Origin of the sequence: Ruegeria arenilitoris, from assembly GCF_013032445.1 — a bacterium.
GTDB classification, from domain to species: domain Bacteria; phylum Pseudomonadota; class Alphaproteobacteria; order Rhodobacterales; family Rhodobacteraceae; genus Ruegeria; species Ruegeria arenilitoris_F.
In genome coordinates this window covers 56,544-114,214 of sequence record NZ_WQCA01000004.1, presented here as the reverse complement: position 1 = coordinate 114,214, position 57,671 = coordinate 56,544, and the positions used below count along the sequence as shown (strand labels likewise).

Annotated in this window: 49 protein-coding genes and 3 pseudogenes (2 of these 52 cut by a window edge); 28 read left to right on the top strand and 24 right to left on the bottom strand. The window is 56.1% G+C overall.

Annotated features, from left to right (window positions below):
* A protein-coding gene (locus GOW98_RS06830; protein ID WP_170330317.1) for an isochorismatase family protein crosses the window boundary here: on the top strand, positions 1-293 show its 3' end. The gene continues 463 nt to the left of window position 1, outside the view; 293 of the gene's 756 nt are visible here — the last part of the coding sequence; its start codon lies off the left edge, out of view; its stop codon occupies positions 291-293.
* Positions 294-657: 364 nt separating this feature from the next.
* Here GOW98_RS06830 and GOW98_RS06825 read toward each other — a convergent pair whose 3' ends face one another.
* Positions 658-1,251 (bottom strand): TetR/AcrR family transcriptional regulator, encoded by a 594-nt coding sequence (locus GOW98_RS06825; RefSeq protein ID WP_170330316.1) that lies wholly within the window; start codon positions 1,249-1,251, stop codon positions 658-660.
* A 117-nt stretch (positions 1,252-1,368) separates the two neighbouring features.
* Here GOW98_RS06825 and GOW98_RS06820 point away from each other — a divergent pair, with 117 nt between their 5' ends.
* The 6 genes from GOW98_RS06820 (at position 1,369) to GOW98_RS06795 (ending at position 6,209) form a co-directional block, all read left to right on the top strand.
* Positions 1,369-1,746 (top strand): hypothetical protein, encoded by a 378-nt coding sequence (locus GOW98_RS06820; RefSeq protein ID WP_170330315.1) that lies wholly within the window; start codon positions 1,369-1,371, stop codon positions 1,744-1,746.
* 1 nt (position 1,747) lies between these two features.
* Positions 1,748-2,185, top strand: a complete 438-nt coding sequence (locus GOW98_RS06815) for a GFA family protein (protein ID WP_170330314.1) — start codon at positions 1,748-1,750, stop codon at positions 2,183-2,185.
* On the top strand, positions 2,182-3,072 hold the full coding sequence (locus tag GOW98_RS06810; RefSeq protein WP_170330313.1) for a haloalkane dehalogenase: 891 nt from the start codon (positions 2,182-2,184) through the stop codon (positions 3,070-3,072). Before GOW98_RS06815 ends, GOW98_RS06810 begins: the two co-directional genes overlap by 4 nt.
* A gap of 112 nt (positions 3,073-3,184) precedes the next feature.
* Positions 3,185-4,144: an HlyD family secretion protein gene (locus GOW98_RS06805; protein ID WP_254437925.1), complete on the top strand. Its 960-nt coding sequence runs from the start codon at positions 3,185-3,187 to the stop codon at positions 4,142-4,144.
* On the top strand, positions 4,141-5,067 hold the full coding sequence (locus GOW98_RS06800; protein WP_170330312.1) for an ABC transporter ATP-binding protein: 927 nt from the start codon (positions 4,141-4,143) through the stop codon (positions 5,065-5,067). The genes GOW98_RS06805 and GOW98_RS06800 overlap by 4 nt, the downstream gene beginning before the upstream one ends.
* Entirely contained in the window at positions 5,064-6,209 is a 1,146-nt protein-coding gene (locus tag GOW98_RS06795; RefSeq protein ID WP_170330311.1) for an ABC transporter permease, read from the top strand. The genes GOW98_RS06800 and GOW98_RS06795 overlap by 4 nt, the downstream gene beginning before the upstream one ends.
* 162 nt (positions 6,210-6,371) lie before the next feature.
* On the opposite strand, the gene GOW98_RS06790 is transcribed toward GOW98_RS06795, so the two are convergent.
* Positions 6,372-7,502, bottom strand: a complete 1,131-nt coding sequence (locus tag GOW98_RS06790) for a helix-turn-helix domain-containing protein (protein ID WP_170330310.1) — start codon at positions 7,500-7,502, stop codon at positions 6,372-6,374.
* Between GOW98_RS06790 and GOW98_RS06785 the strand changes: the two genes are divergently transcribed.
* From GOW98_RS06785 to GOW98_RS06775, 3 genes are all read left to right on the top strand, one after another.
* Complete coding sequence (locus GOW98_RS06785; RefSeq protein ID WP_170330309.1) at positions 7,501-8,331, top strand: alpha/beta fold hydrolase; 831 nt, start codon at positions 7,501-7,503, stop codon at positions 8,329-8,331. The genes GOW98_RS06790 and GOW98_RS06785 overlap by 2 nt on opposite strands.
* Before the next feature lie 344 nt (positions 8,332-8,675).
* Positions 8,676-9,848, top strand: a complete 1,173-nt coding sequence (locus tag GOW98_RS06780; RefSeq protein WP_170330308.1) for an amidohydrolase — start codon at positions 8,676-8,678, stop codon at positions 9,846-9,848.
* Positions 9,849-10,122: 274 nt separating this feature from the next.
* On the top strand, positions 10,123-12,006 hold the full coding sequence (locus tag GOW98_RS06775) for an adenylate/guanylate cyclase domain-containing protein (protein ID WP_170330307.1): 1,884 nt from the start codon (positions 10,123-10,125) through the stop codon (positions 12,004-12,006).
* 632 nt (positions 12,007-12,638) lie between these two features.
* On the opposite strand, the gene GOW98_RS06770 is transcribed toward GOW98_RS06775, so the two are convergent.
* The 8 genes and pseudogenes from GOW98_RS06770 to GOW98_RS06740 form a co-directional block, all read right to left on the bottom strand.
* Entirely contained in the window at positions 12,639-13,085 is a 447-nt protein-coding gene (locus GOW98_RS06770; RefSeq protein ID WP_217359432.1) for a sulfotransferase domain-containing protein, read from the bottom strand.
* Positions 13,085-13,327 (bottom strand): annotated as a pseudogene (locus GOW98_RS26210) (histidine phosphatase family protein); the annotation flags it as partial. The gene GOW98_RS06770 and the pseudogene GOW98_RS26210, both read right to left, overlap by 1 nt.
* Positions 13,287-13,370 (bottom strand): annotated as a pseudogene (locus tag GOW98_RS26205) (histidine phosphatase family protein); the annotation flags it as partial. The pseudogenes GOW98_RS26210 and GOW98_RS26205, both read right to left, overlap by 41 nt.
* A 406-nt stretch (positions 13,371-13,776) precedes the next feature.
* Positions 13,777-14,265: a CHAP domain-containing protein gene (locus GOW98_RS06760; RefSeq protein ID WP_170330720.1), complete on the bottom strand. Its 489-nt coding sequence runs from the start codon at positions 14,263-14,265 to the stop codon at positions 13,777-13,779.
* Between the two features lie 363 nt (positions 14,266-14,628).
* Positions 14,629-15,813, bottom strand: coding sequence for an aminotransferase class I/II-fold pyridoxal phosphate-dependent enzyme (locus GOW98_RS06755; RefSeq protein ID WP_170330305.1), 1,185 nt, complete (start codon positions 15,811-15,813; stop codon positions 14,629-14,631).
* A gap of 672 nt (positions 15,814-16,485) precedes the next feature.
* Positions 16,486-16,740 carry an SH3 domain-containing protein gene (locus GOW98_RS06750; protein WP_437436851.1) on the bottom strand — a complete coding sequence of 85 codons (255 nt, stop codon included), beginning with the start codon at positions 16,738-16,740 and terminating at the stop codon, positions 16,486-16,488.
* A gap of 326 nt (positions 16,741-17,066) precedes the next feature.
* Positions 17,067-17,381, bottom strand: a complete 315-nt coding sequence (locus tag GOW98_RS06745) for a hypothetical protein (RefSeq protein WP_170330303.1) — start codon at positions 17,379-17,381, stop codon at positions 17,067-17,069.
* A gap of 918 nt (positions 17,382-18,299) precedes the next feature.
* Positions 18,300-18,434, bottom strand: a pseudogene (locus GOW98_RS06740) (IS5/IS1182 family transposase); the annotation flags it as partial.
* A gap of 162 nt (positions 18,435-18,596) precedes the next feature.
* Between GOW98_RS06740 and GOW98_RS06735 the strand changes: the two are divergent.
* From GOW98_RS06735 to GOW98_RS06725, 3 genes are all read left to right on the top strand, one after another.
* A complete protein-coding gene (locus tag GOW98_RS06735; protein ID WP_170330302.1) occupies positions 18,597-19,472 on the top strand; it encodes a LysR substrate-binding domain-containing protein in 876 nt (291 codons plus the stop codon).
* A gap of 182 nt (positions 19,473-19,654) precedes the next feature.
* A complete protein-coding gene (locus GOW98_RS06730; protein ID WP_254437940.1) occupies positions 19,655-21,379 on the top strand; it encodes a type I secretion system permease/ATPase in 1,725 nt (574 codons plus the stop codon).
* Positions 21,369-22,685 (top strand): HlyD family type I secretion periplasmic adaptor subunit, encoded by a 1,317-nt coding sequence (locus tag GOW98_RS06725; protein WP_170330300.1) that lies wholly within the window; start codon positions 21,369-21,371, stop codon positions 22,683-22,685. Before GOW98_RS06730 ends, GOW98_RS06725 begins: the two co-directional genes overlap by 11 nt.
* Positions 22,686-22,699: 14 nt before the next feature.
* Here the strand turns inward: GOW98_RS06725 and GOW98_RS06720 are convergent, their stop codons facing one another.
* Positions 22,700-24,631: a beta-propeller fold lactonase family protein gene (locus GOW98_RS06720; protein WP_367646815.1), complete on the bottom strand. Its 1,932-nt coding sequence runs from the start codon at positions 24,629-24,631 to the stop codon at positions 22,700-22,702.
* Positions 24,632-24,949: 318 nt separating this feature from the next.
* Here GOW98_RS06720 and GOW98_RS06715 point away from each other — a divergent pair, with 318 nt between their 5' ends.
* The 7 genes from GOW98_RS06715 (at position 24,950) to GOW98_RS26195 (ending at position 35,427) form a co-directional block, all read left to right on the top strand.
* Complete coding sequence (locus GOW98_RS06715; RefSeq protein WP_254437924.1) at positions 24,950-28,822, top strand: Ig-like domain-containing protein; 3,873 nt, start codon at positions 24,950-24,952, stop codon at positions 28,820-28,822.
* 58 nt (positions 28,823-28,880) lie between these two features.
* Positions 28,881-29,699: a SapC family protein gene (locus GOW98_RS06710; RefSeq protein ID WP_170330297.1), complete on the top strand. Its 819-nt coding sequence runs from the start codon at positions 28,881-28,883 to the stop codon at positions 29,697-29,699.
* A 106-nt stretch (positions 29,700-29,805) separates the two neighbouring features.
* Positions 29,806-31,050: a TolC family protein gene (locus GOW98_RS06705; protein WP_170330296.1), complete on the top strand. Its 1,245-nt coding sequence runs from the start codon at positions 29,806-29,808 to the stop codon at positions 31,048-31,050.
* Complete coding sequence (locus tag GOW98_RS06700; RefSeq protein ID WP_170330295.1) at positions 31,047-33,194, top strand: type I secretion system permease/ATPase; 2,148 nt, start codon at positions 31,047-31,049, stop codon at positions 33,192-33,194. Before GOW98_RS06705 ends, GOW98_RS06700 begins: the two co-directional genes overlap by 4 nt.
* Positions 33,178-34,488 (top strand): HlyD family type I secretion periplasmic adaptor subunit, encoded by a 1,311-nt coding sequence (locus GOW98_RS06695; protein ID WP_170330294.1) that lies wholly within the window; start codon positions 33,178-33,180, stop codon positions 34,486-34,488. Before GOW98_RS06700 ends, GOW98_RS06695 begins: the two co-directional genes overlap by 17 nt.
* A gap of 204 nt (positions 34,489-34,692) precedes the next feature.
* Positions 34,693-34,890: a transposase gene (locus GOW98_RS26200; protein ID WP_367646822.1), complete on the top strand. Its 198-nt coding sequence runs from the start codon at positions 34,693-34,695 to the stop codon at positions 34,888-34,890.
* A gap of 9 nt (positions 34,891-34,899) precedes the next feature.
* The gene (locus GOW98_RS26195; protein ID WP_367646814.1) at positions 34,900-35,427 is read left to right on the top strand and encodes a transposase; all 528 of its coding nucleotides are present in this window, start codon (positions 34,900-34,902) and stop codon (positions 35,425-35,427) included.
* A gap of 198 nt (positions 35,428-35,625) precedes the next feature.
* Here GOW98_RS26195 and GOW98_RS06685 read toward each other — a convergent pair whose 3' ends face one another.
* The 3 genes from GOW98_RS06685 to GOW98_RS06675 all read right to left on the bottom strand — a co-directional run bounded on the left by GOW98_RS06685 (position 35,626) and on the right by GOW98_RS06675 (position 39,860).
* On the bottom strand, positions 35,626-36,336 hold the full coding sequence (locus GOW98_RS06685) for a response regulator transcription factor (RefSeq protein ID WP_170330293.1): 711 nt from the start codon (positions 36,334-36,336) through the stop codon (positions 35,626-35,628).
* A complete protein-coding gene (locus GOW98_RS06680; protein WP_170330292.1) occupies positions 36,333-38,231 on the bottom strand; it encodes a PAS-domain containing protein in 1,899 nt (632 codons plus the stop codon). Before GOW98_RS06680 ends, GOW98_RS06685 begins: the two co-directional genes overlap by 4 nt.
* A 96-nt stretch (positions 38,232-38,327) precedes the next feature.
* Complete coding sequence (locus GOW98_RS06675; protein WP_170330291.1) at positions 38,328-39,860, bottom strand: sulfatase-like hydrolase/transferase; 1,533 nt, start codon at positions 39,858-39,860, stop codon at positions 38,328-38,330.
* A gap of 263 nt (positions 39,861-40,123) precedes the next feature.
* Between GOW98_RS06675 and GOW98_RS06670 the strand changes: the two genes are divergently transcribed.
* The 4 genes from GOW98_RS06670 to GOW98_RS06655 are packed head-to-tail and all read left to right on the top strand — an operon-like array spanning position 40,124 to position 44,034.
* Positions 40,124-41,248, top strand: a complete 1,125-nt coding sequence (locus tag GOW98_RS06670; protein WP_170330290.1) for an ABC transporter permease — start codon at positions 40,124-40,126, stop codon at positions 41,246-41,248.
* Between the two features lies 1 nt (position 41,249).
* Positions 41,250-42,056 (top strand): ABC transporter ATP-binding protein, encoded by an 807-nt coding sequence (locus GOW98_RS06665; protein WP_170330289.1) that lies wholly within the window; start codon positions 41,250-41,252, stop codon positions 42,054-42,056.
* Positions 42,057-42,070: 14 nt separating this feature from the next.
* Positions 42,071-43,387 (top strand): MlaD family protein, encoded by a 1,317-nt coding sequence (locus GOW98_RS06660; protein WP_170330288.1) that lies wholly within the window; start codon positions 42,071-42,073, stop codon positions 43,385-43,387.
* Positions 43,384-44,034: an ABC-type transport auxiliary lipoprotein family protein gene (locus GOW98_RS06655; RefSeq protein ID WP_170330287.1), complete on the top strand. Its 651-nt coding sequence runs from the start codon at positions 43,384-43,386 to the stop codon at positions 44,032-44,034. Before GOW98_RS06660 ends, GOW98_RS06655 begins: the two co-directional genes overlap by 4 nt.
* A gap of 46 nt (positions 44,035-44,080) precedes the next feature.
* On the opposite strand, the gene GOW98_RS06650 is transcribed toward GOW98_RS06655, so the two are convergent.
* The 3 genes from GOW98_RS06650 to GOW98_RS06640 all read right to left on the bottom strand — a co-directional run bounded on the left by GOW98_RS06650 (position 44,081) and on the right by GOW98_RS06640 (position 48,247).
* Positions 44,081-46,069, bottom strand: a complete 1,989-nt coding sequence (locus tag GOW98_RS06650) for a vWA domain-containing protein (RefSeq protein WP_170330286.1) — start codon at positions 46,067-46,069, stop codon at positions 44,081-44,083.
* Entirely contained in the window at positions 46,066-46,605 is a 540-nt protein-coding gene (locus GOW98_RS06645) for an RNA polymerase sigma factor (RefSeq protein WP_170330718.1), read from the bottom strand. The genes GOW98_RS06650 and GOW98_RS06645 overlap by 4 nt, the downstream gene beginning before the upstream one ends.
* Before the next feature lie 61 nt (positions 46,606-46,666).
* On the bottom strand, positions 46,667-48,247 hold the full coding sequence (locus GOW98_RS06640) for an FMN-binding glutamate synthase family protein (RefSeq protein ID WP_170330285.1): 1,581 nt from the start codon (positions 48,245-48,247) through the stop codon (positions 46,667-46,669).
* Between the two features lie 198 nt (positions 48,248-48,445).
* Between GOW98_RS06640 and GOW98_RS06635 the strand changes: the two genes are divergently transcribed.
* Positions 48,446-48,853 (top strand): fluoride efflux transporter FluC, encoded by a 408-nt coding sequence (locus tag GOW98_RS06635; protein WP_367646813.1) that lies wholly within the window; start codon positions 48,446-48,448, stop codon positions 48,851-48,853.
* Positions 48,850-49,212: a fluoride efflux transporter FluC gene (locus GOW98_RS06630; protein ID WP_170330284.1), complete on the top strand. Its 363-nt coding sequence runs from the start codon at positions 48,850-48,852 to the stop codon at positions 49,210-49,212. The genes GOW98_RS06635 and GOW98_RS06630 overlap by 4 nt, the downstream gene beginning before the upstream one ends.
* On the opposite strand, the gene GOW98_RS06625 is transcribed toward GOW98_RS06630, so the two are convergent.
* From GOW98_RS06625 to GOW98_RS06600, 6 genes are read right to left on the bottom strand one after another with little or no spacing between them, the layout of a single operon-like run.
* Positions 49,209-50,732, bottom strand: coding sequence for a DHA2 family efflux MFS transporter permease subunit (locus GOW98_RS06625; protein WP_170330283.1), 1,524 nt, complete (start codon positions 50,730-50,732; stop codon positions 49,209-49,211). The two genes, GOW98_RS06630 and GOW98_RS06625, sit on opposite strands and share 4 nt — an antisense overlap.
* Positions 50,729-51,712 carry an HlyD family secretion protein gene (locus GOW98_RS06620; protein ID WP_170330282.1) on the bottom strand — a complete coding sequence of 328 codons (984 nt, stop codon included), beginning with the start codon at positions 51,710-51,712 and terminating at the stop codon, positions 50,729-50,731. Before GOW98_RS06620 ends, GOW98_RS06625 begins: the two co-directional genes overlap by 4 nt.
* Positions 51,713-51,734: 22 nt before the next feature.
* Positions 51,735-52,061 carry a cytochrome o ubiquinol oxidase subunit IV gene (locus GOW98_RS06615; RefSeq protein ID WP_170330281.1) on the bottom strand — a complete coding sequence of 109 codons (327 nt, stop codon included), beginning with the start codon at positions 52,059-52,061 and terminating at the stop codon, positions 51,735-51,737.
* On the bottom strand, positions 52,054-52,686 hold the full coding sequence (locus tag GOW98_RS06610) for a cytochrome c oxidase subunit 3 (protein ID WP_170330280.1): 633 nt from the start codon (positions 52,684-52,686) through the stop codon (positions 52,054-52,056). The genes GOW98_RS06615 and GOW98_RS06610 overlap by 8 nt, the downstream gene beginning before the upstream one ends.
* Positions 52,683-54,767 (bottom strand): cbb3-type cytochrome c oxidase subunit I, encoded by a 2,085-nt coding sequence (locus GOW98_RS06605; RefSeq protein WP_170330279.1) that lies wholly within the window; start codon positions 54,765-54,767, stop codon positions 52,683-52,685. The genes GOW98_RS06610 and GOW98_RS06605 overlap by 4 nt, the downstream gene beginning before the upstream one ends.
* Positions 54,764-55,720 carry a ubiquinol oxidase subunit II gene (locus tag GOW98_RS06600; protein ID WP_367646812.1) on the bottom strand — a complete coding sequence of 319 codons (957 nt, stop codon included), beginning with the start codon at positions 55,718-55,720 and terminating at the stop codon, positions 54,764-54,766. Before GOW98_RS06600 ends, GOW98_RS06605 begins: the two co-directional genes overlap by 4 nt.
* A 185-nt stretch (positions 55,721-55,905) precedes the next feature.
* Here GOW98_RS06600 and GOW98_RS06595 point away from each other — a divergent pair, with 185 nt between their 5' ends.
* Positions 55,906-57,141 carry a lytic murein transglycosylase gene (locus GOW98_RS06595; RefSeq protein ID WP_170330278.1) on the top strand — a complete coding sequence of 412 codons (1,236 nt, stop codon included), beginning with the start codon at positions 55,906-55,908 and terminating at the stop codon, positions 57,139-57,141.
* A gap of 103 nt (positions 57,142-57,244) precedes the next feature.
* Here GOW98_RS06595 and GOW98_RS06590 read toward each other — a convergent pair whose 3' ends face one another.
* A complete protein-coding gene (locus GOW98_RS06590; protein ID WP_170330277.1) occupies positions 57,245-57,493 on the bottom strand; it encodes a hypothetical protein in 249 nt (82 codons plus the stop codon).
* A 48-nt stretch (positions 57,494-57,541) separates the two neighbouring features.
* On the opposite strand from GOW98_RS06590, the gene GOW98_RS06585 reads away from it, so the two are divergent.
* Positions 57,542-57,671: the beginning of a peptide ABC transporter substrate-binding protein gene (locus GOW98_RS06585; protein WP_170330276.1), read on the top strand. Its footprint extends 1,499 nt past the window's final position; 130 of the gene's 1,629 nt are visible here — the first part of the coding sequence; the start codon lies at positions 57,542-57,544; the stop codon falls past the right edge of the window.

The window sequence follows — 57,671 nt, the reverse complement described above, 5'->3', positions numbered from 1 at the left end:
CAAAGCTGATTATGGGTGGTCTCTGGACGGATGTCTGTCTGGCCTATCCCGCTATTAAAGCCGAGTTCGCGGGATATGACGTCTATGTGCCGGAAGACGCCGTTGGCTCAATCACTCCGCTCAGCCATGAAAACGGCATGCGCCGCATGATCGAGGCAGGGGTCGAACCGATCACATGGAACGTGGTTCCGGCAGAGTTGCAACGCGACCATGCGCGTACTGACAAATTGCAGGACGTTACCCGCGTGTTCGTGGAACATCTGTTCAAAGTCGACCCGAATTCAACGTGTTAAACACAGCATCTGTCGGGGGGCCTCGGCCCTTCTCAGCGAAATCTCCTTGAAGCTACGCTTGCCCCCACGCACGTGTGCAAATTCGCGAAAGCGAGCGCCGATGGCATTGAGGGATTTGATAGGCAGAGTCCCCTGCTGCTAAATTCAGTGTCTGAAGAACTTACCCTGTCAATCAGTAAGCCAAAAATTGAAATGGCCCAAACCTGCCGTTGGCCAAGCAGAGCGCGCTGCACTGCAGCTTCCCCAAAGCAGCCACTCAACAGCCGACCAAAATGTTGCAGTGGCAGCCCACAATCCGCACATTCGTTGCAGGCGCGCAGTTCTTACGCCGCAAGAGGTCAGTTGCGCCTGTATGTTTGGTAACTTACTGTTTTTTCCACCCTTCAATCAGACCGACCGTCGCCTCGGCGTAGCTCGGTGGAAACTGATCCGAGGTTCGGGCCTTCATGATCGTATGAAGGCCCAGCAAGAGACCGATCAGCACCCGTGCGGACTCATCCGGATCGACCTCGGAACGGATGGCCCCGTCAGCCTTTGCCCGGCTCAGTATCGCCGCGAACCGCCCTTCCAGTGCGGTAAGGTACCGCTCGATTCGCACGTTGACCTCGGGATCAGAGCGGTCGAATGAACTGATCGAATTAAAGGCAAGACACCCGGCATCCTCAATCTTTGGCATCCGCTCGGTTGACGCGATGCCCCGAAACCAACCAGCCAGATCATCCAGCGAATAGGTTTCGGGATCAGGGAAATGCCGGGCCTCGGCAGTGTCCAGATAAGTGTCCAAAGTCTTTAGGAAAAACTTCTCTTTCCCGCCATACGTCGTTTGCAGTGTGAATCGGGTCAGCCCCGTCTCCTGCTCAAGCTCCCGCGTGCTGGCACCGTGGTACCCCCGCCGCCAAAACAGGTCCAGCGCCCCTGCCACAGCACTGTCGTGATCCGTCTTGCGTTTGCGCGCCACAGATTTCTCCTTGCTTTTTCTATCCATGTGGATAGTAATCAGTTCCTATCCACATGGATAGCATTGCGGATGCGCGGCGGCAAATGCTGCGTAACCCATCTGAAACGGAGTTCAGATATGACCGCCATCGACCCGACACCCGGCGCATCAAAACCCGTCACTCTGCGCATGATCTTCATCCTGAACGCGCTGAAAATCGTGCTCGCCTTTGGCTTTTTCGCCGCCTTCAAATTTTACGGCCTACAGGTCGGAGAGCTGGCTGGCCCACAAGCTGCCAACCTGATGCTCAATACGATGCTGGGCTATATGGTGACCTTTGCCTGCATCGTCGCGTCCATTCTCAAGCGCAGCATGATCGGTATCCGTGCAGCGATTGCTGTTGATTTTCTGGTCTCGATCCCAGCGACCGCGGTTATCGGTTTTATCATCTCGATCATCAGCATGGGCCTGACATTTGCCGCCCCTGTCCGCGCGTATTTTGCCTATCGTGCTTGAGATGAACGCTTTGATGGGTCATCCGAACACGATCTACGGGCAATGCATCTGCGGCGCGGTACGCTACCGGGTACAAGACAGCATGGCCGCCTTCAAACTGTGCTATTGCAGCTTCTGCCAAAGGGCCTCTGGCTCATCCCATGCTGCAAATGCCTTCACCACGTCTGATCAGATCGAATGGCTGGACGGCCAGGACATGCTGGCCAGCTTCGATGTGCCAAATTCCCAAGTGCGTCGGGTGATTTGCCGAAGCTACAGGACGACGCTGCCATTCGAGACACAGAACGGCAAGTTTCTGGTTGTCCCCGTTGGCAGTCTGTCACGCCCGCCGTCCCAACCCGTTAACGCGATTGACTGCTGGGCGTCCCGCCCCGCGTGGTATGATGAACCGCGGGGTTTGATCGAAGAAACGCAGAAAGTTGAAAGAGCGGCTCAATGAGTACCGAACAAGAGATATCACCCGACTTCCCGTTTGACTCGAAGTATGTCGAGGTGAATGGGCAGCGCATCCACTATGTCGACGAAGGCGAAGGCGCGCCAGTCCTGTTTCTGCATGGCAATCCCACCTCGTCTTATCTGTGGCGCAACATTATCCCCTATGCCGCCCGGCAGGGCCGCGCTATCGCGATGGATCTGATCGGCATGGGCAAATCGGATAAGCCGGATATTCCCTACCGCTTTGTCGACCACGTTCCCTACGTTGACGGGTTCATCAAGGCGCTGGGACTGAAGAACGTGACGCTGGTTATCCATGACTGGGGCTCGGCTTTGGGGTTCCACTATGCGCACCGGCATCCTGAGAACATTCGTGGCATCGTTTTCATGGAAGGTTTGGTCCGCCCGATGAGTTGGGCCGGGTTCCCGCCAGATTTTCGCGCCGGGTTTCGCATGATGCGGACGCCGGGTCTGGGGTGGGTGATGATCTCGGGCCTGAACATGTTCGTCGAGAAAGTCCTGCCAAGCGCCATTGTGCGTGATCTGACACCGCAAGAAATGGAGCACTATCGCGCGCCATTTCGCACGGCGCGCAGCCGCAAGCCAGTCCGGGTGTGGCCTTGTGAAATACCGATCGACGGCACACCTTCGGACGTTCATGAGATCGTCAGCGCCTACAGCCGTTGGCTAGGAGAAACGCAAACCCCGATGCTGATGTTCCACGCCAGGCCCGGAGGCACCATCGGGCCGAAGGAGGTCAAATGGTGCCATCAGACCATCCAGAACCTCGAAGTTGTGGATATCGGTAAAGGGATTCATTTCCTGCAGGAAGATAACCCCCATCTGATCGGAGAAAAGCTGAAGGATTGGCTAGCGCGCCTGCCCGCGTGAACCTGCCCTGCCATCTGTTGTGGCTGAACCGTATACATAAATCAGATTTCCTGATTTTATGCTTTGACTATTGCCCAACGCGTTCAAAGGCCAAGCACCGGAGGGAACCCTGTTGAATCTGACGATCCCCATACCCTTGATCCTAGCGGCTGTACTGCCCGCCTTTCTGGACCGGTGCTCTGGGTCCGATACCAGCGTCGCCTTAGGCGTATTGGCGCGCGACCGGGTGGCTTTGACCGCGACGGCCAGCGAAATAGTTGTGGATTTGCCGGTGGCCGAAGGGACGGCCGTCCGGGCAGGCGATACTCTGGTTCAACTTGACCCCACTTTGCAGACCGCAAAACTAAGTCTGGCGCAGGCTGAGCTTCAGAAGGCGCAAGCCACCCTTCTGAAACTGCAGGTCGGACCGCGAGAGGAAGAGATTGCGATTGCCGAGGCCAAGGTGGTAGGCGCTGTTGCGCGGCTGGCCGATGCCGAGGCCATCTATGACCGAAATGCCAGACTGGTCGAGAACTCGGTCGTGACAGAAGCGCAGGTTGCAAATGACCTTGCGCTGCGGGATTCAGCGCGGGCCGAGTTGGCGAGTGCGCGTGAATCCCTGAAGGAACTGCAAAATGGCACCCGCCCCGAAGACCTTGCGGTTGCCGAGGCCAACGTGCGTGCGGCTGAGGCCCTGGTGACCGCCGAGCGGACCGTTCTGGATGACCTGAGGGTCACGGCGACCCGTGACGGAGTGCTGGATTCCTTGCCGTGGAACCTTGGAGAGCGGGTAACATCCGGCAGCCCCGTCGCCGTGATGGTCACGGGCCAGACGCCTTACGCGCGCGTCTATGTGCCCGAGCCGCATCGCGTCAATCTGAAACCCGGCGATACGCTGGAAGTGCGCGTTGACGGGCTGGCCGATCCGCTGGACGGCGTGATCCGCTGGGTCAGCGACGACGCGTCGTTCACCCCCTATTACGGGTTAAACAAGGACGACCGCACGCGCCTTGTCTATTTAGCTGAGATTGACCTGCCCACCGCATCCCCGGACCTGCCCGCCGGAGTGCCCGTGCAGGTCCCTATGCCATGAATGATGTCGTCGTCTCGACGCAGGGTCTGACCCGCCGGTTCGGGGAAAACACCGCCGTTAACAATCTGGACCTCGAGATCCGAACGGGCCAGATCTACGGGTTTCTCGGCCCCAACGGCTGCGGCAAGACCACAACCATGCGCATGCTGACCGGCCTGCTGACCCCCAGCAGTGGGGCGATCTCGGTTTTGGGTCGGTCAATGCCCGAGGCGGCAGAGCCGCTTAAGAACGAGATCGGGTACATGACTCAAATCTTCTCGTATTACCGCGACCTGACAGTACTGGAAAACCTCCGGTTCGCGGCGGCTATCTATGGCATTCCAACGAAATCGGCAGCGGGCCGGATCGACGAGCTGCTGCATACTTACGACCTGACGGCCAACGTACATCAGCTCAGTGGCAGCATGAGCGGCGGACAACGACAAAAACTCGCCCTTGCGGCGACCGTCTTGCACCGCCCCAAACTGCTTTTTCTGGACGAGCCAACATCAGCTGTCGATCCCGAAACCCGTCGTACGTTCTGGGAGCAGCTGTTTGATCTCGTAGATCAGGGCGCTACGATGATCGTGTCGACCCATTTCATGGACGAGGCCGAGCGCTGTCACCGGCTGGCGATCCTGCAACACGGAGTGAAAAAGGCGGACGGGTCTCCGCGCCAGTTGATGGATGATCTGCAGGCCGATGTTGTCGAAGTTGAAGGCCCGGACCTGCGCAAGGTTAAACACGCGTTGGACGGCAAACCCAAAATCCTGTCGACTGCGCAAGTCGGGTCGCGGCTGCGTGTGCTGGTGGACAAATCCGAACCTCAGCCGGTGGACATGTTGCGCGGCCAACTTGCTGCGTTTCCCGACCTGTCTCTGACCCCGCAGCGACCAAATCTGGAAGACGTGTTCGTCAGCGCCACACGAGGGCCTGAACAGTGATCTCACCACGCCGCATCGCCGCTGTGCTGAAGAAAGAGTTGCTGCAACTGCGACGAGACCGGATGACGTTCGCCATGGTAATCATGATCCCCCTGATCCAGCTGCTGCTGTTCGGCTATGCGATCAACACCAACCTGCGCCATGTGCCCGTAGCACTGGTGGATCAGTCCAGAACCGAGTTGTCACGTACGCTGGCGCAGATCGTTCAGGCCACGCAGGTCGTGACCATCACCGAACAGCTAACAACACCGCAAGAAGCCGAGCGCGCGATCACCGAATCCCGCGTGCGCGCCGCGCTGATTATCCCACCGGACGTCAGTCAGCGCCTTGCCCGCAGCCCGTCTGTCGGGTTAGGCCTGCCCAACGCAACCGACCAGACCAGCAGCCGGCCTGTTGCCCATTGGATCGTCGATGGCTCGGACACGATGGTGGCCAGCGCAATCAAATCCCTGCGCACGATGCCTTTGACAGAACTGCTGAAACAACCACCCAACCGGCAGGTGCCCACGTTCGAGGTGACACTTTACTTCAACCCCGAGCAGCGGTCGGCGGTCAATATCGTGCCGGGTCTTGTCGGCGTGATCCTGACCATGACGATGATCCTGTTCACCTCAGCCGCCATCGTCCGCGAACGCGAGCGGGGCAATATGGAGATGCTGATCAACACGCCAATCCGTTCGATCGAACTGATGATCGGCAAGATCATCCCCTACATCTTTCTGGGCTTGATACAGGTCGCAATCATCCTCGGCCTTGGGCACATCCTCTTCGATGTCCCGATCAACGGTGGGCTGGGTGTATTGCTGGTGGTAACGTTGCTGTTCATTGTTGCCAGCCTCTCGCTGGGGCTGGTCATTTCGACACTCGCCCAAAACCAGCTTCAATCAATGCAGATGACCATCTTTGTCCTGCTGCCCTCAATCCTGATGTCGGGCTTCATGTTCCCCTTCGACGGTATGCCAGAACCCGTACAGATGATTGCTCAGGTCCTGCCGGCAACCCATTTCATGGACATGATCCGCGGCGTGGTCCTGCGTGACGCGTCGCTATACGAATTGCGCTGGGGAATTCTCTGGATGGTCGGCTTTGCGGCATTCGGATTGTTGGCGGCCACACTAAGATTCAAGAAACGGTTGGGTTGAAGGCGGCCCATACCAGCCATTCAGCGCGTCGGTTCACGACCCAATGCAGCTTCATTGAACCGGCCGTTCTCAGTGCTTGCGAGATCGGCACGTTGCCCGCAGCCGGCAGAGCGGGACAGAGCAGTCAATTGCTAGTACTGCATAAATGTCCGCTTGACGCATTCAGGCTTTTTGGGTGCCCGTTGCTCTTCGAGACTCTGAAGGAAGTTCTCCAAACTGATGTCGATAGCTTTGCGCCAGTCTGCTCAAATGCCAAATCTCAAAAGTTGCGGCCACATCCCCGATACTTGCGGCGCTGTTTTTGGGCGTCAGCAAGGCGGATCGGAATGCGTTCAGCTTGACGGTTTGGATATAGGCGCCAGGGCTCGTCGAGAAATAGGTTTTGAATATCTGTTCCAGACCGCGACGGGAAATCGTGAACTCTTCAGCAAGTTGCGCCGGACCAACCCCTACCCCTTTGCGTAACCGGATGAAGTCGCGGATTGAGAGCGCTACTTTTTCATTGTATCGGGCGTCTTCCTTTACAAGTGTGCCCTCAATACCCAAAGCGTTGCCAATAATACCCCCGGTGAGCTCCAGAAGAGATCGCTTTGCCCCTTGCAACGCACCAGCGGGGATCCCTTCAACACCCTTTTTCGAGATCCTGCGCACGAGGAATGCAACGAGCTGACGAAGCAAATTTGCGCAATCGGCATCGCGAATGACACGAGTATTCCGACTTGCGGAGTCCATAGCGCTCTCTGGGCCAAGATTTCCGCGCAATATGGCATCAAAAGCAAGCCGGTCTATGCTGACAACACAAAAACTGGTCTTAGGCGGCGCGCGGAAATCAAATCCGTTGCCGGGTGGAAGAAACAGAATGTCATCACCGCAGAATGTGTGGATGCCCAGGTGGCCGTAATTCTCCGGCTCCATGAAAAAGATGAACCCGTACCGGTCGGGCGGTGATGCGCCCCATTGCTCAAGCGCCTGATTGAAGCTCTCGAAATATAGGCCGACATCTTCGTCCAGAAGTACAGTGCGAAACCATCCGTGGTACTTGCCGCAACTCACCTGCTGGTAACGCTGATCATAGCCGGTCAGGCAGGCCGCCTGTTGGTCAATGTTGTCAAAACGCATGTCATGGGTTGCTACGTGCAGTTTTGCGCATTCTGGATATTGCGGCAGTGTCACATCGTTTTCCCCCGGAATGGGCGCCGTATGCGGTTCGCAATCGAGATAACCCTCGTGCGATAAGGACGGGTATCCTCTTTCATGATCAATCAAAGCCAACAAACGGGAGAAAAACAACATGTCCGACGAAAAATCACCGGTGGGTGGCTACCTCGAAGTCGAACCGGGCGTTGAAATCTACTATGAGGCGCACGGTGACGGCCCCGCTGTTGTCTTGGTTCCGGGCTGGACCTTTACAACGAAAGTCTTTGAAAATCAGATCGCCGCCCTTTCCAGCAGCTATCGGGTGATTACCTTCGATCCCCGCAGTCATGGTCGATCTACCGTCACGCTGGAAGGCAACAACTACGTTACTCAGGGCGCCGACCTGACAAAGCTGCTCACTCACCTTGGCGTAACAAAACCCACGCTGGTGGGATGGTCTTTTGGGTGTCTGACGACCTGGGAGTACATCAAGGTCAACGGCGTTGACGCCGTCAGCGCGCATATGGCTGTCGATCTGTCGCCCACGCCGCTGACGGGCGTGGAAGGCGACTGGACCGAAGGTGGCGTGACCGACATTGCTGAGTTTTATCACGCAATTCAGACCTCAAAAGGCCACCGTGATCTGATCAACTGGTACGCCGACGAAGTGATGATCGAACAGGACTACACGCCGGAACTTGCCCAATGGGTCGTAGATCAATCGACGGCTTCGCCGCCATGGGTGGCCACAGCCTATCTCGCTGCGGGCATGCTCAGCAACTACATGGATGTAGCAAAAGAGATTGATGCCGCGATACCGTCAAGCTTTGTCGTGGCGAACCACTGGGCGGATACGGCGAAAGCTTATATCGCGGCGAACCTACCGAACAGCAAAGTGGATGCCTTCGGCGGACACATGATGTTTTGGGAATACCCAGAGAAGTTTAATCCCATACTTGCCGACCTCCTTGCGAAGGCAAAATAGACTGGGGGGGACGGGATAGCCGTCGTAGTGACCTTCAACCTTTCCGGTTTCCGTAGGAACTTAGATGCTGCCGTTTGCGCAAGCTGCAGCATCCGACAATTTGGGCTCAATGCCGACCTCAGACGCATTACAGCATGTGTAATGTAAGAGACAAAAGCCACCGCCGTAAACGGCCCTGAGCGGACACTCAACGCGGGCCAATAATGCTGCTGCGCGGCCCGCCAAAGGAGACACTCGCTGCATATGCAAGTTTAAGGTTTGTGCTAACTAACAGATTGCGGGACACACCAGCCTTTGGTCGAAAACTCTTGCTGTCCTGCTCAAAGTGACAAAAGATGGTTTGTATGGAAAATCATTTGGTTCTCTATGAACTCGACAAGATGATGCGCCAATGGCGGCACCACTTGCATCGCAATCCAGAATTCGGCTTCGAGGAAGAAGCAACTGCACGCTTCGTAACCCAGAGGCTGCGCGAGTTCGGCATTGAGGATATTGAAACAGCCGTTGGAAACACAGGCGTTGTAGCGACCCTACGCCTTGGGAACGGCGACCGAACAATCGCGCTTCGCGCGGACATGGACTGCTTAAAAATCCACGAAACCACAAACCTTCCCTATTCTTCGGAAAAACCGGGATTTATGCACGCATGCGGTCACGATGGGCACACCACAATCTTATTGGGGACGGCGGCAGTTCTGGCGAGTGAAGGCGGTTTCGACGGCACGATAAAGTTTGTTTTTCAACCTGCCGAAGAATGGGGGCAGGGAATGAAGGCGATGATCCGTGATGGACTTGGGTCACGTTTACCGTTCGACGAAATTTATGGGTTACACAATAAACCCGGATTGCCAGTGGGATCGTTCGAAGTCCGACCCGGGCCATTTATGGGCGCGGAAGACGGTTTTCGGATTGTTGTGAGTGGTCAGGGTGGACACGCATCGCGTCCGCATGATTGTAGGGACGCAATCTTATGTGCTTGTTCGATTGTGAGCGAGCTTCAGACAATCGTAGCGCGAGCTATCGATCCCTCTGAACTAGCTGTAGTTTCGGTGACTTCGATAAAAGGTGACAATATCAAAAACGCAATCGCCAGCGAAGCCATCGTTGAAGGCGACTGCCGCCATTTCGATGACAGCGTCAGTTTGCGGATAGAAGAAACCATGAACCGCATCGCTGAAGGAATAGCCAATGCTCATGGCTGCTCTATCGAGGTTAAATACGACCGTGTTTTCATTCCCCTGGTCAACGATGTTCATGCGACTGAACACGCCTTGAAAGCTGCGGAAGTTGTATTTGGCCCCGAGAAAACAAACCCGGATGCCCCACGCATGGGAGCCTCTGAGGATTTTGCCCAAGCTTTGAGGATAGCTCCAGGCGCGTTTGTCAATATCGGAAACGGCGATAGCGCCCCGTTGCACAGCCCAGGGTACGATTTCAACGACGACGCGTTGGCGCAGGGCGTCAAATGGTTTGTCGAGTTGGTGCGAAACCGCCTACCTGTCACGTCATCCCAATAGCAAAATTGTGAAGCTGTGAGGAAGGAAGACACCGGGACATAGCCGCTTTGGGTTCTCTCCTGCCGTACTCTGTGCTATTGATGAAAGTCTGACGGCAGCCCGAAACAGACCTTCAAAACCGTGATTTACCGTTCCAGCGTTGCGCAACAGAGCTACAGTTTTCAACCAATGCTACGATGGTTGCATTCGTTGACGCGATGTGACGCGCTATCTCGTATCTGGATTAAGTCCCCCTTTTTGGCTAGCCTCTTAGTTGAGCTATGGAGGTCAAGTCTTGGAACGACGTCTCACGGCGATTGTTGCAGCAGACGTAGTGGGCTACAGCCGTCTCATTCGGGAAAACGAAGCAGGCACTCTGGCGTCCATCAAAGCACATCGCGAAGATCTGATAGAGCCAATCGTTTCAGCCCGAAACGGGCGCATCGTCAAAATAATGGGTGATGGTCTTCTGATCGAATTTGCTAGCGCTGTTGAAGCGGTACGATGCGCGATAGAGTTTCAACATTACATCGGATTGAAAAACAAGGATGTTCCGGAAACGAGCCAGATCCACTATCGAATTGGGATCAACGTCGGCGACGTCGTCGTGGAGAACGATGACATCTACGGGGACGGCGTAAACGTCGCTTCACGGCTAGAAGGTCTGGCTGTACCTGACGGTATCTACATGACCACCAGCGTTTTCGATCAGGTAAAAGACAAACTCGACCTCAACATTGAAGACCTTGGGCTGCACGCGGTCAAGAGCATCGCAGAACCTATACGCGTTTTCAGCCTGTTGCTGGATGACAAAGCTATGGCTCTCGTTTCCAATATTACCCGACCCATAAAATCGACACATCGAGCAAGGATAGTCGCTGCTGCAATCGCCTTCGCAGCCGCAGTCGGTGGGCTGTTCTTATGGCAACCTTGGAACGCTTCGAATCAATCCCCCGATACTGCTGAACCCGACACTGTCCCGCTTACTGGCAAACCCTCAATAGCGGTACTGGCGTTCGACAATTTGAACAGCGATCCGGAAAAAGACTATCTCAGCGACAGCTTCAGCGAAAACATCCTCACCGCGCTCTCCCGATTTGTCGACTTCTTCGTAGTCTCCCGGAATTCGACATTTACCTACAAGGGCCAACCGGTAAAAGTACAACAGGTCGCCGAAGAGCTGGGCGTTCGCTACGTTGTCGAAGGCAGTGTCCAAATATCGGGCGACAAATTGCGTGTCACAGTGCAATTGATCGACGCAACAAACGGCAAACATCTTTGGGCGGAAAGCTACGACCGCAGTCTTGAGGACATTTTTGCTGTTCAAGACGAAGTTACTCGAACCATCGCCCTGACTCTCAACGAGAACATCGACCTGGCCGAGTATGATCGGTTAGAGTATCAACCCACTGACAATTTGAGTGCATACGAATTATTCAAGCGCGCGCAGGAACAGTCTTTCACCTTCACGAAGGAAGGCAACATTCTTGCAATGGAGCTAAGTGAGAAGGCAATCGAGCTAGACCCAAATTTTGCAAGTGCATACATCGAACTCGCCTGGGCCCATAACTTCGCCTACCGTTGGGGGTGGACAGAAACAACGTCGCGGGAGGAATCCCTAGCTCTCGCGTTTGAAATGGCCAGAAAGGCGATAAAACTGGAGCCATTCAATTTCAAAGCTCATCAGGTTCTGGCAAGTATTACGGTGCAAAGTGGCGATCTTGAGAAAGCCGCATCGCTTTACGAGAAGGCAATATCTTTGAACCCGAATTCCGCTCAGGTACTCGCTGATTCAATTGATCCTCTTATTTATAGCGGAAGGGCGGATGAAGCCGTTGATCGGATGAAGGCTGCGATACGCCTGAATCCACATCATCCAGATTGGTATCTGTGGAACCTGGGTTGGACCCAGTACTTTGCAGAGGACTACGAGGGAGCGCTGGCTTCAATCGAGAAGATGAATGGGGTCCCGGATCGGCTCAGACGTACCCTTGCTCCGATCTTGTTGCGGTTGGGGCGAGATGACGAGGCCCGCACCATGATGGGCGAGTTCCTAGTAGACAATCCCGACTACGATATTGAAGAAGCGAAAGCTGCTCCGTTCACCGACAACGAGTTCCATAACCGCTGGTTAGATGATTTGCGAACACTGGGAGTTCCTGAAAACGCATCTCAGTGATTTGGGGTTATCTGTGGAAAGACGACGTCGTTTAGGCTCCCTTAATTCAAGCTTTTTAAAGGCGCGAGCAAGGGTGGTAACTAGAAGGCACCGACATCGTGTGGGCGAAGAGGTGGTGCGTGGCGGTGTGGAGTATTTATGATGCAAACTTCAATCCTACCTGTTATAAGAATTCGGCGATCTGCGTGGAACAAAGTTCGTGTTATCGGTCAAAAGCGCCCGCTATTTCCAAGGCATGTCTGGGCAATTCGCGTTCATCTAGAAATTGCAGAAGATCATAGGAACTTACAAAAGGGTATTCTACTCATCCGCAACGTTTTTGAAGCATGTGCGTGCGATGTATGAGAAGGCTTGTTTCATCCCGATGCCGCCCCCAGAAGGCTTTCCCGATATGTGTTGCGACAAAGTCTACTTCATGGAACGTTCGCTCATTTGACCTATCGCTTTTTGCGCGGTTACGCTGCTCGCTTATCACCCCAATTCACCCACGCAGCATCCTCAGCTGAAAGAAGTGCCTCGCAGCGCTCAGCATACCGTGTAATGTCTGCGTCGCTGAGCTTGCCTCTCCACTTGTTTGATGTCACTGACGCAAAGAATTTGGCTTGATCGAGAAAGGGTGAGGCCTCATCAAATCAAGTCTCTGAGGTTTCGACCACCTTGCGCATGTTCGCAAACGTGTTTGTCTCCATCAATGCATCAAGAATGCCCGGTGTAGGATCGAATTTCATAATGTCAGCTAAAAGCGAAATCTGGCCGCTGAGGTCCTGGCTCAGGTCGGCGTAGTGGAAGAAGTGTACGTTTCCTTTTTTCTCACGTGCCCGAGCCTGTTGGTAGTGATGGATGATCGACGATATGGTGAAATCATCCAAGCCCGTGTTGGTCAGGGTGCCATCAAGAAATCTTTGGAAACCTTCTTGAATATCGTCGGGCACCATTGCCTTCATCAGACCTGGATCCTTCATATTCTTAACGTGACTACGAAGCGAAAAATGAGCATCCACCGGGTGTCGATAAACAACGATGTAAATCGTCTTTTGATCTCGTTTTCCGTCAAGCCTTCCCATCGCCCGAAACTGCATTCCATCAAACTGGTTTCATACTCGATGGTTTCCGGGGGTAGGCCAAGTTCCTCGACGACGATGGAAGCCGTCTGTGCCGCTCGACCAAGTGGGCTTGAAATTACCGTCAGAGGGTGACGGCTGCATAGGCGGTGCCTTAGTCTTTTTGCACTCGCTACTGCCTGAGCGACCCCTCGCTTGGTCAAGAGCGAATTCTTGCCGACCTTGACGTCGTTTTTGCAAATTCCATTCGGTTTCACCATGGCGAAGCAAGAAAATTGTAGGGCTGAGTTTTTGGTTCAACACGTATCGAAGCCTCCCTGCACTGAAGCAAACCGAATAACTTGGTTTCTCTTCCACGTAGTGCGCAGTTTAAACGGATGCCCCAGAATTCAATAGAAGCTTTGGATTTGTGCGACTAAGTCTAGGGCTTTAAACAAAGTGGTCATGCAACCTTCGCGTCGAGTGCTTTGTCGCTGCACTTGGACTGCTTTGGGCTCATAGCCGACATCTTCTGCAATCAGTTGGGTAGACTGGTTACCGCCCAAACAAGACCTTCATAAGAGAGCCTTGCACTATCCGATATGCGAGAAAGCACCGCCACACTTGGTCCATACGCAGGCGGTTCGTGTATATAATTTGTTTCCGAAAAAGAGCCGCTTCTGACGCATCCGTCGGATGTGCGCAGGATGCGACACATAATTGATTTAGGCTAACCGTCAACTTTGGGATAAATGAACCCGTTCACCGGGTAGAAACTGCCATACCGACCCGGATGACTTTCGACCCGGACCAACGTCCAATCATTGTTTTTGGATACATCCTTGACGCCCATTTTCAATGATACCTTGTTGCGGTGCCAGTTGGCGTGGTTCACGATGACTTCCCTGTCAGTGATAACATCAGATACGACGGCCACGTGACCAAGGGGCATCCCTCGGGTTGCTCTAAATGACATGACCGCACCGACAACCGGTTCACTGCCCCGCTCAAAAGTATTGCGCGCCTTGCCCCACCAGTCCTTGGCGTTTCCACGAATTTCGATACCGCTGAGGTTACGTGCGTAGGGTACGCACCACACCCTTTGCCCTCGAGCTTGCTTTTTTGAGACCTCGAGCAACGCCATGGACTGACGTTCTGGATCGAGATCCGCGTCGTTTGAGCCCTGAGCGCAGGCAGATACAAGAACATAAAACCCCATCGCAAACGCAGCGCGGGCAGTGCCCGGTAGGCGCGGCCATTTCGTATTCGTTTTGTTGTCGCTGTTTTGCAAGAAACTACATTGTCGGTTTGAGGGGTTGCGGAGTTTTAAGGCGATCTTGCGGGTTTTGAAAAGAGCCCAGCTTATTCCCCGGCAGGAAATTGCCAGTTGACGTCCCTCGTCTACGGGCCGAGCGTGAGGCTATGCAAAGTCAGCGTTCGCTTTGCCGTCATTCGGACATCGCGCAGCATCGGTCTATATGGACTCGCTCCGGATTTTAGCTGCAAGGCCAATGAGTGTTACCGAAACGGGACTAAGCTGTCATTTAATCGAGATGCCTATAACTCGATAGGACGCGGGCACTTATTCCAACATTTGGTTCGCGGCTGCTTGAAATGCAGGCATCGCGTTTTCTATCATTTCGTCAGTAGCAGTTAGGCAAATACGAAAATCCGTCGGCCGGTCGAAAACTGTTCCTGGCATCACGTAAACGCCATGCTTTTGAAGGCATTCAGCAAAGGTATCGCTATCACCGCCCGGGGCCCGCCCCCATAGATAAAAGGTGCCTTCTGGCCTCGTCATTCTGTATCCCCATTGACCCAAAGCACCAAGCATACGTTCACGTCGGCGAGCCAGGGCTGCGATGTCGATTGAAACGTTTTCAAGATCCGGTAGCGCATAGATCAATGGAGCATCCGGGACATTCCAACCATCCGCCATCTGCACGGCAAACCTCAGAGTTTGAAGTTCTCTGCGTTCCGCCGTAGGCATGGTTGGAGAGATCGCGAGATAACCAAGGCGCAGACCTGGTGCGAGAAGAACTTTGCCATAGGAATAGTCGATCAGAGTGTGTGGATAGACGGCGGCCGGTGTCGTAAATCCAATGCTATCAAACCGAATACGGCGATAGGGTTCATCAGACAATATCCAAATTCGATGACCGATCTCAGCTGACTTAGCCTCAAGCAGGTCGGCGAGTTTTTGCAAATCAGAACGTGAGTAAATGCGACCTGTCGGATTGTGCGGAGTATTGACAACCACGATCTTGGTGCGCTTGGTGATGGCCCTAGAAATGGCCTCGAGATCGAGATCAAAATTGCCTGGATCCAAAGGTACCGGTACTTCTTTAGCGTCGGCAGTGGCCAGCATCGGCCCGTAACAAAACCAGCCAGGTAGCGGCACGATGCATTCGTCCCCTGGTTCGAGAAGCATGGTAAAACACATCTTGATTGCGCCGAAGGCGCCTTTGGTCAACGCGATATCTTCCGTTTCAAACGATAATCCCAACTCTTCTGACAACGCGTCTGCTAGAAACGCACAAGATTCCGCTTCGTTGGTCTTATATGCGAACCAATCAACACTCTGAGGGTCAGCGTGTGTCTTTAGCGCATCGACAACGTTGGGCAGCGGCATTTCGTGCGGGTTGCCGAACGTGAAATCGGCGACCGCGGGCGTTTCCCTTACCGCAGCATTGTAGGACGTAAAGAAGGCTTCAACTTTCTGGATGGAACGCGCAGCGGCATCTGCTCTGCGGGCAGCAATGGACATTATACTCTCCCTACTCAAACTTCAGCCAAGCGATTGCACTAGGAATACTGCTGTGTCGAATATGATACTGTTACCCGACCTACATACAATTTGCAGCTTTTTTGCCATTGGGCTTACGCAGCTCTGCGGCACCGCCACTTCAATGGCGACCGTTGATTGGGCAACGAAGTGTTTTCTGATCGTATAGTTTAAGATTGTTTGAAAGTGCCACGCCTGAGCAAATTTCACCGCGTCCGTGGCGCGGGCTTTGGTCGGTGTTTTGGTCTATAGGCTAGGGGGCGGGGTCCGGGTTTCTCCGGCACCCGCACACTGTTGGTTAAACCGGTTCATCTTGCAAGTCAGGTGGTAACATCGCGCATTCCAACGCTTCAATTGTTTTTGTGCTGATTTCTTCACTCGATGATTTCGTAAGCTTCTGTAGTTCGGTGAGCGACTTGATAGAGTAGATGTGGCTGCCATTGATAGCGATGCCTTCTAAATCGTCGATCCATTCGAGCGCCGACGCAACAAGCTTAGACGTGTCGCATTGCGGTTATCTGTCAAACGGTCAACGTCTGCTACGGACTCAAGAGTCCTGGAGTCTGATAAATCTCCAAACAAAGGGCGCCAACATAACCGAAAGCAAGTTTCCCCACGGCATTTGGCGGGTGTCGCTAAAACGACGGTATTGAATCAGATTTTTCGTAAGTATGCCCAGGAGACATACCCCTTTAGACCACGCGCGCGCTGCAAGGACACGCGGCACCAACGGGTGCCGCCGGTCTGCTCGCAATTGTGAACTTGCAGTGCAGTTCCATTTGGAAGACCCACGATAACATTGAAACCTATTCCAGGTCCTGCACGCAGTTTAAGCATATCTCCATCTTCGACACCAAAAACCTCGTATCGTCCAAGAGAAGCCGCTGCCGCAGGTTCAACCACGACCATGTTGCACAAGAAAAATGCAGTTATGGGTATGAAGATAGCACCACGCATCACATCAACCTGCCTGTTGTTTCAACTGCAGTCATAGCGCCTCAGATCACCCAGCGAAACTACCAGAAGACAGAACGCGCTCTTCTTGAACTGCCATTGAAGCTGAATTCAATTGTACGCACTAACTGGTGGGGGCTCGATGCCCGGTAAATCTATCCCGCAGAGAACGACCGTTCAGAGACCCTAACATCCGGAGCAGCACACGGAATAAAAGTCTGTAAATAAGTCAAAAAACTGCATGTGCCACTGTTGTTGTTTGCCTTACAATTGCGCCCATGTTACGAAAACACCCCTTCGCCATCCGACCCAGACGCAGCCGTTCGCATTGATCTTTCAAGCCGTCTGATCTGCCTGTCGATCTGCTCTGGCGTCATTTCGTGAAGCTCTGGCTGTGTTTCGTCGCCTGTGCGGCCAAAGAGGCCCGAAGCGCGGTAAATGGCGTTTATCGTGGCGCTCTTGGCCTGTGCGGGTGCCTTGGGGCCTCTCGGGAGTTTCAGTGCGGCGTCTGTGGCCGCTTCAAGGCCCTCAGTCTTGATCCCCACCTGTGTGCGGGCCAGGGCTTCCTCAGGCGTGATATCGTCTTTGTCGGACATTTGAACACCTCGGGTAGGTCGTCTTCGTTGTTTTGTTCGTCGCACAATCGGCTGGCCTAATTTTCCAAGTCTTCGATTTTCACTTCGGGTGCTCACAATCTCGGAGCTTGGCCGATCGTTTTTCCGAAGGTCAGCAATCAACTTTTTGGCTTTCCGGTCGTATCGGGCGCTTTCGTGCTCCGCAGTTGTGCCGGGGCGATTTGACTTCCGCCTAGCCTCGTATTGCTCCAACTCTTCCGGTGTCATTTTGGAGAGACGCTCAGCCAGTTTCCTATCGCGGATCGACAAGCTGACCATTTTCACCTTTAGGAGCGAACGCGACGCGCCTTTCTTCGGCAATTGCCGAAGGTGCCAGTCCTTTCCCTTTGGTGTGGCTCCCCAGTGATAGCATCAGCGCCGGCCTTCCTCAGAAACCGGTTGTTGGCACGGTTGCCCGTCAGAGCGTTTCTTTGCTCCGCATTTTGGGCCGTTCGCTCGTTTCGCCAAAGCGTTCAGCACGCCGTGTCTTCGCGCTTCCTTGAAGTAGTCGCTGTTAATCAACGCCTGTGTTTTTTGCTAGGCCTCATCTGTCCCAAAATCCCTGACGACAGACACCTGAACAAGTGACGAGTTGAACATTGCAACGAGGGAAAACACTGAATCTACTACCGGGCGCAACTCACTGGCCAGCTCTTGGCATCGTCGTACGCGCAGAGGTTTCGGCAACTAGGCTAACGGGCTCCAATTACCACTCCCTGCGCCTTCTGCTGGAACTCTGAAAAAGAACATAACTGAAACAACCAAGACAAAAAAACGCGACAATCGTTGACGCCCCCAACTGGTCTATCTTTTGATATACAAAGATGCTCTTCAAAAAGTGGCTTGTCTTGCGTCAACCGCATGCCCCTAGCTATTGTTGATCTTCGGAGTTACCCCCTGCGGTCCGCATTCCTTTGGAGCGTCGCGCCCGCACAACCCGTTGCGATCGATGAAGATATTCCCGCTCAGAACTCTCTTGTCATCGACCCGTGGCTTGCCGGACGACTTCGGGAAGAAAGGGGAATGCTTGTCCATCTACTCGTCGGTCAGCCAGTAAAGGTCGCTCATGTCACCGCTCCATTTTAGAAACCGTGAATCACGCAGCGCGTTGAAAATCAATGCGTCCTGACTCTAGAAGATGTAGTTCCCGACCCCTGGTGCAATTGATTTCAATCATAGAACCCATATTCTGAGGCTATGTTAAAATCAGAACTCCGATCCTTTCATGCCGTCGCGACTTATAGCGGTTTTTCGGCCGCAGCTAACGAGTTGAACATCAGTCAGCCCACTCTGTCGACGCAGGTCAAGGATTTGGAAAGTCGTTATGATGTGCAGCTGTTCAACCGAGTCGGGCGCGAGGTCCGCCTGACACACGCCGGTCGTGAATTGTTGGCTATCACTGCACGCCTGCATCAGGCTGAAGTGGACGCGGAAACTCTGCTGGATTCATTTCGTGGATTTCACGCCGGACACCTTAGCATCGCAGCCGTTGGCCCTTTTCACGCCACCGATATGATCGTGGCATTCAAGTCCAAATACCCTGCAATCGATCTTGAGGTCTGGTTCGGCAATTCCCAGCGGTGTTTTGACCGAATCGTCTCATACCAGGCCGACGTCGCAATTCTAGCCGAAGTGCAGTCTGATCCACGCGTCACCACCCGACTATATAGCACACATCAGGTTGTAGCGTTCGTGAACTCTGATCATCCGTTTTTCGAAAGAGATGAAATTTCAATCGGTGATCTGCACAGGCAGAAGATTGTCCGGCGGGAACCCGGATCGACTACGCGGGCCGCGATCGAGGCGGAAACCGAAAAACGCGGCATCGAAGTCGAACCGATCTTGGAACTGGGCAGCCGGGAAGCCATCTGGAAAGCGGTGGAACAAGGCATCGGCATCGGATTTGTCGCGGACTTCGAATTTGTTCCTCATCCAAACCTGCGTGCGATTCCGATTTCCGATGCACGCATTGAAACCAGATACTATCTGGCCCATCTGAACGACCGGGCGGAATCCCGCTTGGTTCGGTCCTTTTGTGACACCGCAATGGATACTAAATTAGCGAAAGTATGAGCGCTATTGCGCCCACCCGGCGGTCGTTGGCTTGACGACAAGTAGCTTTTCGCCGATCCACCACTTCGCTCATTTTCACCACTGTGTCTTGGTTTTAGTGTACAGTCCATCGCAAACGCCCTAGCCCTGAAGACAAACTGTTATCAAAGGCCCCGTACGTGAACATCCAAAACCGCATGATGATGCCTCCCCGCCACGAACTGCGAAAAGTACGCAATCAGGGCATAACCTTTCTGGCTCTGGCTTTTCTGTTCAGTATTTTCGTCAACATCCTGATGCTGACGGGACCTTTATTCATGTTGCAGGTCTATGACCGGGTGTTGGGTTCGCGCTCGGTTGAAACCCTGACCGCACTATTCTTACTGGTTGCGCTTTTATATGCCCTGATGGCGATGCTGGACTATGCTCGCGGTAGAATCGTCGCGCGTTTTGGTGCCCGTTTCCAATCTCAACTGGACGAGCGAGTATTCGACGCAACCCTTCGTCGTTCAATCCATCCTCAGGCGCGATCAGCACCAGCGACAGCACTACGCGATCTGGAGTCGATTCAGAATCTGTGTTCGTCACCCGTGTTATTGGCCGTGATGGATATCCCCTGGACACCTGTCTTTCTGGCGGCCATCTTCCTTTTTCACCCCTTGCTGGGCTGGCTCGCCGTGGCGGGCGGTTCTCTGCTGATTATAATTGCGCTGCTGAACCAAGGTTTGACGCATCGTAAAGTTGCTTCGGCGCAAAGGGCCTCGGCGCAGGCCAACGCCTTTTCAGAGCAAGCCAGGCAGGCCGCCGAGGTCGTTCGGTCGCAAGGTATGCAGGAAGACATCACTGATCGCTGGCAGAAACAGAGAACGGACGCTCTGCGTCAGACCATTTCTGCCAGTGACTGGACCGGTAGCTTTACCTCACTGACCAAATCACTACGGCTATTTTTGCAGTCGGCGATGCTGGCGCTTGGTGCCTGGTTGGTGTTGCGCAACGAACTGACACCGGGTGCGATGATCGCCGGCTCGATTCTGCTGGGCCGCGCTCTGGCACCAATCGAACAAGCCGTAGGCCAATGGGGAATGGTTCAACGTGCACGAACGGCATGGGCATCGCTGAACCAGTTTCTGGATGCAACCCCGCCCGAAAAGCCACGCACCAAACTACCGGTGCCTGAGGCTCTGCTAACTGCCAAAGGTTTGACCGTCATTCCACCCGGCGCTGACAAACCAACACTGCGAAATGTCGCGCTACAGCTCAAACCAGGCAAAGCCCTTGGTGTTATAGGGAAAAGCGGATCAGGAAAGTCGACGCTGGCAAAAGCCCTACTGGGTCTGTGGCAACCGGCGGCAGGTGAAATTCGACTTGGCGGAGCAACACTGGATCAATATGACCCCACTGATTTGGGTCAACACATCGGCTATCTTCCCCAGGCGGTAACTCTGTTCAATGGCACGGTGGCCGAAAACATTGCCCGAATGTCTGAGGAACCGGACCCCAAAGCCGTTGTCGAAGCAGCAAAGAAAGCCAAAGCGCATGAGCTTATTCTGTCGCTGAGCAAAGGTTATGATACCTTTTTGGAAGGGAATGACAGCCAGTTGTCCGGAGGACAAAAACAACGTATCGCACTTGCGCGCGCCTTGTACGGCGATCCGGTTCTGCTGATCCTTGATGAGCCCAACTCTGCGCTTGATGCTGACGGTACCGAGGCACTGAACGCAGCCGTCAGGGATCTGAAAGCGGCGGGCAAGTCGACGATCATCATGACGCACCGTCCGCAGGCAATCTCGGAATGCGACGATCTGGCGGTTGTTGAAAACGGGCAGGTGGTGAAGTCCGGCAGCCGCGACGAAGTACTGGGGGCAATGGTGCAGAACGCCGGTGCAATCAAACGGGGCCTCAGCCAGGTGAAAAAAGATGCAGGGTAAAACAACTCGGGGCACACGCCCGGTATGGCGGATCACCATACCAGCCTTCATCGGCTTTTTAGCTTTGGTAATCTTGGTCGGTGGACTTGGAATATGGGCTGTTCAGACTCGTTTGGCGGGGGCCATCATCTCGCAAGGCAGTATTGAGGTTCAAAGCAACAGGCAGGTTGTCGAGCATCCCGATGGCGGTGTGGTCGGAGAGATTTTCGTCCGCGACGGGGATGTAGTTGGCGACGGTGACATGCTGGTCCGCCTGGACGATACGTTCTTGTCTTCAGAAAAGACCATCGTTGAATCTCAGCTGTTTGAACTGATGGCGCGCCGGGCCCGTTTGGAGGCTGAGCGCGACGGGGCAGATTCGAAGACTCTGGAAACTCAGCTGGCATCTGTTCAAGAGCAGGAAAACATCGACTCGGATCTGATCGCAGGTCAGCAGAGCTTGTTCGAAGCCCGACTGGAAACCCTTACGCAGCAAACTCAGCAGTTGGGCAAACAGCGGGATCAAATCGAAACTGAAATCGAAGGAACAGAGGCACAGCTTGTTTCTCTGCGACGTCAGGTAGAGCTTATTCAAGAGGAACTGAGCGATCAACAAAGCCTGTTAAATCGCGGCTTGACCCAGGCAAGCCGGGTTTCCGCCCTGCTGCGCGAAGAGGCCAGTCTCACCGGCGAGATCGGTCGATTGGAGGCGGCAGTTGCGCGGCTGGCAGGGCAAATTGCAGCAACCGAAATAGAAATAGTGGAATTGACAGCCACCCGACGCGAAGAGGCGATCACCGAATTGCGCGATGTACAGACGCAGATATTGGAACTGGCTGAACGTCGGTTGTCACTGGATGTGCGGCTTTCCCGCTTGGATATTCGTGCTCCTGTTGCAGGAACGGTCTACGGCAGTCAGGTCTTTGCGCTGCAATCGGTGATTCAGCCAGCAGAACCTATGATGTACATTGTACCTCAGGACACACCGTTGCTCGTCGCCGCGCGCGTGGACGCGATCCATGTCGATCAGTTGTATGTCGGCCAACCGGTATCGTTGCGCTTCACCGCCTTCAACCAGCGCGAAACACCGGAAATTGAAGGCCAAGTGATTACAGTATCGGCAGATACGTTCACTGATGAGAACTCCGGCCAGACGTTCTACCGGGCCGAGGTAGCGCCTGCAGAGAGCGAAATCGAACGGTTGAACGGGCAAGCCTTGTTGCCGGGTATGCCGGTGGAAACCATGATCAAGACAGACGAAAGAACCCCGTTGTCTTATCTCGTCAAACCCTTGGCCGACTACTTCAACCGGGCCTTCCGCGAATAACGGGAACTGCGGGGTCAGACCTGTTCCACGTTACCTAACAAGATTGAGGTCATGTCGGTGGTAATCACATTATCCACCGCCGTGACCTCTACGCCGGTTTCATAATGGACATTCGACTCTGTGATCCCTGAAAGGTCTGTATCGTCGTCCAAAAAAACCCATTTTGCGTCATACGCCGCAGGAAGACGGAGAGCGGCCTGAAGAATAACCAAAGCATCCAAAGCGTTCACCATGCCATCCTGAGTGATATCTGCCGCGATCAGGTTTTCTGGTGTCGCCGAACCCCAGCTCGGCCCCAGCCCGACCGCGATACGAAGAGCCTGCAAAGCATCCAGCGCCGTAATCTCGTCACTGGCCGTCGAATAGGTTTTGACGATGTCCAACTCACCCTCAAATGTCCCTGACGGCAAGCCCAGATCAAAACGCCCTTCCTCATCCGCGCGCACGCTGATGGTTCCGCCCCCGTCTGGTGTAAAGCGAATCTCGGCGTCGGTCAGGCCCGGATTCGCAGTTTCCGAGTTGATTGAGACGTCGCCCAAGAAACCGCCCGAACTGCCTGGATCCAAACCGCCGAAATCTCCAAAATCGACCGGGATGTGATCCGGCCCGCCAAACCCGGATCCGAACACTTCGTTGCTGGTCAGAGGGCTTGCGCTTGAGGAATTGATTACGATCACTTCGTCAAAAAATTCAATCTGCGCCCCTTGTGCCGTTGGTGTAAACGTCAACTGCCCCGGCGAGCGCAGCAGCGGGTAATCGAACATATCCAACCGGTCGACACCGGCTTCAAAACCGTTAATCGTCGTCGGATCACTGCCATATTGCATTACAAAGATGTCCGCGCCGCTTCCGCCGTGCATTGTGGTCGCCCCAACGCCCGCGACCAGAATATCGTCCCCTGCCCCGCCCATAAGCGTGGTGTCCAAAAAACTACCGCTGAGTATGTCATTCTGCGCCGATCCGGACACCGTTCCAAAACCATCCCGAATGACCCCCAGATTATCAATCGAAACACTAAGCTGTGTCAGCCCCGCATCTTGTTGTGAACCGACGAGAATTTGCAGTTCATCCCCAACATGCGCAAGGCTGAGCGATTCAACGTTTTGCAGCCCGCTCTGTACGGTGTCGGCAAAACTGTCCAGATACACCAACTGGCCGTTCGGGGTCAGGGTAAACAAAGTCACGCCGTCATCGCCTCCGCCAGCAACAACAAAGACGTGCCCGTCAGCTTCGATCACTGCCAGATCCTGTACTGTTTCAAACCGCGTGTGCAACGAGTCCAAAACATGGTCGGTTGGGGTCAGGCGACCGTCGCCGCCTAACCTCATTACGCTGAGCGAGTTGCTGCCCGCACCTGCCACAACGATCCACGATCGACCGTAAGCCTGCACCACTTCGACCGCCGTCGGGGTCGCAATCCCCAAGGTCGCCAATGCGTCGCTGTTATCGACCCAGCTCAACGCCCCGGTATCCTGATCAAGCTCAAAGGTGCTGATCGTGCCACTGGCCGCATCGGCTGCCAGCACGAAGTGATCCGCACCCGCTTGCAAAATCTGCATCGAATCAGCCTTTGCCGTGACGGTATCTGCCAGGCTCAATGAGCTATCTGCATTCACGGAATAGGTCGCAATCTGCCCTGTGCCCTCGTGCGCGACGGTCAGGATACCCTCAAACTCAACAAGCGCCGAGATATCGCCGCCCCCAACCAGAGAATCGGTTTCCTTCAGAGCACCAACGGTCCCGTTCGGGTTTAACTCATACCCGACCAGCCCGGTCGCAGTACGCACATCCAGAACAAGCTGATCGTCTCCGGCCAGCGACACAGGCATAGCGCTGTTGCCAACCTGATACGTTATCGAACCGCTGAAATACTCGGTGTCCTGCAACTGCGGCAAGGCGCCTTCGACCAGTTTCCAAACCGCAATTCCGCCGCCCGGACCGGTCACGCTGTACAGATATGTAACGCCATTAAACGTTTTTAAAGCCGTTTCACCGATACCTGAATCGAGCGCTGCTCTACCCGTTGCAACCACGCCTTGGAACTGAAGCACCATATCAAATCACCCCACGCCAAATCTGGCACCAACGACAGGATGATCCGATGCCCAGTCCGAAACCAAAGCAGGAATGTGGAGAAAACGAGGAGTTCGGCTTCAGTTTAACTCAATTTTTTCTGGTCCGACCGCATGAGTCACCGGGGGGAAAGACAGATGAACAAAACCTGGACCCCTCGGACGGGCGCGGAAACCAAATGTGAGGGTAAGATGACTAAAGAACCTGATTCCTACATCACTCCGGCTGACGATCAGCCAGATTTCGAGCGCAAACAGAACATTCGGCAGTGGATTGACGGCAAAATGCGCCGTTGGGCCGGCCGTGGCATCGTTGGTGGGCTCGGGTCGACAATTCTGGCGCTGCCCGCGCTGGCACAGGCCACGATCGAAGAACTCTATGCGTTCCAGTTCGCGGAAACGATACCCGGTGTCCGTTCGGTCAAGCTTTTAGACAATGGTGATGTCCTGCTGAAAATGGCTGACGGACGCAAGATGATTGTTGCCGCCGAAAATGTGCAGGTGTTGGACAGCGGCGCGGTCATGATTGCTGAGGACGCCGTAGCCGAGATCGCCCAATTTGGCCTGGCTGAGGTCGGCGGTGCCGCCGCCGCAGGAGGGATCAGTGGGGCCGGGACTGCTGCCTTGGGTGGTTTGGGCCTTGCCGGTGCTGCAGCCGCCGCCGGAGGCGGTGGTGGTGGCGGTGACGGCGGAGGTGGAGGCGGCGATGAAGCCGAACCTGTACCTCCGTCTGTAGTAGAACCAGCACCTGCACCAACACCCAGCTATCCCATACTCAATTTGGAAGGATCTCAAACCGACACACTAAGCAGCGCCGAGATGAACCTGCTTGCGCCGGAAGGAACGGAAACGGTCCAGGTTACCATCGGTTCGCTCACAAAAAGCGTTACGCCAGAACTGGATGGGTCATGGAATGTTGCACTGACCCCTGCCGAGGCCGACGCCCTGCCGCAGGGTGTGCAAGCTGTGACGATCCGAAATCTAGATGCCGAGGGTGCGGAACTGGCGGCAGAGTCAGTTACCTTTGATGTTGATACCTTTCCCCCGACTCTGACGATCTCGGGCTTTTCGGACGGTGCAGTGATGAATGCGTCCGAACAGACCACCGACCTGATTATAACCGGTACGACAACCGCCGAAGACGGTCAGGCTGTCTCTGTATCACTAAACGGACAGACCTATACTGCAAAAGCGTCTGGCGGAAACTGGAGTATATCCGTTCCGACTTCTGATCTAGTCTCTCTGCCGGACGGCACCACAATGCTCGTTACCGCTGATGTGACTGATCGGGCAGGCAACCCGGCCCCACAAGCCGACGCCAGTTTTGACACGGACTTTACCGCTCCAACCGTTTCATTGGACCCAGTCGCGGGTGGATCAATTGGGTTGCTTGATGCAAGCACCGACTTGTCGCTCACAGGTTCGACCAATGCGGAGGATGGTCAGCCTGTTAATGTGATATTCGATGGCCAATCCTATTCGACCACGGCCTCTGGCGGAAACTGGAGCCTGACGATCCCCAGCGCCGATCTCAGTGGCCTGTCCACTGGCGTGCCCGCCACATTCAACGTCACTGTTTCAGATGCGGCTGGCAACATCTCCGTTCCGGCGTCTGCGTCCGTCTCGGTTGATTTGACCGGCCCATCCGTCGCCATCTCACCGCTGTCCGTTGGCGCGGTTCTGAACACTGTCGAAGTGGGGTCCGATCTGACGATCTCAGGCACGACCGGCAATGTACAAGACGGTCAGCAGGTAACGGTCAACCTGAACGGTCAGGCCTATACCGATACCGTCTCAGGCGGCAGTTGGAGCGTGATGGTGCCAACCTCCGATTTGGCGGCTCTGCCCGACGGGGGGAACTTTACCGTTACTGCCGATGTCTCGGATGTCGATGGTCTGGCTGCCCCGCAGGCCAATGTGCCATTAGCCAAAGATGTGACTGCGCCAACGCTTTCAATCGACAGTTTCTCAGACGGATCTGTACTGAACGCGGTCGAGAGAGGCACGGATCTAACCATCTCGGGTGCGACCACGGCCGAGGACGGCCAAACCGTGACTGTTTCGGCAAATGGGCAAACCTACACCGGCGCAACAACCGGTGGCGCTTGGTCTGTTACCATTCCCGCCGTAGATCTGGCAGCCCTGTCGGACAGTGCCACTATAGCTGTTACCGCAGATGTGACAGACCAAGCAGGAAACCCGGCCGTCCAGGCCAGCAACAGTTTTGATACAGACTTCACCGCACCAACGGTAAGCATCACAAACCTGTCGAATGGTGCCATCATGAACGCCACAGAACAGGGATCAGATCTGACTGTGACCGGCACTTCTGACGCTGCGGATGGCGCAGTGGTTACGGTCGAAATCGCCCGCCCCGACGGAACAGTTGATGTCACCGGCACTGCTACCGTCAACAGCGGTACCTGGAGCTACACGGCCCCGGCTGCGGACTTGGGTGGGCTGCTGGACGGAGTCTCATATGATGTCGATGCTTCTGTGTCGGATGCGGCTGGCAACACCGCCGAGCACACGACGAGCTTTGACACCGATTTCACCGCTCCAAGTGTAACGTTCGACCCCTTTTCTGTGGGAGCTACGCTAGACATAGTTGAACAAGGCAGCGACCTGACGATTACTGGCACAACCAGCGCCGAAGACGGGCAAACCGTGTCCGTCACCCTGAATGGCCAGACATATACCGGCAACGCCACGGGCGGTTCCTGGTCAACGACCGTCCCTACGGCCGATTTGGCTGCTCTATCTGACAGTACCGGCTATTCGGTGTCGGCCAATGTAACCGATCAAGCCGGGAACCCGGCAACTCCGGCTACGTCCACACTTACTACGGACTTCCGGCCAATTTTGACCATGAATCCGGTAGGTGCAAACAACGCGGTTTCCCTGACCGACGCGCAGGCGTCTGGCGTCACCGTTGCGGGAACGTCGATCGGATTAGGCGCGGGTCAGGCCGTGGATATCACTCTCAACGGAAACCCGGCCGGAAACGCAACCGTGGGGGCCGATGGCAGTTGGTCCCTGGTCGTACCTGCATCGGAATTCTCAGGCATCAATGCAGGCGACGACCTGGATTTCTCAGCCAGTGCAACAGTTTCCGGCGGACCGGATCCCCTGACCGAGACCGATGAGAACACGGCGCACGAACCTCCGGCCTATGTAATCTCTCAGGTCGGAATCTCCGGGAGTACGGTTAGCTTTGAGATTTATGCCGGATCCGGTCTGGATGCCGGAGCCAGAAACAGCCCACAATTAAACCTGAACCTGGATCCGTCAGTTGCGACCTTCGACGTCGGCTCAGAAGAAGCCAATAGTGATCTCCAATTTTTTTCCACCAACCCGGTCAGCACGTCGCTAATACGTTTCGGTGGCTTCACAACTTCTGAATTAGACCTAAGCCAGCCCCTGATCAGCTTTGACATGAACCTGATAGATGCAAGTAAGCCCATCGAGCTGACAATCACCAGCCCGTTTGGTGGACCGTCCGTCTTCCAGGTCGGCACCAGCGGGGATGACACGCTGACGGCAACGGACGTGGACAATCACATACGCGGAATGGAGGGAGACGACGTGATTGATGTCTCGAATGCCGGGCGCGACATCGTTGTGTTTGAAGCAGACCCGGCGTCCAATGGCAGCGACACGGTGACAGGTTTCACACTCGGTCCCGCTACTGAGGTGGCGGATGCACTAACGTTCAGCGGCCTGAGCCTTGGAACACTGCGCGGAGACGGAACAGATTTCGAATCTCTGACCGTAGGCGAAGCGATCGGCGAAAACACCGGGGTCGTTGGTCTGACTACGGTATTGAGCGATTTGTCAGAAGGTACGATCGAAACCGCCGTAGAGAGCTTTTCTGGGCTTCAATTCGGTGACGAAGTCTATGTCATGGCAACGGACGGTTCCGACAGTGTTTTGGTCAAGGTCGATTACAGTAGTCCGAATTCAGCATCTGTTGAAACCGTCGCTCAGTTCACCGGCCTGGATGACCTGACTGACCTGAGCGCGGACAACATCCTGCACTCCGATCCGACCGGGACAACCGCGTGATCGCAAATTGGCTGCCATTCCATTGAACGGCAGCCAAACCAACAATCATGGGGCTAGTATGGCACAGAACGGCTTGGTTCCAGTGACCGTCGCTCGGCACAGTCATCAATATTGGAAGCGTTTCACCTCTTACAATTTCGCAGCCAATCGCGACGATTGCTCAATCGTCTTACAGGAAGTTCCGCAAATTGCCGCGAGCTTTCCAATAGTGTTCAAAGAAACCAGCAGGGGAATTGAGCCGAGAGCTGTTTTCTCAACTTCAGTCGATTTACCCAATCCATTTGTTTCGCCGGACGGACAGTGGTTGGCAGCTTATGTACCGTCAGAACTGCGGTGCCAACCCTTTCGGGCAAAGCCTGTTGGACTGGAAAGCGCGGGCAGACCCGCGCTGTTTCAGTTGAACGTGGACGAGGCATCAGGACTATTAAGCACCAATCCTAAGGACGAGCCGTTCTTCGACAGGACAGGAGAGATGTCACCTGCATTGCGCGACGTGCGGAGCTTTCTCCAAACCCGGACTGCGGCCCATAACGCGACCTTGGCCCTTTGTCAGACAATCAAGGGTTTGAAATTGTTTGAACCCGTTGAAACTCACGATGGGATCGCTTTGCCGGCAGGTACATTTTGTATTTCAACCCCACGGCTTGCGAAACTACCAAGAATTGAAAAACTGAAATTGATAGATTCAGGCGCGTTTCTGTTAATCCACGCTCATCAGGTCTCACTTTCCCATATTGCGTGGTTAGCACGGGTTCAATGCCAGATGGCACGATCCATTTCACCAAATAAATACACGGAAAATTTAGACATTTCCGGTTTTCTTCATGCAATGGCCAACGCGCAGAATGACGATTTCCTCGGAACCAGTGAGGTGTGAAACACCTATGCCAATATTCAAACGTAGTCTCGGACTTGCTCCCTATATCTTGTTAGCAGCCGTATTGTCGGCCTGTACACCTACGCCCGATTTGACAGGCATTGAAATGTCGCTGTCTCGTGGATCTGTCGGAGCTGGTGCAAGCGCGCCTGAGCCTAGGTTGGCGCAAAGTGCGTTTGGTCAACGGATTAAGGCAGCCGTTGAATCGAACCCCGACCTGGGACAAAGTGCAACTAGGCTGAAGATCGCGGCAGCCAACGAAGACGCAGCCAAAGGGGCCTTTCTGCCCCGACTCTCCGTGGGGGTAAACGCGCGGTCCGAACGCATAGATTCGGACATTGCCGACGTCACCCCGTATCTGCGCATTTCTCAATTGGTGTATGATGGCGGGGCTGCGTCGAATGACCTGACGGCGGCAAAGGCCCGTGTGTTGCAAAGTTTCGGGGATCAGGTGCAAACGGCATCGGCCGTCGCGCTGTCGGCAATCGAAGCCTATGTCGTGGTTCTGGACCGGCGAAAAGTTCTGGAAATATCGACCCGAAATGTTGCGGTTCACGAAGAACTGGTGCGGCAGATCACCGAACGCTCGGTTCAGGGTGTGGGGTCGAATGCTGACGTTCTGACGGCGCGCTCTCGTGTGGCGGATGCACAGACGCGACTGGCAGATGCCAAAGCGCGTTTGGACCGTGCGGATGCTCAGTATCGTGAGTTCTTTGGCACGCCCCCGGGCAAACTTCCGCCTCCTGTCACGGCTCCGAAACTGTCGCGGACCGACTCTGAGATCGTAATGGATAGCCCGCAGGTCAGGCGTGCCGATGCCGCCCTGCTGTCGGCAAGAGCAGAACAGGCAGCCGCGCTTGCACGGCGTCAGCCGGGCGTTGAAATTGCGGCTTTTGCCGATCGGGATGACAGCAACGACGCAAATTTCGGTGTCGATCTGTCGTTCAACTACGAAATCGACAGTACAGGGCAACGCCGGGCCGCGATCGCGGCAGCCGAAGCACAGGTCAAAGAGGCGGAATTCACGCGGGACTCTGTCATCCGGGACATTCGCCGTGAACTGGAGTTTGTCCGGTCCGACCAGCAAGCCGGCGCGGTCCGTCTGCAAGCCGCGCGGGTTGCCGTTCAAGCCAACGCCGACAGCGTTACCGCCGCACGTGAACAGTTCACTATCGGCAGGCGCAGCCTGATCGAGATTCTGGATGCGCAGCGTGACTATGTAAACGCGCAGGAAAGACTGATCCTGGCCGAGCAGAATTTCTTCCTTACCAACTACGCCGCGCTGAGCCTAACCGGCGACATTCTGGACCTGCTGGGTGTTTCTACAGTGCAATGGGGTGACGGCCTATGACACAGCTTTTGCCAATTTCCCGCTCACCTTCACTTTCTGCACGTGAGGCTTGTTTGTTGCATGTCGCGGCTCAGCTGGACCGTCCATTGACGGTGGCTGCCCTGCACGCCTCACAAACCGGCGCATCGGATGAACTGACCCTTCGTGATGCCATTGAGGTGGCGCAAGGTGCTGGCTTGCAGGCTGGCTATGGCAGACGTAAGTTGCAGGACTTTGACTCAAACCTGTCTCCTGCTCTGTTAATTTTGGAAGATGACAAAGCCGTTGTTTTCCACGGTCGCACGCAGGACGGCAGCCTTCTGATTTTCGACCCGGACCTCGGGGACGGGGTCGGCGAAGTGTCCGAGGACAAGCTGGGACGCGCTTACACCGGATACGCAATCCTGTTTCGTCGCGACCATAGGGCCGAGGTCTCGGGTGGTCAGACCCCTACATCTGGCCATTGGTTCTGGTCGGCGATGGCAGCAAACCGGTGGTCCTATACCCAAGTGATCCTAGCCGCGGCGCTGGCGAATTTACTGGGGCTGTCCACTTCGATCTTCATCATGGTCGTTTATGACCGCGTGCTGCCAAACGAAGCAACAGAGTCCCTGATTGCACTGACTGCAGGGGTCGGCCTCGCACTGGGGTTTGATTTCCTTCTAAAACTCTTGCGTGCTGGTTTCATTGACCGCGCCGGGCAAAAGGCCGATTTGCAGATGGGACGGCGCGTTTTTGATCAGGTGCTGAACATCCGTATGAAATCCCGCACCGGATCTACCGGCGCCATGGCGAGCACCGTACGCGAGTTCGAAACCCTGCGGGAGTTCTTTACATCGGCAACGCTGGTTGCATTGGTCGATCTGCCCTTCATTGCTCTGTTCGTCTTTGTAATCCATCTGGTCGGCGGACCTCTGGCCCTGATCCCCGCCCTTGCGGTTCCGGTTGTCTTGCTGGCCGGGGTGGTCGTTCAGCCGGTGTTGTCGCGTCTGGCCGAGAAGAGCTTTTCCGAAGGCCAATCCAAGCAATCTGTTCTGGTGGAAACCGTCTCGGGGCTTGAAACGATCAAGACCACAGCTGCGGCCAGATCAATGCGAACCCGCTGGGAAAGCGCGATCGAGCGTCAATCCTCGCACGGTGCGCGCAGCCGTATGGTGACGCAGTTTGCACTGAATCTGACCGGGTTCACCCAGCAGGCGGCTCAGGTTCTGATCGTTTTCTACGGAGTGTTTTTGATTGCCGACGGTAAGGCAAGCATGGGGGCCCTGGTCGCCTCGGTAATGCTGACCGGGCGCGCATTGGCACCGCTTGGCCAGCTTGCCCAAACCCTGACTCGTGTCAACCAAGCCCGCAGCGCGTATCGCAACCTGAACGCGTTAATGCAGGCCGAAAGTGAAAGACCGCCTGGGCGCAGCTGGATCAGCCGAGACAGCTTTGAAGGGCGCATCAGTTTCAAGAATGTCCAATTCGCCTACCCGGATCAGGCCGAGGATACATTGGCCGGAGTAACCTTCTCAATTGAACCCGGTGAAAAGGTAGCGATTTTGGGACCGATCGGGTCTGGGAAAAGTACAATCACACGCCTGCTGCTTGGACTGTATGACCCTCGGACCGGATCTGTCATGCTGGATGGCGTGGATATTCGCCAGATTGATCCAGGTGATCTACGCCGAAATATCGGGTCCGTGTTGCAGGATATTTGGCTGTTTTCCGGCACGGTGCGCGAGAACATCAGCAGCGGCTCTGTCCGACCACGTGATCAGGATTTGATCCACGCAGGAAAAGTGGCAGGTGTGGAAGATTTTGTCGCCCATCATCCCAACGGCTATGATTTGCAACTGGCCGAGCGCGGCGAAGGCCTCTCAGGCGGTCAGCGACAGGCCATCGCGCTGGCCAGAGCTCTGATTGGTCGCCCTCCGGTTCTGTTGTTGGATGAGCCGACTAGTGCGATGGACGTGAAAACCGAAGCTGAGGTGATCCGTCGCCTGAAACAGGCCACACCGGACACCACGATGGTCATTGTCACACATCGCACCAGCCTGTTGGAGCTGGTGGATCGGGTCATCGTAATCGAAGACGGGCGAGTGTCCGCCGACGGACCCAAAAGTATGCTCGCACGACACGCGCGCAAGGCAGGGAGGCATCTGAATGTCGCGGCATCCTGACCTCGCCACCCTCGCGCGAGAGATGCGCGGGCGCTCACCAATACGCGGATCCCTGCTTTTACTGGTAATCGCTTCATGCCTGATTGCACTTGGTCTGTGGGCGCATCTGACCGAGCTTGACGACGTGACCCGCGTGGATGGACGAATTGTACCTTCGGCCGACGTTCAGGTGATCGAAGCCACGGAACCCGGTGTTCTACAATCGCTGAATGTTCGCGAAGGACAAGTGGTCGACAAGGGCCTGTTGTTGATGGAGTTCGAAACAACCCAGATCGACAGCCAGTTTAGCCAGGAACAACAACGCGCCTTCGGCTTGATGGCGCGAACGCAACGCTTGCAGACGGAAATCGACGGAACTGACCTGAGCTTTTCACCGGACCTGATAGCAGGCGCCCCCGAAGTCGTGAAATCGGAAACTGCCCTGTATCAGGGACGGCAATCCGAGTTGCTCGCCGAAGTTGCCATCCTGGAACGTCAGCGCCAACAAAGGCAGCAGGAATATGAAGAGGGCCTTGTAGACCAGGTAACCGCCGACGAAACGCTCAGACTATTAGCGGAAGAGCGCGCGATGATGGAACCTCTGGTGAAAAAACGGATGGAACCGGCGACGACGCTCTTGACGCTGCGTCGGGGTGAGGCCGAGTGGGGAGGTCGAAAAACCCGGGCCGTGGCAGCGACCAACCGGCTGAAAACCAGTCTGGACGAAATAGACGACCGTATCCGCGCAACCCGCAGCCGGTTTCGCAGCGCCGCGCTGACTGATCTGGCGGTGGCAACCACCGAACTTGCCGCATTACGCCCGGTTTTGCCTGCACTAAAGGATCGGGCAGACAGGGCGCAGGTGCGGTCTCCTGTGCGAGGCATCGTCAACCGGGTGCATCGCAGTACTATCGGGGGGTTGGCACGCAGCGGTGAGGAACTGATTGAAATCGTTCCCCTGAATGACACGCTGCTGGTCGAGGCATACGTACCGCCGGAAGACATCGCGTTCCTGCATGCCGGGCAAACCGTTAAGGTTAAGATTACCGCCTATGACTTTGCCCGATACGGGGCGTTGGATGGTGAAATTACACGTATCGGTGCTGATACGATCACGAGATCGGAACGCAATGACGAAGAGGTTTTCGTCGTGGAAATCGAGACCAGCAACGCGATGCTGGACGCAGATGGCATAGCCGTTGAAATCATTCCTGGCATGATAGCCGAGGTCGATATCTTATCAGGTCGAAAAACTGTTCTGGAGTACCTGCTACAACCGGTAGTCAAAATCCGGGACAAAGCTTTGCGCGAATAGGAACTACAACGGTCCAAATAACCTTTGCACGATTCGCCCGGGTTTTTTGCATAATTCGGTTGAGGGAATCACTGCATGAATCCAGCGTGATAGCTGGGAGACATGCGCAGTTGAGCCCTTGCGAAATACAAGACGACGGATTGGTCTGCTAACAAAAAGGCGCTTAAGCTGTGCGGTTCACTGACAGTGTGGTTTGATCCCGACATGGTGTGGAGACCACCTCCGACCGGAAAGCATGGCCGACAACCGAGCTTCACCGATGCCGCGATCCAGACATGCCTAAAGATGAAGGTGTTGTTCAGTAAGCCGTTGCGACGGACGACTGGTTTCGTCGAAAGTCTCCTTCAGCTGGTCGGGTTGGACTGGCCGGTCCCGGACTTCAGCACCTTGTGCCGCCAGTGAAAACTGAACGTGACTGTCCCCTACCGTGGAGCGAATGATCCGCTGAACCTTCTCATCGACAGCACCGGCATCAAGGCTGAGGGAGAAGGTGAGTGGAATGCCCGAAAGCATAGTGCCTCCAAGCGGCGCATCTGGCGCAAGATACACACAGGAATTGACGAGGAAACGCTGGAGGTCAGAGCCGTCGAGATCACCGGCAGCAATATCGGTGACTCGCCCATAATTCCAGAGCTGCTGGATCAAATCGGAACGGATCAGGACATCGCATCAGTCACCGCCGACGGGGCCTACGACACCCGGAAGAGCCATGAGGCCATTGCCGCCAGAAATGCTGATACTGTCATCCCCCCCCCGGAAGAACGCTACGCCCCGGAAGCCGGCGAAACCCGGTGTCGTCGCACGCAACGAAGCGCTGCGAGCCTCGAAGTACTTGGGGCGCGCCATCTGGCGACGATGGAGCGGATAGCATCGCCGATGCCGTGTCGAGAGCGAGATGAACTGCATCAAGCTGCTCGGACAATCCCTCATGGCACGTGATTTCGATCGCCAGGTCACCGAATTACAGGTTCGTATCGCCTTGCTGAACGGTTACTCCGCGCTTGGCATACCTAAAACAGAGCCCGTAGGATAAGCCCGTCCGGGGAAAGGGGACGTCCGGCTCTCAGCCGATTTGTGCAACTAGGCCCACACAAAGTAATAAAAACCTATTTCGTCATTGCGGCAACGAAACCTCCTCTAAACTGTTTTTTGCCATTCTACATCCCCAAGGAAAATGTAACCCGCCCCATAAATGGTTTTGATGAGGCCCGGGTTTTTGGGGTCTTCACCCAATTTGGTACGCAGCCGAGAGATGCGCACATCCATGGCCCGGTCAAAACTGTCGCCAGCGGCGCCCCCCAAGGCTTCCTGCATCTGGGCACGGCTGATCAAGCGTTTGGGGCTTTCAAGAAACAGACGTAAAACCTCACCTTCCGCGTGGCTGAACGGTACTTCCGTTCCGCTGCCGTCCTCCAGAACATAGCGGTCGAAATAAGCGGTCCAGCCGTTGAAACGCGCGACGTCCGAATGAGACGTCTGGACGCGCGGGGATCGCAATCTTGCGCGAACGCGAGCCACGACCTCCGCGGGGTCAAACGGCTTGGTGATGTAGTCATCAGCGCCAAGTTCCAACCCCGTGACACGATCCTGCACCTGCGCCCGACCCGAGATTATGATTACCGCCGCCCCCTGTTCCAAAGCCAGCCGATGAACAAGCGCAAGCCCGTCGGTATCGGGCAACGAAAGATCGACAAGGCAAACATCCGGTGTCACGCGTTTCAATGTGGCTTCGAATTCCCGCGCACGAGCGAAGCTCTGGGTGCGAAAACCTGCTTCTTCCAGAGCGTCGGTCAGAACACGCCGGATTTCGGGTTCATCATCGACAATAGTGACCAGTGGTTGTGTCATCGGGCTTTCTCGGCTCGGATCAGGGCGGACAGTTGCGCCCGAGTAAACGGTTTGGCTAGCACCGGTGCCAGCGTCAGCGCCTGACGGTGCAACGGATCGGAATAGGGTAAAGAAGTCATCAGAATGCACGGCATCGCAGGTTTTAGCTGCGCTAGCAAATCCAGCCCAGTCCCCTGCCCTTCCAGCCGAATGTCCGACAGCACAAACACGATGTCGTCGATATCCGCCGTCAGGGCCAAGGCTTCGTCGACCGATGTTGCCTCGATCACCGAGAACCCGAGATCAACCAGCATGTCCCGGAACTGCCAGCGCAGATCGTCACTGTCCTCGACCAGCAATACCAATCCTTCCTGTATCGGTGGAGCCGGACGATAGGGCAAACGCATGGCCACGGATGCACCCGAAGGGGTATTGCGCAGGTTCAGGTCTCCGCCTGCAAGTTTCACGGTGTCGTAGACCATCGGCAGGCCCAACCCCGATCCTTTGCTGCCCTTGGTGGTGAAAAAAGGGTTCAACGCCTTTTCCAACCCTTCGTCCGAGAAGCCCGGGCCAGTGTCCGAAACCGCGATCTCGATCCAGATATCGCCGATCTTATGGGCGCTGATGGTGATCTGACCAAACCCGCCGCAGGCATCCCTCGCGTTCAGAACCAGATTTAGCAGCGCGTCCTGCACCATACCCGGGTCCAGCATCAGCGCCTCGTCGGGCAGTGTATTTACCACAGACAGCCCCACGCCGCGCGGCAGGGACGGCGAAGCCAGTACACGCAAATCCTCCAGCAGTCCACGCATATCAGTCGCTTTGGGCTGAAACGTGCGGTTGCCGGTCATGTCCGCGATCCTGTTCAGCAACTGACCGCCCCGGCGGGCAGTTTGTTGCGTAGCGGCCACAAGTTCCCGGGCCTCGGCGGGCAGATCCATCTTATCAAGCCGGGATTGCATTCCCAGAATGATCGTCAGCAGATTGGAAAAATCATGCGCCAGCCCGCTGGTCATCTGCGCTGCCATTGCACGACGCCGGGTTTGTTGTAGTGCCACGCGTGCTTGGGTTTCCTCGGTGATATCGACCGACATCACATAGACGCCGCCGTCGCCGTCCGGAGAGAACGACACGCGGAGGCGCCGGGAATCCTGATCTTCGGTAAACTCAAAGACCGAGGCTTCGCCGTCATAGGCCTTTTGCAGATGGGGTTCGACGCGCGGGAAGGCCCGAGCCCCCAAAGCCTCGGAAACATGCATGCCCAGAATTTCCGACGGACGGCCCGGCATAACCGAGCTAAGCCGCCGGTTCGAATAATCATACCGACCATTGGGGTCCAGATGCGCAATATGGGCCGGCATCATCTCGGTCGTCATGCGCGTGCGAGCTTCTATCTCGGTCAACTGGCGCTTGGCCTCCTCCAGAGCGGCGTTGGTGGCGGCGAGTTTTCGGTTGGTCGCTGAAAGCTCTTCGGCCCGATCTAACAACTGGCCTGACAATTCCTCGGACCGGGCGCGCAGCAAGGCCTCGGCCTGTTTGGTGTTGGTGATATCGGTGTAAACCGATACCCAGCCGCCTTTAGACAGAGGCGCTCCTTCAACCGAGATCACCTGACCATTAGCGCGGGAACGCTCAATATAGTGAGGTTCAAAAGTCAGAGCCTGTCGAACCCGCAGATCCACGATTGCTTCGACATCAACATCTTCGCCGTATTCGCCGCGCGCCGCCAGATAGCGGATCGTATCCCGGAACTGTGCCCCGGGTTGGACCAGTTCATCGGGCAAATCGAACATCACCTGGAACGGTCGGTTGCTGACAACCAACCGCAGCTGACTGTCGTATATCGATAACGCCTGTCCGATCAGGTTCAGACCGGCGGTTGTCATCTCTTTTACGTGTTGTTCGGTTACGTCCAAACTCGCCCTCCCCCTAACACATGCGTAACATCGGATCTGTCACAGGTGTAGAGGAAACGGACGCGACACATTGGGCTTGGTTGTTAATGGCGCAGGTCAGTACCGGGGCTTGGATTTCGGCCCTTCCGCTGTAATCGAGTGCAGCGATAGCGTGTGATCCATGTTGCGCATACGATGGCGTAACATCATCCGCCCCAATCGTGCCAAGTCTGCCGCGTAATCGGATTTTTCGGCGACGTTCTCCATCTCTCCCTTTTCGTTATGATCAAACAGGAGGGGCGGCAGGTCTGCAGCAAATTCGACCAAAGTAAATCGGTCGTCCCGCAAAATACCCAGACACGATTCACTATTGCCCGTGCCCAATTGTTGTTGCCACAAGCTCGGCTTTTCCGGCGCTGAGAAATCCAGTTCACTGAACGAATACTTGCGCCAATCCTCCGGGGTTTCTCCTTCCAGCAGAGGCATCAGGGATCGCCCGTCCATCGCATTCGGGATCGGCAACCCGGCCCAGTCCAGTATCGTGGGGGTGATATCGATGGACTCTGTCGGCACTTTCACCAAGGTCCCCGCCTGATCCAGATTGCCGGGCATCCGGATCATCAAGGGCGTATGATAAGCCGCGTCATAGACCGTCATCTTGCCCCATGTGTGGCGATCACCCAGCATCTCTCCATGATCGGCGGTGATCACCAGTAGGGTATGGTCATATTGACCGCTATCCTTGAGAAACTGGATGACACGGCCGACATGGTGATCGACCTCGGTCGCGAGCCCGAGATAAACCGAGCGGAGGGTTTTAACATTTTCCGGCGTCGGATCTATGTTTTCGAATCCTTCGACGAAATCTGTAGCCGTTTGCTTGTCGATCGCGGGGCCGAAAAAGGGATGCAACGCCCGCTCATCGGACACTTTTTCGAAACCCGCCGCCAGCGGCAAAGCAGCCGGGTCATACATGTCATTGTAAGGGGCCGGAGCAACCAGAGGCGGATGTGGTCGGATGTAAGTCAAATGAGCGAACCAGCTCTGCTCTTTGAAAGGGGCCATACTGTTCAGGAACGCGTTGGTCAGAAAGGCAGTATCGCTATCCTCGGCCCGGTACATTGCAGGATCATTCAGGCGCAGCTCGTCCCCATTTGGCGAAACCGGTTTATAAACGTCCCAATACTTCTCGAACTTATACCCCTTTTCCATCAGATACGACTGCCAGGGATAGGATTCCTCTAGCCGCATTTCGACGACCTCGTGAAATCCGTTCATAGGATTCTCGTATGACTTCAGGATCGGATCGCCCGGATCGAATACGCGCGGGTCGGCAGAAGTGTCGGTGTAGCCGAACAACATCGGCAGGTAACCAGCCTTGCGCATCTCGGTTGCGATGTTTGGCGTATCGTGCCGCAACGGAGTGCCGTTACGAATTGACCTGTGGTTCATCGCGTACTGACCGGTCAGGATCGAGGCGCGCGACGGGCCGCAGGGATTTGTCACCGAAAAGTGACGGTCAAAGGTGACGGCCTCGTCCATGAATGCGCGTAAGTTGGGCAGATCGACATGAGCCGCAAGGGCTCCGTTCAGGCAATCCGCCCGCAACTGATCAATGATGATGAACAGGACATTTCCGGGTTTTTGCATGTGACCTAACCTGATTCCACCGAGGCGTTTCAGCTGTGATCTTTGGCGCGGTTCGTCCGCCCCGGCAACAACTTCCTGATGTCGGGTTTTGATCAGGTATAAAAATCTGAACTTAAACGAAAAGCAGGGTTGATTGACGCAATCCGCCGCACCGAAGCCCGGCCGCTCCGAAATTGTCACACTGCTGCTATTGTGCGGGGGCAATTCCCGGTGGTGCGCAGAAATCCGTTGCAGCACAACGCGGTTTCACATCTCATACGGCCATGACGCAGCCCATGATACATTCGGACCACGACGCCGACGGCGTCTGCCTGCGTATTTCGGGCGAGATGCTGACCCAGTCTCTGGAAAAAGTGGAACAGGCATTCGCGGCAATAAAGCCGCAAGGTGGAAAAGTCACATTTGATCTGACGAAGGTTGAGGCGCTGGATACAGGCGGAGCTTGGCTGGTTGCCAATCTGGCGCAGCGGGTCCGCGCTGTTGGGGCCGATGTCCGCTTCGAAGGGTTGAGCCCTGCACATTCCGCCCTGCTTGAGACGGTCGCCGAAAACATACCCGACGATCCGGGAATCGAGGCCGAGCGCCACAGCTTTACCGATTGGGTCGCCAGCATTGGCGAGCGCACGGTCGGGGCCTGGAATGACACGCTGTCAATGCTGGGATTTCTTGGTCTGACGCTACATCGTCTGGTTCGGACCATCGTGATGCCGTGGCGGCTGCGCCGGGCGGCGCTGGTGTCGCAGATGGAAGAAGTCGGGTTCAAAGCGATTCCGATTGTGGCCCTGATGGGGTTCCTGATCGGCGTCGTGCTGGCCTTTCAGGGTGCGACGCAGCTGAAACAATTTGGGGCCGAGATTTTTGTGGTCGAATTGATCTCGATCTCGGTTCTGCGTGAGCTGGGCATCCTACTGACAGCCATCATTGTCGCGGGTCGATCCGGGTCGGCGTTTACCGCGTCGATCGGCTCGATGAAAGTGCAGGAAGAGATCGACGCCATGCGCACGCTGGGTCTGGACCCGATCGAAGTGCTGGTGATCCCGCGGGTCGTTGCCCTGCTGATCATGCTGCCGATCCTTGGTTTCATTTCCGATATGGCCGCTCTGCTCGGTGGTGGTTTGATGAGCTGGATCGATCTGGACATCAGCCCCGGCATGTTCGTGACCCGATTGAAGGAAAGCACAGGCATCTGGCACTTTGCCGTCGGCATGATCAAAGCACCGTTCTTTGCGCTGGTCATCGGCGTGATCGCCTGCTGGCAGGCGATGCAAGTCAAGGGATCAGCCCAGAGCGTCGGTCAGAGGACCACCGCCTCGGTCGTGCAAGCCATCTTCATGGTCATCGCACTGGACGCGCTGTTCTCGATCTTCTTCTCGGCATTGGATGTCTGACATGGACGGAACTGTGCTGGAACAAACCTCGGACTCCAACGCCCAGCGAGAAGCGGTGATCCGTGTTCGCAATCTGACAAACCGGTTCGGGCCGCAGGTGGTTCACGAGAACCTAAACCTGGATGTCTGGCGGGGCGAGGTATTGGGCATCGTCGGCGGTTCGGGCACAGGTAAATCCGTGCTGCTGCGGACGATTGTCGGGCTGAACAAGCCCGCAGCTGGAAGTATCGAGGTGTTGGGCGTTGATGTGCTGAACGGCCCCGAACACGAACGTCGGCGCATCGAACGGCACTGGGGCGTTGCGTTTCAGGATGGCGCGCTATTCTCGTCTCTGACCGTTTTACAAAATGTCATGGCGCCGCTGCGCGAGCATACCGGGATCAGCGAAAAGCTGATGCAGGCGCTGGGAAGTCTGAAAATCAGCCTTGTCGGTCTTCCACAACTGAGTTGCGGGAAATTTCCCTCAGAGCTTTCAGGCGGGATGCGCAAACGCGCCGCCCTCGCCCGCGCTTTGGCGCTGGACCCTGAGATTGTGTTTCTGGACGAGCCTACCGCCGGTTTGGACCCGATCGGAGCCGCGGCCTATGACGAGTTGATCGGGGAATTGCAGCACGCGCTTGGGCTGACCGTTTTCATGGTCACGCATGATCTGGACAGTCTTTACGCCATTTGCGACCGCATCGCAGTGCTTGCAGAAAAACGCGTTCTAGTTGAAGGACCAATTGAAGAAATGACCAAAGTGGATCATCCTTGGGTGCAGGAATACTTCACCGGCCCCCGGGCGCGCGCGGCGCAAGAGAAGGGCTAGGACAGGTAGAGGCCATGGAAACCCGAGCGAACTATATCCTGATCGGCGCCTTCACCCTTGCGGGTATTCTCGGCGCATTTGGCTTTTTCCTTTGGCTCGCGAAATTCGAAGTTTCTAGGCAATATGCCTATTATGACGTGCTGTTTGACAATGTCTCGGGTCTTTCGGCTGCAGGCGGTGTCAGCTTTAATGGCTTACCTGTCGGGCAGGTAATCTCCTTACAATTGGACGATGACGACCCATCCAAGGTGCGGGTCAAGCTTGAGGTCGACGCAGATATTCCCGTGACGGAAGATACGATCGCTCAATTGCAATCTCTGGGCGTTACCGGTGTCAGCTATGTGGAGCTGACCGGTGGATCTGCCAGCGGCAAAAGACTGCCGCAAAACAGCGTGATCCAAAGTAAACGCAGTGCGATCCAATCTTTGTTCGAGGGTGCGCCAAAGGTTCTGGATGAAGCGGTTACCCTTCTGGAAAACCTCAATGCCGTGGTCGATGACAAAAATCGCAAATCGGTCAGCGATATTCTGGACAATGTCGCTTCGGCATCTGGCAAGCTGAACAAGACCCTCACAGACTTTGAGAACTTGTCATCGGATCTGGGTGGCGCGGCCAGCAAACTTGGGGATTTTACAGATCGGTTGAACCAACTGGCAGACACTGCCGAAACCACTCTGACTACTGGGACAGACACGCTGAAAAGCGTAAAAACAACCTCTGAATCCGCGACCACGACCCTGAACAGCGCAAAAACCACTATCGAAACTGCGGACCGCATCATTCAACAAGATATCCGACCGCTGATTGAGCGCGTGACCACGTTGGCTGAAAACCTGAACGGTCTGTCTGGTGAGGCTGACGTTGCGCTTGCGACAATCTCAGAAACTTTCCTGAACGCGAACAAAACACTGGGCTCGATCACCGGAGCTATGGAAACAGCAAAAGGCACATTGACCTCGGCGGAACGTGCATTTGATTCAGCCAACAAGGTTATAAACGAGGATGTCGGCACGGTGATGGACGATATTCGCACGGCTGCGAACGAAGTGTCCTCGACCGTAAAAAATGTCACCGAACGTTTGGACGACATCTCGGCTGATATCCTGAGCGCGTCCAAATCCGCCTCAGAGTTGATGGGAACAATCGACGGGATCGTGCAGGACAACCGACGTCAACTGTCGGATTTCCTGCGGGTGGGGCTGCCGCAGTTCACCCGCTTCGTGGAAGAATCGCAAAGGCTGGTCATCAGTCTGGACCGTCTGGTGGACAAGGTCGAACGTGATCCCGCACGCTTCCTTCTTGGAACCCAAGCATCGGAGTTTCGTCAATGATTAGGCTTTTTATTGTGGCACTTGCTCTTGTGTCGCTGGGCGGCTGTACGGGTTTGGGAACGCTGCGACAAGCCTCTAAGCCGAACGACCTGTACCTGCTGACACCCAAAAGCACGTTTTCGACGTCGCTGCCGCGTGTCCAAAGGCAGGTAGTGGTTCAGGAACCGACAGCGACGGCAGCGGTTAACACCGATCAAATCGCAATTCAGCCTACGCCGTTCCAAGTTCAGTATCTGCCGCGCGCACGTTGGGTGGATCGGGCCCCTCTGATCGTTCAGTCGCTGTTGGTTGAAAGCTATGAAAACAGTGGCAAGGTCGCAGCCGTCGGGCGCTCAACGGTTGGATTGCGCGCAGATTACGTCATCGTCCCGGATCTACGAGAGTTTCAGGGGCTTGTTGTCAGCGACGTCAACGGCACCAAGACCATTCGTGTGGAAGTCCGCATCAACATCAAGATCATCGACGAGTACGAAGACAAAATCATCGCATCAGACTCGTTTCGGGAGTATGTGATCGCCGCCAGCGACAAGACCCCGGACCTCGTCAGGGCTTTTGATGAAGCTCTGGGTAAGACGATGCGGGATGCCGTGGAATGGAGTGTCCGTAGAATCAACTCCCATGCCGTCAACAACCCTCGTCAGTACTAGCGCAAACGAAAGGGCGGTGCAGAATAGCAACGCCCTTGAACTGGTATTACTGAGCGAGTGTTTCGGCCAGACGCATCAATGTGACGGCTTCAGATCGATACCCGAACGGGTCCTGCCCCTTTGCCCCATTGGCCAGCGAAATCGCATCTTCATAAGACCAACTGCCCAAGTACTCTCCACCACGCAACAACTGTCCAAACCCTGCGATAGCAATTGAGAACTCCACATCTTCGGACGCCTGTCCTTGTTCGAGAAGGATCGGTTCCTGAATCAGTTTGCTTTCGGTTCCGCCAGGTTGTTTGTAGCGCATTTTAAAGAACCCGATCTCTTCTGAACCATCGGATACAGGCTGTTCCGCATAGCGCAGCGGGCCGTTTCGGATTGCATCCGAGCCAACGGGTGTGACCTCATAAATCGCTGTTACAGTGTGACCCGCGCCTATGTCGCCCGCGTCTATCTTGTCGTTGGAGAAATCCTCACGCCGCAAGGCGCGGGTTTCGTATCCGATCAGGCGGTATTCGGCGATTTGCGCCGGGTTGAATTCAACCTGAACTTTCACGTCATTGGCAATCGGAAAAAGTACACCGGTCAGTTGATCAACCAGCACTTTGCGCGCCTCGCCCAGTGTATCGATATAGGCCGCCTGTCCATTTCCATTTTGCGCCAGCGCCTGCATGGTCGCATCATCAAGATTGCCGCGGCCAAAGCCCAGAACGCTCAGGAAGGTGCTGCTTTCGCGTTTGCGAGCGATGAAGTCTTTCAGCGCCTCGGGGTCCGACAGGCCGACATTGAAATCGCCATCAGTGGCCAGAATAACACGGGTCACCTCTCCGTCCTCGGTCATGCTTTCGGCCACCTGATAGGCCTGTTGCAGCCCGGCCTGACCGGCAGTCGAGCCACCGGCCTCCAACCTCTCAAGCGCGGTCAGGATCTTGTTTTTCTCCGAAGCCGACGTCGGCTCCAGAACCTGACCAGCACTGCCCGCATATGTGACGACCGAAACCTGATCCTCGGGGCGAAGTTCTGACAGCAATAGGCGGAAGGACTGTTTCAGCAAAGGCAGTTTGTCCGCATTCTGCATCGAACCAGACGTGTCGATCAGAAAAACGAGGTTCAGCGGCGGGCGGTCCTCGATCTGCGGCAAGGCACCCTGAATGCCGATATGGACCAGTTGTGTGCCTTCGTTCCACGGTGTCGGCGTAACGGTAATGGTCGAACGGAAGGGCTCAGCCCCTTCTGGCGCAGGGAAGCTGTAAGGGAAGTAGTTTACCATTTCTTCCACCCGAACGGCGTCTTTCGGCGGAAGCTGACCGCGCATCAGAGAGGATCGGATGATCGAGTAAGACGCCGTATCCACATCAATCGAGAAGGTCGACACCGGGTCTTCGCTCGTGATTTTCAGCGGGTTGGTGTCGGCATTGGCAAAGGCTTCAGTGTTCTGTTCGGGGGCAATACGAAGATCATCCTGACCCAGCGAAGGCGCTATCGAGGTCGCACCATTGTACAATCCTCCACTTGCCAAGCTGGAATCTGCGGTCGCACCCAAGCCATTCATCTGACGTTTGCTCAGCGAACGGACACGCGGTGCCGGCGCGACGGGTTCCTCGATCACCACGGGCGCTTCAACAAATGGCTCCGACAAGGCATCCTGCAACAGTCTGTCTTCAACCGCAGCCTCCTGATCTGTTTCCACCGTTTCAACCGGAGCCTCGGCCCGGCGGGTTTCGGTCCAGGATGTCGGGCTCACGACGTAGTCGCGCGTCTGCGGCAGGATCACGACCAGAGCCACAGCAGCGATTGCGGTTGTCGCGGTCAAAGCACCGCGATGCGAGAGGGCATTCAACATGGATTTCGCTCCTTCTGTCACGCGGGCCATCAGGCCTCGCTTGACAGTCGGACGCATGGCATCACGCGTTCCTTGGCAGCGGGCGAAAAGTTTTCGCGCCTGATCCAGATTTTCCGCTCGCCGCTGCGCGTCCGGCGCAGGTGTCGCGGCATCCATCAGTGTTTTCAGGTCTTCAAGATCGTCTGTCATGGAGCCAGCTCCTCTTGCCGCAGGGCGCGCAGGCGCTTGCGGATATCCGACAAGCGCCAGGACACCGTGCCCTCGGACACGCCCAGCACTTCGGCGGCTTCGGCATGGGTCATCTCATCTTCCAGCGTCAGGGCCAGCGTGTCCTGCAGATCCTGCGGCAGCGACCGCATGGCCCGCTGCAGCCAATCGACGGATTTGGCGGTTTCCGCGGCCTCGGCCCGTCGCATCTGTTCGACATCGCCCCACCCGGCAGCAGCGCGGCTGTGGCTGGCCTGACGGCGGCGTGCGTCTTCGGCCGCGTTGACGACAACCCGGTACAGCCAGGTGGTGAATTTGGCCTGCGCCCGAAACCCGGCAATCTTGGCCGGCAAGGCCGCGCAGATGTCCTGCGTCAGATCCTCGGCCTGATCGACCCGCCCGGTGAGGCGAAAGGACAGACGGTAAACCCGGTCGTAATGTCGCAACAACAGGGTAGAAAACGCATCAGCGTCCCCTTTTGCGGTAGCTTTAGCCAGATCCTCATCCGATGTTGTCATACGCATCACGATGGGTAAGACGGATTGGAAAGGTCAATCCTTGGCGGCAAGGCTAAAAAAATTAGAAATGCTTCGCCGAGGCCATTTTCCAGTCCGCCGCGAAACCATCCGGGATCGAGTCCGTCAGTAAAACGCCGTCGTCGATGAACGTATAAAGGTCGGCGTAGGACCATTCCCGTTCATCCGCCGTACGACGACGGATATCTCCTGGGCGCAGGTCCGAGACCTTTTCTTTGCCCATCGCACCCAGAAGTTCACGAAAGCTTTCGAGTGTAGCGTCGTGAAAACGATGCACCCGTTTGCGTTTTTGCGGCACATGCACGGCCCGTCCCCGGATCGGATCCTGCGTCGCCACACCAGACGGGCAGCGGTTGGTGTTGCAGTGCAGGGCCTGAATGCAACCCACCGCAAACATCATGGCCCGCGCCGCGTTGCACATATCTGCGCCGAGCGCGAATTTCTCGACCATGTCGTAACCGGTGGCCACCTTGCCCGAGCAGATGATCCGAATCTTTTCGCGCAGCCCCACGCCGCGCAGGCAGTTGTTAACGAAAATCAGCGCCTCGTTCAGCGGCATGCCCAGACGGTTGGTGAATTCCACCGGAGCCGCGCCCGTGCCGCCCTCCGCCCCGTCAATAGTTATGAAATCGGGCAGGATACCGGTTTCCAGCATCGCCTTGCAAATTGCCATGAACTCCGACGGCCTGCCGATGCACAGCTTGAACCCGATGGGTTTGCCGTCCGACATCTCTCGTAGGTGTTGTACGAAATGCAACAGGCCGGTTGGCCCCTCAAAGGCCGAGTGAATGGGTGGAGAGATGACATCCTGATGCTCGGGCACGCCTCGGATTTCGGCAATTTCCCTGTCGACCTTGGCTGCGGGCAAGACCCCACCATGAGAGGGTTTTGCGCCTTGCGACAGCTTGATCTCAATCGCTTTGACCACTTCTTTCTTGGCCTTTTCGGCGAACAAATCCTTATCGAAGCCACCTTCCGGCGTTCGACACCCAAAATACCCGGTGCCAATCTGCCAAATGATGTCCCCACCCTCGGACAAATGGTGCGGGGACAGGCCGCCCTCGCCCGTGTTGTGCGCAAACCCGCCATCCTTGGCCCCACCGTTCAAAGCACGGATCGCATTGGCGCTGAGCGCTCCAAAACTCATGGCGGATACGTTCAGACGCGAGGCGCTGTAGGGTTTGGTGCACTGCGGACCGCCCAGCATGACCCGCTCTTCGCTTTCCGGAACCTCCTTGGGCGCAAGCGAGTGGTTGGCCCGATGATAGCCGACGGTTTGGATATCGTATTGGGTGCCGAAGGCCTGCGTATCCACCTGCCCTTTGGCACGGGAATAAACCAGGCTGCGAATGATCCGATTATAAGGGCGACCGCTTTCGTTGGTTTCCACGAAGTACTGGCGGATTTCCGGGCTGACGAATTCCAGCATGTATCGGAAATGGCCCAGAACCGGGTAATTGTTCAAAACATTATGCTTGGTGGTCAACATGTCATACAGGCCAACCAGGGCATAGGGGATCAGGATCACCAGCAACCAATGGGCCGGTGGCCAGAAAAACCCCCATAGCAAGGTCAGCGGAAGGCACACATAGCTCAGGATGTAATAGAGTCTGCGTACAATCATTTCGTGCTCTCCCAAAGTGTTGCCAAACCAATCGTGTAGCAACCGTGGATCAAATCGGCTTTTGATTGCAAGCGTTTGTGCCCGGCCTCACACGATCGGGCGAATTTGTGAGGCGGACAGAGGGTTTGGCGACAGTTGATCCAAGTTGCGGCAGTATGTATGCCGAAATAAAGGTAAACTTGGGCAGGACAACCGGCCGTGACACAAACCCGACCCGCCGTCCGGACCACGGCCATCATGTTCCTCGCCGTTTTTGTTGGGGGCGCCGCGGGATCGCTGCTGCGCGAGGCGTTCTCAGCCCAGATCCCCGGAGCTCCGGTGCTGACAGCTACCTTTGGCGTCAATGTCATGGCCTGTTTCGTACTTGGCTGGCTGTACGCAGTTCGCAACCGCGTCCACGCGCATGTGCTGCATCTGGGCGCAGTCGGGTTCTGCGGCGGGTTGTCCACGTTTTCCTCCTTTGTGGCCGAGTTGGAACGGATGGCTGAAATGCACCTTTGGAGCGCAGTTTCAGCCGCCTCGCTGGAAATCGCCATCGGCCTTGCCGCCGCCGTTCTGGGTGAGACTATCGGTCGGCGACTTCATGGTGAGAGGCCAACCGGATGAGCGCGCTTTATCTTCACGCCATGTTCGGGCTGGGGGGCGGATTGGGTGCTGTGCTGCGGCACTGGATCGCTTTGCAGATCAACCATGACCTGCCCTTTGCAACCCTGATCGTGAACGTCTTGGGCAGCCTGCTATTGGGTCTGTGGATCGGATACCTCGGCGGGCCGGTTGATCTGGGCGAGGAGGAACGACGGCTGGTCTTCGGCTTTTGCGGCGGGTTCACCACCTTTTCCAGCTTTGCCTATCAGTCTCTGGAACTGCGGCGGGAACGGACAATTCTGCTAGCCGCGGGGAACATCCTGCTGAGCCTCGCGTTGTGCTGGTTTGCTCTTTGGGTAGGATTATTGCTGACGCGCTAATGCGCGGCAACAGCTGCCTGAGTTCCGGGTTTGGGCGCTTTGCAGAAGAACAGCAAAGGTATCGTTGCCAAGGCTAGCAGGCCGAGGTTGTTGAATACCGTCAGATAGGAAATCAGCTCAGCCTGTTGGCTGATCACCTGCCCCAGTATGGCCGCCCCTTCGTCGCTTTCGGGTGTCAGACCCAGCGGCTGCAAATAGGCCTGCGCCGCCGGGTTATAAGGCGTCACGTTCTGGCTCAGCACCGCCGTATTCGTCTGCAAGCCGCGCACAACCCATGTTCCAACCAGCGATATTCCGACCGATGAGCCCAATTGCCGGGTCACGTTGAACAGACCCGATGCCTCGTCCTGCCGAGACTTGGAGATGCTTTCAAACGCAAGGATCGACATTGGCACAAAGACCAGTCCCATGCCCAACCCGCTGACCGCGCCGGGCCAAGCCAGTTCCCAGAACCCCGCGTTCATGTTCAGCGCGCCCATCATGAAGTTGCTTACGGCCGTCAACAGCATCCCTACCCCGGCCAGAAGCCGTGGATCGAAGCGCGACACCAACACCGCGCCCGTTATGACCATCGACAGCCCCGCCGTAATCCCGCGCGGGATGAATAGGTGACCTGAGGCGATAACTGGGTAATCCAGTAGGTTCTGCACAAAGGTTGGCAGGATCGCGATGCCGCCAAACAGTGAGATGGCAAAACCCGCGATAACCAGATTGCACAGGGCAAAGTTGCGATCCGCGAAAAACCGAAGGTCCACAACCGGTCGCTTGGTTGTCAGCGCGTGGACGATGAACCCCAGCGCCCCCAGAACCGACGCAATCAGCGCCACCTGAATGACCCGAGAAGACAACCAGTCCTTGGTCTCGCCCTGATCAAGGATGAACTGCAGACAGCCGATGCCGATAGCCAGCAGAGCCAGGCCCGCCCAATCGATCCGCACCTCTTCGGTTTCGTCTTCGGGCAATTCGCCCGCCAGCAGCAGCAACGCCATCGCCGCCACCGGAAGGTTGACAAAAAACACCATCCGCCATGAGAAATACTCGGTCAGAAGCGCCCCGACGGTCGGCCCCAGCACGGGGGCAACCACGACGCCCAACCCAAATACGGCCATTGCCTGCCCGCGTTTTTCCCGAGGGAAGGCGTCGAACAAAATGGACTGAGACAGCGGGATCAGGAACGCGCCGAACATGCCCTGCGCGAGGCGAAAGATGACAATGGTCTCAAGGCTCCAGGACAGGCCGCACATGATAGACATTGTGGTAAAGCCGGTGATGGCCGTCAGGATTAGCCTGCGCCGCCCGACCCGGCGCGCAACAAAACCGGTCAGGGGCATGACCACAACCGCCGACACGATATAGCTGGTCAGGATCCACGTTGCCTGATCGGTCGTAGCTCCGAATGCGGCCTGGATATGGGGCAGCGCGACGTTGACGATGGTGCTGTCCAGCACCTCGAGAATGGCGCTGAGCACAACGGCGACAACAATCACCGGATTGACGCGGCTAGCCGCCGGACCAGTCATTTCCCGGACTGAGCCTCTGTTGTGTCCACGGTCACTTTACTGCTGCCGCCTACGCGTAGCGGTACGTCGGTCGGGTCAAGTTCCACGCGCACCGGGAACCGTCGGGTCACCTTGACCCAGTTGCCGCTAGCGTTTTCCGAAGGCAAAAGCGAGAATGTGTCCCCCGACCCGCGCCCGATCGAGGCCACCTTGCCCGTCAGGGTTATCCCCGGCAGCATATCAACCTTTACAGTCACCGGCTGGCCCGGACGAATGCGCGGCAGAGCGGTTTCCTTGAAGTTTGCGTCCACCCACCAGTCAGAGGATTCGACGATGGAAAACTGCGGCGCGTTAGCCGAAACCGCCGATCCCGGCCGCAATGTCAGGTTTGCAATCCAGCCGTCTGCGGTGGCGTAAACCTTGGTCCAATTCAGATTGGCCTGCGCAATTTCAAGCTGGGCACGGGAAGCCAAGACTTCGTCCTGCTTCGCAGCCAGCCCGCTTTGCAATGCCAGCAGTTCGGATTGGCTGGTGGTCAGACGGGCCGATGCCTCAGCAAAGGCTGTTGACGCCTGATCCAGTGAAACCTGTGCCAGATCGCCATCCGAAAACAGCGCCTTGGCCCGTTCAAAATTATTTTTGGCCGTGTTGTAGGCCGATTGAGAAGACTGAACCGCAGCCTCAGCCGCAGTAATCTGATTGGAATAGGATTGCGCCTGTTGAAGCGAACTGTCCAGATCGGCCTGCGCCTGATCAACCGAGGCCTTGAATTGCGTCGCATCAATAGTGAACAGCAGGTCACCCGCCTTGATTGGCTGGTTGTCCGTGATGGGTACCTCGGCGACCTGTCCGGCCACCTGCGCCGCTACGTTTATGATGTTCGCGCCGACATAAGCATCTTTGGTCGAGGGGTACCGTTCCTCGTGCCGCCAATACAGAAACAGCCCGGCGGCGATCGCGATCAGCATGGCTGCGACGGCGACGATTTTGAAGGATTTCATACGTTAGGCCTCTTGCAGGTCATTACATCGGATAGGTGTGCATCCGTACCGCCAGATTGCCCATGATCCAGACGGTCCCAAGGATGATGATCAGCAGGACCAGCGTCGAAAACAGAACCAGATCAAGGTCTTCGCGGCTGCTGCGGCGACGATCAATATGCAGGAAATAGACCAGTTGCACGATCAGTTGCGCCAGCCCCAGCAATGCAATTGAGAGGTAAACCCCCGTGGTTTTAATGCCGTATTTGTAGGCGATGAGGAACACTGCCGCCGTCAGTAAAAGCGAGCCGCCATAGCCTATGACATACCGCCGACGTTCGCGCCGGTGCATCTCGCTGCGCTTATCCATAGGTCAGCCCTCCGAAATAAACGATGGTGATGATGCCGATCCAGATCAGGTCGAGGAAATGCCAGAACAGCGCCAGCCGAACCACGCGCGACATCAGCAGATCGGTCAGGCCGAACACGCGCAGTTGGATGCCCAGCACGATCAGCCATAGACAGCCTGCCGCGACATGCAGTCCGTGTAGCGGTACCAAACCGTAAAAGGCAGACAGGAACCCGCTGCGTTGGGGAATGCCGCCTTTTTCAGCCATAGCCATGAAGTCGCGGATCTCAAGCACCAGAAAGCTGAGGCCCAATACCAGTGTCACGCAGAACCAGAAGACGATCCGCCATCGGGGCAGGTTGTATTTCAGTGCCAGCATCGCCAGACCCACCGTCAGACTGCTGGTCAGCAGGATCAATGTTTGGGCAAAGATGCTGTACAGGTCGAACAGCTCATGCGGACCTGGCCCGCCCGCCTGTGCATCGATCATGGTGATGTAGATCGCGAACATCAGGCCAAAATAGACCAGGTCGCTCATCAGAAAGACCCAGAAGCCGAAGGTGACGACCTCGGTGGCCCGGTGCGCACTTTCATGGCGCCGCCCGAGGTTCAGGCCGGGATAACTGTGGGTGGGTGCGCGCTTCATGTCACGGCCTCCAGATCGGGGCGTGCCAATCCACGATTCTCCGGAGCCGTTTCGTGGTCACGATCCACCGCGGTGGCATTGCGCACCAGATCGAGCCAGGCTTCGTGCTGTTTACGCACCTCTTCGGCGGGGATGACTTCTTCAATGTCTGTGTTGAAGGTCCAGGCGATCAGGGAGACAAGCATCAGAACCGTCATCAAGACCGCCAACCACCAGATCCACCAAACCAGCGCGAACATCCAGACGCCGCTGAGCACACAGAGGGTAAACCCGATCGCGGTATTGCGCGGCATCGAGATATCCTCATAGGCGTCAGGAGTGGGATAAGCCTCGCCCCGTTCCTTTGCTACAGCGAAATTGTCCCGGTCGGTGACCTGTGGGATGATGGCAAAGTTATAGGGCGGCGGCGGTGACGGGATCGACCATTCCAGCGTGCGCCCGTCCCATGGATCGCCGACAGGGGCGCGAGTTTTCTCACGATCCCGAATGCTGACCCACAACTGGACCAGAATGGAGAGCAGCCCGCAGGTGATGATCAAAGCACCGACAATTGCGACGAGCATATAGGGGTGAAAAGAGGCATCGCTATAGCTAAAGGACCGACGCGGCATCCCCATGAGGCCGACGAAATAGAGCGGCATGAAGGTCAGCAGAAACCCGACCGTCCAGCAGACCACGGAAACGCGGCCCCAGAACTCGTTCAGGCGGAACCCGAAGGCCTTGGGGAACCAGTAGTTATAGGCCGCCAGCAAACCAAACAACACGCCCGGCAACAGAGCGTTGTGGAAATGTGCCACCAGGAACAGCGTGTTGTGAACCTGATAGTCGACCGTGGGATTGGCGAGGATCACGCCCGACAACCCGCCGATGACAAACAGCATCAGGAAGGCCAATCCATACAGCATCGGAACTGAAAACCGGATGCGGCCGCGATACAAGGTGGCCATCCAGTCATAGACCTTCACCCCGGTCGGGATCGCAATCAACATGGTCGCCACACCAAACACCGCATTGATCAGCGCGTTTTGGCCCATGGTGAAGAAATGGTGCAGCCAGACGGTAAAGGACAAAACCGCGATGCACATTGTGGCAATGACCAAGGAGTTATAGCCGTACAAACGTTTGGCTGAAAACGTGGCGAAGACCTCGGAATAGATGCCATAGGCGGGCAGGACCAGCAGGTAGACCTCGGGGTGGCCGAACAGCCAGAACAGGTTGGCGTAGTTCATCATGTTGCCGCCAAGGTCATTGGTGAAGAAGTGGAAATCCAGATATCTGTCCGCCGCCAGCATCAGAGCGGCGACGCCAAGTGGCGGCATGGCAAAGATGATCAGAATCGAGCTGCTAATGATCGTCCAGCAATACATCGGCAGCCGCATGAACTTCATCCCCGGCGCCCGCAGCTTGTAGATGGTGACGGCAAAGTTGATGCCGGTCAGCGTGGTGCCAATGCCCGAGACAACAATGGCCCAGATCCAGTAGTCCGGCCCCACCCCGGGATTGAACGCAGCACCGGTATAGGGTGGATAGGCCGTCCAGCCGCCGGTCGAGAACTCGCCCACCACCAGCGACACCATCAACATCATACCTGCCGATACCGTCAGGCCGAGGCTGATCTGGTTCATCACCGGAAAGGCCACATCCCGCGCACCGATCATCAGCGGCACCAGATAGTTCGCAACCCCGAACACAAAAGGCACCGCCACAAAAAACACCATGATCGTGCCATGAGTGCTGAACAGCTCGGCGAAATGTTCGGCCTCAAGGAAGCCGGGGCCCGGCCCAGCTGCCTGCTGGGCGCGCATGACCACGCCCTCAAGCACGCCCCGTGCAAGCATGACAATGGCAAAAACGATATACATGATGCCGATCTTTTTGTGATCGGCGCTGGTCAGCCAGTCGCGCCACAACGGACGCCACAGGCGGAACCATGTCAGCAATCCGACCACAGCGATGACACCCACTACAACGATACCAGCGGCCGCATTCGCCACGATCTCATTTGTGTTGGGTGTCTGGATCAGACCGGCAATTGGAAATGCATCCCAGTTCAGGCGACCAAAGAACCCGGTATCGGTCATTGCGCCGCCTCCTTTCCGAATTCAACCGTCCCCGGCTGTTGATCCACCGGCAAGGGTTGCCCGCCGTGATAGCGATGCAAAATGGACTGGAACAAATCGCCATCCTCCAGCGTGAAGTACAAGGCATTGAGCGGCATGAGGGGTGTTCCCAATGCCGCCTGCACCTCATCCCGATCCGTGCGCATAGCCAGTGTGCGGTACGTGTCCTCGGTCAATGGGATGCCGTTTGCGCGGACGCTTTCAACCCAGCCATTGAAGTCCTCAGGTTGCATGGCCTGGGTCAGGAACTTCTGCTTGGTGAAACCACGGCCATTATATTGCGTATTCTCACCCTGCATCGTCTTGGGCGCGTCCGCCACCAGATGCAGTTTCGTCGTCATGCCGGGCATAGCATAGATCTGACCAGCCAATGCCGGGATCATGAAGGACTGCATAACCGTGTCCGTCGTCAGGGTCATTGCGACCTGCTGTTTGATCGGCATTCCAAACTCGCCGACGGTGGCAATCCCAAGGTCGGGATAGATGAACAGCCACTTCCAATCGAGACCGACGACCTGAACGTTCAGCGCCGGGGTTTCACCGAAAGCTGTCGAATAAGGGTCCAGTCGATGCGTCGCTTTCCACAGGTAGAAGGACAAAAGAGCCACGATAACTACCGGCGCGCCCCACATGAGAAATTCCAGCTTTGCGGAAAAGTCCCATTTTGGCCGATAGGCGGCTGAACTATCTTTGCGTCTCCGATACCTAAGGGCAATCAAAGGCACCAGAACCAGAACTGGCAGCACGGCAATCATGATCAAGACAGTTGCCCGCAACAGATGGGTTTTCTGAATCGCAGCTATCGGACCCTGAGGGTCCATGAAACTACCGCTCGCCCACGCCGTCTGTGCCGTAGCCACAACAACAGCGACCACAACCATTACAGTAAGTTTTGAAGGTCCGAGTACGGCCACGCTTGATTGTCCTCTTGCGCCTTCGTTTCGGCCAACTATCGGCAGAGTCAGGAATTTTCTCAAGGTTTTTTACGAAACTGGCAATTGTACCCGTCGCCACCTGTTCAACCAGACCGTTGCGCGGCCCCAACCCACGGGGATGCAGCTGTTGACTAAGCTAGTCGATCAGGCGAGACATTTCTGTGATGCGTCGGATATTAATTGCTCTCAGTCTTTGGTGCCTGTCGACGGGTGCATACGCGCAGGATCGCGCGGCGGTCGAACGGCAATTCCAGGCATGGCTGCAAGATACGGTCTGGCCACAAGCCAGAGCCAAAGGTGTTTCACGCAAGACGATGAAACGGGCCTTTGACGGTGTGACACTCAACTGGAAGCTGCCTGATCTAGTACCGCCGGGCCAGTCAGCCCAGACACCTAAAAAGCAAAAACAGGCCGAGTTTGGATCGCCCGGGCGCTACTTCAACGCAGGCTCTGTTCACGGGGCCACGGCCACCGGGCGACAGATGGCGCGCCGCCACGCGGCGACTTTGGCGAGAGTCGAAGCGCAAACCGGAGTTCCGGGGCGGATCATCCTCGCCATATGGGGCCGCGAGAGTGGATATGGACAGGTTCCCATTCGCCACAATGCGTTTCAGGTGCTGGGCACCAAAGGCTTTATGAGCACACGCGCGCCCTACTTTACCGACGAGCTTATCGCCGCGCTGCAAATTGCCGAAGCGAGGCACGCCCCGTCCGATGCCTTGAAAAGCAGTTGGGCCGGCGCGTTGGGTCAGCCGCAATTCATGCCCTCGAACTTTCTGGCCTATGCAGCCGATGGAAACGGCGACGGGCGCGCTGATATCTGGGGTTCATCAGAAGATACAATCGCATCGATAGGGCATTTTCTGTCCCAGCACGGCTGGGTCACCGAGCGCGATTGGGGGTTCGAAGTGATCGTTCCGCCCTCGGTTTCCTGCGCTTTGGAAGGGCCGGATCAGGGCAAACCCATTCAGGATTGGGCCGCAATGGGTATAACCCGTGTTTCGGGTAAACCATTTCCGGAACACGAATTGCAAGGTGAAGGCTTCCTGATGATGCCCGCAGGGCGCAATGGCCCCGCCTTCATTGTCACGCCGAATTTCTACGTTCTGAAGGATTACAACAAAAGCGATCTTTACGCCCTGTTCGTTGGTCATGTCGGAGATCGCATTCAATATGGTGTCGGAGATTTCAGCGCCCGATGGGGTAAGGTCGGCAACCTGTACCGGTCTGATGTCGCTGCCATGCAGAGGGCTTTGGAAGCTCAGGGCCATGATGTGGGCGGCGCGGACGGGTTGCCCGGTTTCAAGACCCGCCGCTCGATCGGGCGGTGGCAACAGGCCACGGGCCGCACCCCGACCTGCTTTCCCGAAGCCAGCATGAAAGCGGCCTTGAAACAGTAGCGATTCGCTCTGTCCCTTACGTCACCCGCGCCGCCGAACCCGCCCCCAGACGCCAGCGCAAATTAAACCCTTCACAAAAGTGTTAAGAAGTTCGGCAGTTTCATCATAATATTTCGGAAGCGACCCGGGTTTCGTTCACAATCCACCTATGGTTGCCTCTTTTTAAGGCAAAGGCTTTATCCTTTTTTGAAATAGTGCCACCTTCGGCGTCAGTGAAAGGCGACTTTCGCAAAAACGTTCCCGACTTCAAACCGAGAGACTGCGACGCGGCGTTCATTGCGATCTGAAAGAGCAATCCTTGAGCCCCCGCCGGTCTTTTCTGGGTCGGACAAACATCGCGATCAGCAGCCATCCAAAAAGGATGTCGGCACTGCGCGCAAAAAAACGGGAGTAGAACAACATGAACAAGTACATTCGGACTTCTCTGGCGGGGCTGTTGACCTCGACCATGATTACCGGTGCCGCGCTTGCCGCAGGCACTCACCCGAAAACCGGCGAAGCGCTGGCGGACGACCAAACATTTATCTACC

What these genes read in the sequence shown, in the direction of transcription:
- GOW98_RS06730 (WP_254437940.1), top strand. Translation starts at nt 19,655, where the DNA reads ATGCCTCCCCGCCACGAACTGCGAAAAGTACGCAATCAGGGCATAACC.
- GOW98_RS26200 (WP_367646822.1), top strand. Translation starts at nt 34,693, where the DNA reads ATGGTGTGGAGACCACCTCCGACCGGAAAGCATGGCCGACAACCGAGC.
- GOW98_RS06625 (WP_170330283.1), bottom strand. Translation starts at nt 50,732, where the DNA reads ATGACTGGTCCGGCGGCTAGCCGCGTCAATCCGGTGATTGTTGTCGCC.
- GOW98_RS06665 (WP_170330289.1), top strand. Translation starts at nt 41,250, where the DNA reads ATGGACGGAACTGTGCTGGAACAAACCTCGGACTCCAACGCCCAGCGA.
- GOW98_RS06675 (WP_170330291.1), bottom strand. Translation starts at nt 39,860, where the DNA reads ATGCAAAAACCCGGAAATGTCCTGTTCATCATCATTGATCAGTTGCGG.
- GOW98_RS06695 (WP_170330294.1), top strand. Translation starts at nt 33,178, where the DNA reads ATGTCGCGGCATCCTGACCTCGCCACCCTCGCGCGAGAGATGCGCGGG.
- GOW98_RS06800 (WP_170330312.1), top strand. Translation starts at nt 4,141, where the DNA reads ATGAATGATGTCGTCGTCTCGACGCAGGGTCTGACCCGCCGGTTCGGG.
- GOW98_RS06810 (WP_170330313.1), top strand. Translation starts at nt 2,182, where the DNA reads ATGAGTACCGAACAAGAGATATCACCCGACTTCCCGTTTGACTCGAAG.
- GOW98_RS06615 (WP_170330281.1), bottom strand. Translation starts at nt 52,061, where the DNA reads ATGGATAAGCGCAGCGAGATGCACCGGCGCGAACGTCGGCGGTATGTC.
- GOW98_RS06820 (WP_170330315.1), top strand. Translation starts at nt 1,369, where the DNA reads ATGACCGCCATCGACCCGACACCCGGCGCATCAAAACCCGTCACTCTG.
- GOW98_RS06780 (WP_170330308.1), top strand. Translation starts at nt 8,676, where the DNA reads ATGGAAAATCATTTGGTTCTCTATGAACTCGACAAGATGATGCGCCAA.
- GOW98_RS06785 (WP_170330309.1), top strand. Translation starts at nt 7,501, where the DNA reads ATGTCCGACGAAAAATCACCGGTGGGTGGCTACCTCGAAGTCGAACCG.
- GOW98_RS06760 (WP_170330720.1), bottom strand. Translation starts at nt 14,265, where the DNA reads ATGGGGTTTTATGTTCTTGTATCTGCCTGCGCTCAGGGCTCAAACGAC.
- GOW98_RS06750 (WP_437436851.1), bottom strand. Translation starts at nt 16,740, where the DNA reads ATGGTCGTGGTTGAACCTGCGGCAGCGGCTTCTCTTGGACGATACGAG.
- GOW98_RS06700 (WP_170330295.1), top strand. Translation starts at nt 31,047, where the DNA reads ATGACACAGCTTTTGCCAATTTCCCGCTCACCTTCACTTTCTGCACGT.
- GOW98_RS06735 (WP_170330302.1), top strand. Translation starts at nt 18,597, where the DNA reads ATGTTAAAATCAGAACTCCGATCCTTTCATGCCGTCGCGACTTATAGC.
- GOW98_RS06595 (WP_170330278.1), top strand. Translation starts at nt 55,906, where the DNA reads ATGCGTCGGATATTAATTGCTCTCAGTCTTTGGTGCCTGTCGACGGGT.
- GOW98_RS06670 (WP_170330290.1), top strand. Translation starts at nt 40,124, where the DNA reads ATGACGCAGCCCATGATACATTCGGACCACGACGCCGACGGCGTCTGC.
- GOW98_RS06745 (WP_170330303.1), bottom strand. Translation starts at nt 17,381, where the DNA reads ATGTCCGACAAAGACGATATCACGCCTGAGGAAGCCCTGGCCCGCACA.
- GOW98_RS06655 (WP_170330287.1), top strand. Translation starts at nt 43,384, where the DNA reads ATGATTAGGCTTTTTATTGTGGCACTTGCTCTTGTGTCGCTGGGCGGC.
- GOW98_RS06685 (WP_170330293.1), bottom strand. Translation starts at nt 36,336, where the DNA reads ATGACACAACCACTGGTCACTATTGTCGATGATGAACCCGAAATCCGG.
- GOW98_RS06630 (WP_170330284.1), top strand. Translation starts at nt 48,850, where the DNA reads ATGAGCGCGCTTTATCTTCACGCCATGTTCGGGCTGGGGGGCGGATTG.
- GOW98_RS06725 (WP_170330300.1), top strand. Translation starts at nt 21,369, where the DNA reads ATGCAGGGTAAAACAACTCGGGGCACACGCCCGGTATGGCGGATCACC.
- GOW98_RS06660 (WP_170330288.1), top strand. Translation starts at nt 42,071, where the DNA reads ATGGAAACCCGAGCGAACTATATCCTGATCGGCGCCTTCACCCTTGCG.
- GOW98_RS06620 (WP_170330282.1), bottom strand. Translation starts at nt 51,712, where the DNA reads ATGAAATCCTTCAAAATCGTCGCCGTCGCAGCCATGCTGATCGCGATC.
- GOW98_RS06815 (WP_170330314.1), top strand. Translation starts at nt 1,748, where the DNA reads ATGAACGCTTTGATGGGTCATCCGAACACGATCTACGGGCAATGCATC.
- GOW98_RS06715 (WP_254437924.1), top strand. Translation starts at nt 24,950, where the DNA reads ATGACTAAAGAACCTGATTCCTACATCACTCCGGCTGACGATCAGCCA.
- GOW98_RS06770 (WP_217359432.1), bottom strand. Translation starts at nt 13,085, where the DNA reads ATGCAGTTTCGGGCGATGGGAAGGCTTGACGGAAAACGAGATCAAAAG.
- GOW98_RS06790 (WP_170330310.1), bottom strand. Translation starts at nt 7,502, where the DNA reads ATGTTGTTTTTCTCCCGTTTGTTGGCTTTGATTGATCATGAAAGAGGA.
- GOW98_RS06755 (WP_170330305.1), bottom strand. Translation starts at nt 15,813, where the DNA reads ATGTCCATTGCTGCCCGCAGAGCAGATGCCGCTGCGCGTTCCATCCAG.
- GOW98_RS06710 (WP_170330297.1), top strand. Translation starts at nt 28,881, where the DNA reads ATGGCACAGAACGGCTTGGTTCCAGTGACCGTCGCTCGGCACAGTCAT.
- GOW98_RS06705 (WP_170330296.1), top strand. Translation starts at nt 29,806, where the DNA reads ATGTCGCTGTCTCGTGGATCTGTCGGAGCTGGTGCAAGCGCGCCTGAG.
- GOW98_RS06605 (WP_170330279.1), bottom strand. Translation starts at nt 54,767, where the DNA reads ATGACCGATACCGGGTTCTTTGGTCGCCTGAACTGGGATGCATTTCCA.
- GOW98_RS06590 (WP_170330277.1), bottom strand. Translation starts at nt 57,493, where the DNA reads ATGGCTGCTGATCGCGATGTTTGTCCGACCCAGAAAAGACCGGCGGGG.
- GOW98_RS06650 (WP_170330286.1), bottom strand. Translation starts at nt 46,069, where the DNA reads ATGACAGACGATCTTGAAGACCTGAAAACACTGATGGATGCCGCGACA.
- GOW98_RS06645 (WP_170330718.1), bottom strand. Translation starts at nt 46,605, where the DNA reads ATGACAACATCGGATGAGGATCTGGCTAAAGCTACCGCAAAAGGGGAC.
- GOW98_RS06640 (WP_170330285.1), bottom strand. Translation starts at nt 48,247, where the DNA reads ATGATTGTACGCAGACTCTATTACATCCTGAGCTATGTGTGCCTTCCG.
- GOW98_RS06610 (WP_170330280.1), bottom strand. Translation starts at nt 52,686, where the DNA reads ATGAAGCGCGCACCCACCCACAGTTATCCCGGCCTGAACCTCGGGCGG.